Below are 55,854 nucleotides of genomic sequence, written 5' to 3'. Positions count from 1 at the left end.
TAACAATGAACATGCTCTTCTTAGACTAATTATTATTCAATGGATGTCATTAATTCATAAAAATATTTTTTCTCCTGCGTCTCATAAAGCTTATACCAAGCATGTAATGTTTCAGGTGTAAAAACATCGAGCAGCCTCAAAACATGGTAGGCAAAATCCAACGGTGCAATGCCAGATGCCGTTACTAAATTCCCTTCAGTTACGGCTGGCTTCTGTTTAAAATGTTCATCCCCAATATAATGTTGACAAAGCATCTTCAAGTATTCGAGATCGTTGCTCGTATGTTGTCTTGTATCAAGCAAACCAACCTTTGCAAGACCAAACGTTGCACCACAAATTGCAGCTACGAAAACATCTTCATTCAACGCTTTTGAGACTTTATTCAATACAGGCTCATGAATAGATTCTAGCCATGTATTGCCTCCTGGAAGAATCAAGACATCCATGCTATTCAAGTGACATTCAGCAACGGCCATCGTTGGAAGTATGGTGATGCCACCCATCGTCGTAACAGGACTTCTATCAATCCCTACTGTCATCACCTCTAAAGGCTCTAACCCCTTTTTAAAATATCTACCTGTATTTAATTCGGCCATTAAATACCCTATCTCCCAATCTGCCATCGTATCAAATACATAAAGATACACTTTTCTTGTCTGCATAATAAACACTCCTTTTATTGAAACTATGCTTAGTATAAAAAAACTTTACTGACATTCTCCGTCAGTAAAGTTTTCATTTTCATAAAAATGAATGAGCTCATATAGAACGTCAATTATCTTTTGCTTTAGACTTATGGGTTCTACTACTTGGATTGATTTTCCATAGGGAAAAAGTAAATAGGGTACATAGGTATGTAATGCTTCCTCATCTACTAAAAATATAGCGTTCTTATTGGTGCGTTCTTGGAGGTGATACTTTAAAAACCAATGCTGACTGATCGCATCCACAGCACTTGTCTTTCCACAAATGATGAAGGGCACAAGGTTCTGTTTATGTTCGGCTTGGGGAAAAAGGCTTTTCATAAAAAAATCACTGGCAGAGAAAGATTGTGGTCGTTGGAAAGGAATGCCTGTTTGATGCAGACTACTAATTCGGCCTACTTTAAAAGTACGGATTTCATTTCTTACATGACAAAATGCAACGACATACCAGTTTTGTTTCCAATAAACCAAACCATATGGATTAACCACCCTAGACTTAGATTGCTCTTCATTATTAGTATGGTATTCCATTTCTATAGATGTTCTCTTTACTATACTCTCTTCTAAATTTTTTAATAGTGGCTCCAAGGAGGATTCATCAGGACCGATTATCTCGAAACCTTGTAAATGCTGTTGAATCATTTTTTCTTGCTCTTGATTTGAATACATTGTAAGCTTTGCTGTTGCACTGTTTAATGCCTCATCTAAAAAATAGCCAGCTTCTTTTGCAAAAATAGAAGCATGAAGTAATGCCGCTTTCTCATCGACATCAAAAATAAGAGGACTTTTAATAAAATTATTTAACAGGGTATATCCTCCATGATGACCTGTTTCAGCTATAATCGGCACACCGCTGGCAGAAAGTGAGTTAATATAGCGGTAAACGGATCTAATATTAATCTCTAATTTTTCAGCGATTTCTTTCGCGGTAATTTTCCTACCTGAATTCAACATCCATAAAATCTGCATCAGATGATCCATTTTAGACAAACATTTTCACCTCATTGAATTAATTTATGATTTCTGACACAAAATCAGGCTACCTGATACTGTTATCAAGTAGCCCTTCGATTATGCCTTTACCAATTCATCTTCCATTTGCTTAAAATTATGTATTAAACCGTATTTCTGTATGCCACGTGCTTGTTGAATGCTGGCATCCGCGAATTGGCGGAAATTAGCCTGATCCTTTATTGTACAGGCATAGACCGCTTCAATTGCAGGTTGCATCCACGGCTGTGTTAATTTATCACTTCTCATATCGGCCGCTCGACCTTCCAGCGCAGCAATATAGCATAGTGCATAGCTAGTTAAAGGCTCTTTTTCGATTTGTCTTGCGGCTACTTTAGCAGCACCAAGATTCTCCTCCATAATGGCCTTAATAAAGAGGTAATTGTACTTAATGGCTGGCTGCTTATAATGATGGATGATGACATCGATTGCCTGAATCTGTTCCTCTTTTGTCCCGTAAGCTGATGCATAGAGAGCAGCAAATATAGGCTCTTTTCGGTGATTTTTAACCCATTTATCCACCTGCTCCATATTGTTTGTGCGATATAAAATATGTATATGGCGATAAATCATCCCTACCGCAATTAATGCAAATATCCCAAGAGAGATGGATAGACGAACACCCGCTAAGGACAGCGTCAATGCCAATAAAATAATAGCTAAATAAAAGAATGTTAATTTAACAATTTTCATATTACCTCCTACTGTAATTTCCTACGCATTTTACGAGAAAAGATATAGCCTGCCCCTATAAAAAAGATAAGAGCCATCACTTTCATAATAGGAATAATAAACAGCTTGCTAATAACGACTACAACGAGGATATAATAGACAACCATCGCCAGTAAAAACAATGTCAGCTTATTCACGAAGTTCCCTACTTTCCTTTAGTGCCGCCTCAATCGCTGCTAAAGCTTTTGGACCCATTCCATGAAGATGAGCTAATGTAGAAAGCTCAACTCTTTCTAGCTGCTTCAATTCTGTATAGCCCGCTGCATGTAATGCGCGAATTGCTGGTTTTGCTACTCCCTTAGGCCACTCTGTCATGCTTGCACGTCCCTTCACGAAAAAATCTTCTCTGCCCTATTATGCAAGTGACAGCAAAGAAATGCAAATAAGTCAAAATTTAAACATATACAAGCACGCCGCTATGAAATTTACAATACTATGGATACTCCAGCTAGTGACAATGGAACCTCCAGCAATTCGTTCGTTCACCCAGCCCATCACATAGCCAGCAAGCGCTGTAGTAAGCACAACTAATAAGATTACATGAAGCGGAAGCACCGACCATAGCATGGCCCCATGAACACAGCCAAAAACAATACTTTGCAAGAGATTTGCTACTTGAAAATCAAAAATCTTCATCAATCTCTTTAATAAAAAGCCGCGAAATAATAGCTCCTCTGATAAACCTGTTTGAATAATAGCGTAGAAAAGTGCTGGAATGACGGCAGCAGCTCCAAGTCCCGCGAATTGATTCGCCGCTAGCAAGGAGCGATCAATATAGAAAAAGACTAGCGCAAAGCTCGGTATTAACATCGTGAAAATAGAAAGTACAATGTACATAGCATACCTTCCCTTGTGCACAATAATAGGCTTTTGCAATCCTATCCACGTTAAAAAGGGCTGTTTTTTTCTCGCTGTACAAAGCCACCAAATAAACGGAATCACTGAAAATAACATCACTTGCAAAATGGCACTGATTAAACTATTCATCATCTTATTTCCCCTCCTGTTTACTACAAGCATAGAAGAAAGTGCCATTTTTTTCAATAGATATTTAACGATAAACATTAAATTATTTATCTTTATTGTTAATTATTAAATGTTTTACAATAAAAAACGATGTCTAAGGGCTTCTCCTTTGTCTTTTCAGTTACTTTCATTTATACTCAATTACAGATATTAAAGGTCTTTAATAGAGATGATAAAACACTGGAGGCTATCACAATGCGTACATTATCTACACATTTATTAGAAAAGGCACGAACATATGAGCACAGCACAAGAATTTCAGTGCCTGCCTATGACACATTATTTGCCGTGACACAAGCCTATTTCCGCATGCATTTAGGAGAACATGAAGCATCCCTGCTTGTTGTAGGAGCTGGTGGGGGTAACGAGCTTTCTGCATGGGGACCAACAAACCTTAAATGGATGTTCACTGGGGTTGATCCATCTGAGGAAATGCTCCAAATCGCACAACATAAAGCCGTGCAACTGGATATTGAAAGTCGCGTTCAGTTACTACAAGGAACAATTGAGCGCTTACCCCAATCAACACCGAAATTCGATGCGGCAAGCTGTATCCTCGTTCTTCATTTTATTGAAGATCGACAGGAGAAACTCCATTTACTGCAAAATATTCACAAGCAATTAAAACCTGGAAAGCCCTTTGTCCTCGCTTGTGCCTACGGAGAACGAGAAAGTGACGAGCTACAAGACCGCATCAAAATATGGCAAAGCTACTTTTTAGAGGCCGGCTATACAAAAGAAAAGGTAGATAGCATGGGCAAGGGCATCATGAATATTTCCTTCCTCTCCGATCAAGAAATCCAACAGCTATTAAGTGAAGCGGGCTTTCAAAACATTACCCGCTTTTTCTCCTCAGGTCTCTTCGCAGGATGGATGAGCCACGCATAACCACAAAGCCCCCACCATAGTCACAATCAATGGTGGGGGCTGAAACTTAGATTTATAGTGGTATTGAGCGGGTTCTCCACCAACACCCATCACATCGAAAAAATCACCAATAAATACTGTAATAATAAACAGTGTCATCAATCGTCATGCCCATTTTTTCATAGAGCTTCTGTGCTTGGACATTATCTCTGGCAGTTTCTAGCATCATGTAACGCGCATCTTCCTGCTGACAATAGATAAAGCATTGCTCCATCAACGCCTGTGCTACACCTTGTTTTCTGGCTTGTTTCGCCACAAATAAATCATTTAAGAGAAACGCTCGTTTCATAGCGACGGATGAAAAGACTGGAAACAATTGTGCAAATCCAACTGGCTCCTCATCCAAATATGCCAGGAAAATAATAGACTCTGCTCCCATTACTCGCTCCTGTATAAACTGCTCAGCTTGCTGTAAATCAGATGATTGTCCATAAAATTCACGATAGGCATTAAATAATGGGACTACGTCTCCCATCGTTTGCTGTGTCACCATACAAATTTTCATGTTTTGATCTCCATTTCCTTTTGATTGTCCTTCTAGTATGATGGTAGTAAATAATCTGACATTTCAAAAGAAACAGTTCCAAACATTTTAACATGTCAAGGTGGTGCCTTATGGACGATTTAATCTTTCTATTAACAGAAAAAGAGGCAAAATATAAGCAAGTGTACCAGCAAATTAAAGCACTTATTATGCAAGGTACACTTCAAACAGATGATTCCCTGCCCTCCATACGAAAACTTGCAGAAACTTTACAGGTCAGTCGTAATACTACATTAACTGCTTATGAACAGCTTGTGGCAGAAGGATACATACGTGGGGAGGGACGAAAAGGCTATTTCGTCAATGCACTAGAGCAGGTTTTTCTAAAGGAGCAGGAACAGTCCCCTATGACACAGCCAAAAAAGAAGGCTGCATCCTATCTTGTAGATTTTCGCGCTGGGGCTGTCGATCAGCAACATTTTCCCATGAAAACATGGCGCCAAATTGCCAATCAAGTATTACAGGAATCAACCTGTTACGAATATGGAGAACTGTTTGGAGAATCAGTGCTAAAGGAGCAGCTTGTGCAATATTTACTGCAAGCAAGAGGGGTTTATACAACGAGCGACAATATCGTTATTGGTAGTAGCACACAGCAAATGCTCTTGTATCTTGGATTTTTACTAAAAGAATCTTTCCCAAGCATTCTTTTGGAAGACCCTGGCTATGATGGTGCACGGGAAGCCTTCCAGTTACATCACTTCGAAATAGAGCCACTACCTGTAATGGAAACAGGAGCTCAACTTGACATACTCCAAAACTGTCAATCACGCTTAATGTATGTCACCCCGTCACATCATTTCCCATACGGTGTGTCCATGTCTATTCAGCAGCGACAGACCTTAATACAATGGGCTCAACAAGTCGATGGTTATATTCTAGAGGATGATTATGATGGAGAGTTTCGCTATACACAACAGCCATTTCCTGCCCTTGCTTCCATCGACTCATCAAGGGTAATCTATCTCGGCACCTTCTCCAAATCGTTTTTACCAGGTGTGCGTTTAAGCTATATGGTGCTACCAAATGCACTTGTTCAGCCCTATAAAGAGCGTTTTGCTCATTTTGAACAAAATGCTTCATCCCTCCATCAACGCACAATGGCCCAATTTATGGCGCAGGGGGAATGGACACGCCATATTAAACGAATGCGTTTGACCTATAAACAAAAAATGCAGCACCTTGTACAGGAGCTACAACGACATTTTGGTCAGCAAATAACCGTGTTAGGCGAGCAATCAGGACTCTATGTATTAGTGAAGATAAAGTCTCCACTTTCTGAGCAGCAGCTGATCCAACGAGCGGCGACTTACGGTGTGAAGGTTTATCCGACAAGCCCCTTTTTTATCCATCAAAAAAATGAGGAACCAATGCTGCAATTAGGCTTTAGTAAATTAGCGCTGGAAGAAATCAAGCTGGGCATTGAGCTGTTAAAAGAGGCGTGGCAGCCATAACCGTCAACGTTATGGCTCTTACCATACCACTTAAAAATAATCAATAAATGTTGGGATACCTACTGGTAAAACCGCCTCGAGCAATGCAATTTCCTCTGTACGTCCCTGTAATCGTTCAATTCTTTCTAAATAGGTTGGACGTTTGTAGCCTAACAGCATAGTAGCCAGTGTTTGCACTGTTAAATGCACAGCATTCGCGTTCAACGTCTCACTTACCTTCTGCACAGAAAGGTTTCCATCTTTCATTTTGATGATGTAGGTGCCATTATTCCACGCCACAGTGCGATCACTGACAGCTAGCTGAAGCTCGAAATTCTGACCAATAAATGGATAGCGCAGTAAAAATTCTTTGACATCGACGATTCTTGCCATGAAATAAGGCGATACCTTTTGAATGATCTCACTGTCCTCTAATAGAAAGGCTACCGCTTCATTACCAGTTGTTTTCCCGTAGACATTGTAGACCATTGAGCTGTGAGCCGAGACGAAATTCCATAAACCTTTACGAGCCTCTTCCTGCAAATAGACGATTTCATCAATGTAATAATTTTCCTCCATAATACGATAGAACATGTAGCCCTGTGCCACATCTTCTTCATCATAGTAGACCGCCGCCTGAAGGTTCACATCACTATCTATAAATTTCTCCTCCCAGAAATCCTCCTGAAATTTCTCGTTCCAGGCAATACTATTGCGCACCATTACCCCATGCGTTTTCTGCGCATAGCGTGCGTAGATAGCCACCACATCCTCATGCTTGGGATCAACACGGCGAATTTTCCCATTAAGCCCAGCATAATGAGGAAGCTGTGTATCCTTCACTTGAAATTCCACAATATCACTCATAATTTCCCATCCCTTTTTGCGGTAATAAGGGATAGAATATGGAAATAAATATGATATATACTGTCCTTCATTTCGCATACTTTGCAGACTTTCAATTATCAAGCTCTCCATTAAGCCATGCCCTGAATATTCAGGGTATGTCCCAACTGCTGTGATGCCACCCATTTCATAAATCTTGCCATGCACATTCACCTCAAAAGGCAAACTTAAAATTTGCGATACTAGTTGTGGACCATCAAACCACCCGATCGCATGCCCTTCATTAAATTGCCTACTCTTCGCATTCACAAAGCGACGATCCTTGTGAATGGACATTGACATTTGAAAGACATAATTCAGTAAATCAATGGACTGTGCCATTTCATCCAATCGAATTTCTCGCATGATTAAGCCTTTTCGTTGATTCATGATTCCCTCTCCTCATCAAATAACTCTCTTAATATCGACTGTGGTGCATCCAAAAAACGTTTGGTCACGATGTAATGAATGGTATCCTCATAGCGAATGGATTCAATTTCTCCTTGATCAAAACTATAAATCGTGGCATTCGGATAGCCAAGCAAAATGGGTGAGTGTGTAGCAATAATAAATTGTGCCTCATGCTCAAGGTCCTTCATTATTTTCAGCAAGCTCAGCTGCCTCGTTGGTGACAATGCCGCCTCAGGCTCATCCAATAAATAAATGGCTTTACCCTTAAAACGATTCATAAATAACGCAAGAAAGGATTCACCATGAGATTGATGATGTAGTGATTTCCCACCAAAAGCGTTATATCTCCTTGGATCTTCTATCAAATCAATATGACTGGCAAATTGATAAAATGTTTCTGATCGAAGGAAAAACCCATTCGATATTTTCGGCAGCCACGACAAACGGATATATTCCCCCAATGAAGATTCCGCCTTATGTACTTCATATAAATTTTGACGACCGCCACCAGCCGTATTGAAATCGCAACGATCAGCAATCGCCTCCAGTAATGTTGATTTCCCCGAACCATTTTCCCCAACAAAGAACGTCACATTCGTCGGAAACTCCAGCTCATGCAAATCCTGCAAGCTTGGAATATTAAAAGGATACTCCTGTTTATTGGGAATCGTATCCTGTAACACCTTACATGACTTTAAATACATTTCATTTCCTCCTTACTCTTATTATAGCGAACATCCCTCAAGCTGAAACGTAATCCACCCACCTGTTTGATTGAAATGTCACCTTTTTATGTATCCACCCGAGCCTGCCCAACATAAATAGCCTAAAACAGCTGACGAAGACCCTACCATTTTCACAACTAGCTATGAGATATTTCCCGAGAAATAAATAAAAAACATGTCGAAAGTTGCAATTCCTACATGTAGTATCATGTCATATTTTTGATTTTTTTATAAAAAAAGTGGACATTGACCTCCTCTCTAACTGATTAAGTGAATGATTTCCCTGCAACATGCAGTAGTGTTTTCCATTGCAATTTTATTTCGCAGTGGCTTGCTGAATAAGCGGGGTGCCTCTCTTTTCGATCACCTTGGGTTCCTTTCTGAGCGATTCCATCCACTTTTGGATTACTTTCATTACCTAAATTGATCCGATTCAAAAAAAGGCTCAATACCTATTTCTTTTAATAAGAATTTCCGATGACTTCTTTTATCTACCAAATGTTGTTTAGGTATTAAAATTTCTTCTCTTAATCGCTGAAACAAATTCGGGTTATGCTCTGGAAACCATTCCTCATATCTGACCCCTTGATTTAATTCTATTTTTATTAAAAATAAAACAATATCTTCATACATATAGGGGAATTCTTTCTCTATCTGCTCATGATGTGCTAATAATGCATAAAGATAATCTTTTAAACGATAAAATCGCTTCTGGTCTAATGGATTCGAGCTCCATTTTTTATTTTCCTCCCACTCTTGTATGGGCTGAAATATCTGAAGAGAACCCGTTTCCCAATTACCCAGCATACAAGTAAATGCAGCTATAGCGTATTTTCTCGTTTCATCATCTGGATCTCCAAAATATTTATAGTATTCCTCCCGATACTTACTAAAATTTCCGCTAGTATGATAACCTCCAATAGCAAAACCCTCCAACCCCCGTTTTGCTTGTTCGATGATATTATTTGTCATTCTACTTACTCGCCCCTTTTTCTAAATTTTTTGTCATGGTAGTCTAATAACAATAACCTGTCATAAAATTCCATAGTTATTTTAACATAAATATCCAACAAAAAAATCAACTCACCTCTTAATCAATCTATCGAGGTAAGTTGATCTAAAATTAAATTTCATCAAAATAAATCAGCCTTCTTTACAAAGAACAATTTATTTAACTATATTTTTTAGAAACCACAAACTCAGTAATTGGCATAGTAATCCAAGCAAGTCCTATGACAATAACAAGTGGAATATTCTTAATATCATTTAAAGCGGTTACTCTTTCTGAGATCACTAAAACAATAACCATAAATAACAGTAAAAGATAGTAACTAATTTTTGAACTAACAAGTGTTATATGTTTTTCTAACTCATCTTTTTTTCCTTCATTTACTCCGTTCATTTCTCCCCAAGTAATGGACTGAAATAAAAGACCTATTCCTAAGAATACAAAGAAAATTGTCGCTGCCTCAATCATTTCTTTCGTTATCCATTCATATACACCGTAACTACCAATAGAAACAATAATAACTAAAGAACCGATTAAACTTACCTTTTTTGTAATCGTCACTTTTTCTCATTCCTTCCATATGTAAAAATAAATAGTTCTTCTATAGGAGTACTTAAAATATAGGACAAAGTAAAAGCCAATTCCAAACTTGGATCATATTTATTATTTTCAATGGCATTAATGGTCTGCCTTGTCACATTGCATAACTCCGCTAATTTACCTTGTGAGAGGCTATTTTTTTCACGATATACCCTTATTTTATTTTCCATTTCTAACACCACTCCGCTCCTGGCTTGTAAAAGATCTTTTACACCATAATATTAATGTAAGACAAATAAGGTGTCAAACATATTTTACACCCAATTATTTTATTAGCTCTTATCACATAGTTTTATGTATTTTCTATGTAGTGAACCAAAATACTTCAGTTTTAAAAAACTGTACAGACACCTTTCAATTTTTAATTATCTTAAGCATCTATTCCTTGTTCTTCATTTTTTGCTCACCATCTCCAAAGTTCTAACTATTATCCCTCGCTCATAAATTGAGTAACAATCAAAAGTCAGAAGGAGAATCGCGATGTTTGTGACGCATTACTACGAAAACAAGACGTCTGTTTTAAGTCAATTGCTCGTCAAGCTACCTACTGTGGAAGAAGATATTCGCATTAAAGGGCGCAAGGCAAAGGTGTTGGAGGTACTTCAAGTTGATGACAACAATTTTCATGTGAAGATATTATTCGAAAAAATCCCTAAAAAGCAGCCTCTTAAAGACCTTGGAAAGAAAAAGAGATAATCAACTAAAACATGGTTTATTCCCTTAATTTTCGGGAATAAAATAGGTAATGATTGCGAATCATTCACTTTAAATTTCTTCAAGCAAAACCGTTGACTTTTTAATTGATAACAATTATCATTATCAATAGATTATTTCTTTCTCCAAATTGCTTCATTCAGAATCCCCCTCTTTTTTGAATAAGCATGTATCAAACGGATATTCTTACATCAGACTAAGAGTATCCGTTTTTATCTTTATATGAGGAGAACTTTACATACTAAAGGAGCTGTTTTGACATGGATTATCGTATTGAAAAAGACACTATGGGTGAAATTAAAGTACCTGCTAATAAAATTTGGGGCGCGCAAACACAGCGCAGTAAAGAAAATTTCCAAATTGGTACAGAACAAATGCCAATCGAGCTTGTGCAAGCTATGACAATCCTAAAGAAAAGTGCGGCGATTGCGAATAATAAACTAGGCAAACTTTCTGATATTAAAGCAAATGCCATCGTGCAGGCTGCAGATGAAATTTTAAATGGTCAATGGGACGATCAATTCCCTCTTGTAGTTTGGCAAACTGGTAGTGGTACACAATCCAATATGAATGTGAATGAAGTCATTGCTCACCGTGCGAATCAACTATTAGAGGATGCTGGTGAAGCAGACCGTATTCATCCAAATGATGATGTCAATAAATCACAAAGCTCAAATGATACATTCCCAACAGCATTGCATATTGCGGCTGTTTTAAAAGTGGAAGATTATTTATTACCAAGACTACGTTTACTAAAAGCAACTTTTGAAGATAAAGCAGCTCAATTTAAGGACATTATTAAAATTGGTCGTACGCATTTACAGGACGCGACACCTCTCACATTAGGTCAAGAAATTAGTGGTTGGGCAGCCATGCTCTCAAAATCAGAGCATATGATTATCCAAAATATTGACTATATGAAGGAGCTTGCAATTGGTGGAACAGCGGTCGGTACAGGAATCAATGCTCACCCTGAATTTGGTGATCGTGTGGCTGAGGAAATTAGTGAGCTAACAGGCAAACAATTCACATCAGCTGCAAATAAATTCCATGCCCTAACGAGTCATGATGAAGCAGTTGTAGCACACGGTGCATTAAAGGCTTTAGCGGCTGATTTAATGAAAATTGCCAATGACGTTCGCTGGCTAGCAAGTGGCCCTCGTTCAGGTATTGGGGAAATTACGATCCCAGAAAACGAACCAGGCTCTTCCATTATGCCAGGTAAAGTAAACCCTACCCAAAGTGAAGCAATGACAATGGTTGTCACGCAAGTAGTTGGAAATGACGCAACAATTGCCTTCGCCGCTTCTCAAGGTAACTTTGAATTAAACGTCTTTAAACCAGTCATCATTTACAACTTCTTACAATCAACTCGCCTATTAGCGGATACAATGAAATCATTTAACGACCATTGTGCGGTAGGTATTGAACCAAACAAAGAAGTACTCGATCATAATTTACAAAATTCATTAATGCTTGTAACGGCATTAAACCCATACATCGGCTATGAAAACGCAGCAAAAATCGCAAAACAGGCCCACAAAGAAGGCACGACCTTAAAGACAGCAGCCATCGCAAGTGGATTACTTACAGAAGAACAGTTCGATGAATATGTAGACCCAGCAACAATGATTTATCCCAACGTAAAATAATGAAAGCGACCATAAAAAGATTGAGGCTAATGTGCTTCAATCTTTTTTTGTTTATGAGAAATATTTTTAGCATGGATGGAAGCAAAATTAAAAGACATGAATCTCGATAGACTATCGAATCCATGCCAAATAGCTTCCTAATGAAAATAATTGTATCTATCCTATGCAGTCACTTCATCGGAGAGTGGTTTATTCTGCCTCCTATGTAATCCATACTCCATTACAGATGCTTATAACTAGTTAAAATTCTCTCAGCTTATTTTATCCAGCTTTACATTAAACGACAATTCATCGTCAAATAGATTAAACGTATCAGCTTTATCTTGTTTAGATAATTTAGAGATATAATGATAGTAGTTTGGTAATATTTCAAAATCATAATTTAAATAATCTCGTATTAATTGGTCATCTTGAAATTTTGAAACATCCCCGTCTAACAAATCATGTTTTATTAACTCTTTAGTATTGTTAGTAAAATCAGATACTACGTATGACAGAACATTGTTCTCATATCGTAAGTTTTCAGAAGCACCTGAATAATTTAGTAAAGATAGTAATGTCGCATTATTAAAATTTTGTTGGTCAATTAAAGTTGAAACCTCCATTAAGTAAATCGATTCAAGGTGGTCATGATAAGGATTTTCAATATCTACTCTTTTATACATTGCTTGTTTCTCATAGGGTCTAATTCTCCCCGTTTTTAATAGTAAAAAATGGTGATGATTGCTTAAATAGATGTTTTTGGACGTATCTAATCTAAGTAAATTATCTCCGTTTGGAAGGTAAGGATTTAATCGTTTTATCTCTCCTGTTGAAGTGTTTATCAAAAAAATACATTGATAAAAAGGACGTCCATAGTTAATTTCTCTTTTCGTAATAAAATACAACAAATATTGAGGATTAAGGTAAATTAACTTGGAATAATAGCTTTCATCCTTAATTTCTTCAGAAGAAAAATAATTATTTAAATTTAATGTGATAGCATGTATTTGATTAAATGTTTCAAGATTAATTCTATAAAAGTTTATGTTATTTTTTTCTTTTAGACTAAAACAAAATTCATTATTCATAATATCCAAAGCAAACTCGTCATAGCGGGTGTCTAATCGTTGTATATTTTTGATCGTGCCGTTTTTTAAATTAATCTCACAATGCGCAATACTAGCATGTTCTAATAAAATAGCCTCAAACTCTTCTTTAATTTCATTTTTAGAAAAAAGTTGTTTATTATTCAAAAATATTCCCCCTTCAATATAGCTAATAAATATTTCACTTTGAGCTTTTACTCCTTTCCGGCCTCTGAATAAAGAAGTTTTTCGAGTTCGTCCACCTTGCTCCCGTCTAATTGGTGTGTGAGCCCATATGTTTCACCCTTGCCATCGTTATTGATGATTACGTTGAGATCGTGAAGTAATTCAGTGAAATACGTAAAACACTTAGTTAATTCTCCATAGGACTCAGCTGTATCAAGACCTTGCTGTTTCTCAACCGATATTACATAATCCAGATGTCCCATCAAAATTTGCAGTACATTTAAATTTTCAAAATCCTTTTGAAGGTCTTCCCCTTGAACCCTAAAATATAGCATTTCCTTCGTGAGACGATCTGCCCTTAGATAGTATTCGTCTACGTCTGTTGTTTTGTTAATATCTTGGGCATGATAGGCAATCCAAGCTTCCAACGTTGGTTCAATCTCATAGTTATTGAAGCCTTCAGGGGTTGATACATCACTCCAGATTTTCGAAGGGTTTACTGCTGCTACGTGTTTGATTGTTGTTTCTTCTGTTTTTACCTGTTCCCCTTTCGTTTCTCCTTCCTCGGTACAACCTATTAACAATCCACTTATCAATAGTCCTGTCAATACAACATTTACGAGCTTCATCTCTCTCACTCCTCTTTAGAAGGTTAGCCATTTATTATAATAATACCTTAAACTAGTCAATTTTTATAATATTTTCCATTTAAAAGTTGCGTTTAACATGGCTGATTCTCTATGTATCTCGCAGTAATAGCAAAATTAAAAGCCACCCTCATGATGAGAGCGACTTTCCTAACCTCCTAATATTCACTTTTCAATAGGGAAAAGATAGCGAGATCCACATACTTCCCTTTTTCAAATTCATGTTGCCTCAAAAGACCTTCTTGAGAAAAGTTTAATTTTTCCAATAGTTTGATAGATGCTGTGTTTTCTGGCTCTATTTTTGCTTCGATTTTATTGATTCCCATGGATGTAAAGGCAAAGTGGATGATCGAACTTAAAGCCTCTTGCATCACACCCTTCCCCCAATAGTCAGGGTTTAAATCATAGCCAATTTCTATACGATTATGCTCTTTTTCATAATTCAAATAGCCACATGTGCCAATCACCTTGTTGGTCTGAATTTCCTCGATTACCCATCTTAAGCCTTTTTGTTCTTTAAAAATTTTCTCATACCAATTGATTTCATCAATAGCATCTTCAACTGAAGCAAACAATGGTAATGGCAGGTACTTCACTACATTTTCATTAGAATAAAGTCTCAAAATATCTTGGCCATCATCCATTATCCCTTTTCGTAAAATAAAACGTTCTGTTTCCAATTGAGGAAAAACCGTAAATTCGAATTGTGTATGCATACTACTCCCCTTTTTCACCATTTATTAGCATTTTACTCTTTAAAATAATAACATATTAGTTTTAGTATTTTTTCCTAATTTGACCTCTTTCTCTTGTCTCTCCGCAAAAACGTTAACATATTATTGATAGAAATCTTAACAATTGATAGCATTTAGATAATTAGTTTAATATTGGAATTTAAAGGAGTTGAAAAGAACAATTAGAAAATCAAAGTTAAATAAAGCCGTATTTATATTGTTAATCATTAGCATACTCCTGAATATATTTTTTGTAGGGTCATGGGCAAGCAATAATGCAAGGAAACAAGAATATTTTATTTATAACCTTAACCAAAAATTGTATGAATTAAATTTAGCTATAAATAAACAAAAAGAAAACGATTGGCAAGATCCTCAAGTTTTAATCAATCAGATAGAGAAGATAAGAGTTGTTATCGTTGACTCGGTCATCACAAATAATTTTGCAAGTAGCGTATTAAATGATGGAGAAAAAGAGATGCTTCGGCGTATATTTAATTTTTTAGAACCTTTACCTAAAACCGATTTATTCGAGGTAGAAGAATGGGATGAAGCAGATACAGAATATATCATAAGGATCGGAAAAGTTTTAAGTTTGTCTAACTATACAACTAATAGTTTCCCTAAACAAAATTGGAACACAATCGTAAAACAATGGGCACAACTTGATAAATCGTTAGCTATAGAATTTAATCAATAAAAGTTAGCATATTATATGCTAGAAAAAAATGTAAAGATGATACTATTATTTTTAGTAGTATCTTCTTTACATTTTATAGGAGATTTTATTAGTTTCTCACCATCATCAAACATTTCTCAACTATTTCTACCTCATCTACTGACAGTTGGTCTAACAGCAGTGCCAGTTTTTTCTCATGTTCCTCTCCTTCTTCTCCTATCCAGCAAATGTAGATTTCGCAATAATCTCCTTTGGGAAGGAATTTTTTTAGAAAGTCACATACATGGTGAAAAGTTCTTTTGGCTTTTTCATAGTTATGGGGGGAATACACTTTATTTTCGTTATGCATTTGCCAAATAGGCTCTCCCTTTGTTTCGATTTCATATACATAGGGTGTTGTAAAATGCTTTGCCTGTACAATTTGGCGATTCTCTTTTACCGAGAAAAAATAATTTATGTCAACTTCATTTTCTGTATAGTCATCCTGTATTTCAACTGGAAAATTGAAGCCTATATAGGTTGTCATACTCATATTTTGCTCCTCCTATTAAAAAAACCCTGTAAATGTACAGGGTGTCAGCAACGTAGCTGTTGATAGTGTAAATAGACACGCTTTGGAGTTCGTGCTTCTACGAATTTTTCTTGCATCACCAATTCCTGGACCACGCTTTGAAGAAATTGCTTGAAGCAAAAAGGCTTCAAACGACGGGTTGTCCGCTTCCTTTTGTGAGGCTTGCTACCGTAGTTGGTCTACCGTGATGGCTGTTGCTTTGATGGTTTGGTGTTGCGGCGGTGTTTTTGGTTCAATATAGAGCGTTGTGTAATACGCATCCGCAATGACAATCACGTAAATAATGAATAGTACTCGTTTTGTTCAATGGTTCAAAAAAATCATTTCTCCCTTTTTTATAGCTGACAATGAAAACTTGTCTACTTATCATACGAGCAATTGATCAAAAGGTTTCAAAAATATTTAAAGGGAGACAAATTTCTGTCTCCCTTACGCCTCTAGGCTTCTGCCACCATCATTTTCCCAGCGATCAATGTCCCAGTGATCCTCATCTTTTTCTCTCCTGATACCCATTGCATTCAATGGAACGAATGACATTTTGTCCCTCACCCTTTTCAAGCGTTCTTCTCTAGTTTATGAAGGGAAAGGGGTTTTCGTTCATCGTAAAATAGGCTTAATTTTAAAGCCTAAGGCAATCGCAGCTCCAATGCAGCTAAAAAGACAGCCTAAGATTAAATAAATACTGAGTGTTGATTCGCCAATGACAACAGACGCAATACCACCAATCACGGGGAATAATGCAACCATATAGCCACTTTTTGCCCCTCCAATTCGTTCGACTAGTTTTAAGTAAAATAACCATGCGAAAAAGGATGCAATAAGCGTTAAATACAAGAGCGCCGATAAGTAGGTAAAGGATTTGGGTATTACGACTGTTTGTCCCTGTAGCCAAACAATGGCACACATGACTGCACTACCCACTGCAAAACCAATGGCATTCGCATAAATCGGGTTGATTTGATGCTTGGCATTTCGGGCAGAGCTTGCATCCCCAATGGCTGTTAGGACAGTCCCTACGAAGGCAATTAACACTCCTTTTAACTCCATATTATGTAAAGATGGATAAATCAGCACCCCCACGCCGATGACGCCTAAAATACCGCCAATTAAAACACGACGATGCAATGGCTCCTTGAGAAATATCCGTAGGGCGATGGGTGTTAGTATGACTTTTAATGAAAAAATTAATGTGACAATAGCAGCCGAGCTCCATATCGTCGCATAATACAGCGCTAAATAGCTGAATGCAAAATTACAAACGCCAAAAACGATGATAAAAGGTACATCGCCCTGTTGTGGTTTACCCTGTGGCTTCAAGAACCAAGCAAGGATGAAAAATAAAAGGGCTGTCATGACTAAACGATAGGTTAAAGATAATTCTAAACTGACTGGCGTTCCTTGAATTTTGACTGCAATAAAATTAAGACCCCAGACAATCAAACAAAAGATATACATAAAATTTGTCATGCTGTTTTAAATTCCTTCTCCGATGCTATTCCTGCCATCTTCCCATAATGATCGTGTGATAGAACCTGCCATCTGCAAGGCATTTATCATTTTTCAGAATGCCTTCCACTAAAAAGCCCATTTTTTTATAGAGCTGTATCGCTTTCTCATTGGTTTCTAACACTTCTAGTGCTATTTTGCGAATACCATTGGCATCTGCCCAATCAATGGATTCTTGCAGCAAGGCTTTTCCTATGCCATAGCCCCAAAACTCTTTACTGACTCCAACACCAAAGGTTACTTTATGGGCAAGCCTTTTGAGTGCAGAGCCCTCACATCTTGAGAACCCAACGATCCGATCACCGACAACCGCTACTAAACATAAATTTTTTGAGCTTTCGCTATCCTGTTGAATAAGCTGCTCAAAGCCTGCTCGATCAATCAATGCCTCGCCCTGTTTACGATCGAAGTTTTCCGTTTCACCGTCTAATTGCAAGCGTAAATCTGATAAGGCTTGGGCATCTTCGCGTCGGGCACAGCGAATTGTATAGGATAGCTCTTTTATCTGGAGCTCTTTCTGATCAATCAGCATGTTGGAATCCTCCAATTGACTGAATCCGCACAAAACGATTATGCCAAATGGATTCGTGATGTTGAATAATTTGTGGTGCTGCCAGTACATTACTATCTAAGGTGCTATGTGCATCTTCTATTAAAATATTATGATGGTAGCCATGACTAAAAGCACTACGGATTGTTGTATCAAGACAAAACTCTGTTTGAGCACCCGCGAAAATCAATTGGTCGATGTGATGCGCTTGTAAATAAGCTGCAAGCTCCGTTTGATAGAAAGCGTCCCACGTTGTTTTTTGAATCACTTGATCCTCCGCCTGTCTAAGTAATCCATGATACAGTTCCCAGCCTGGTTGACCTAATGCAAAATCCACATCATCTGCGTCTGTATGCTGAATAAAAATAACGGGTACTTCGTTGCGCCGTGCCCATGTAATGGAGGCATTAATATTTTTGATAATAGCTTCACTGTTCCAAAGATTTTGCTGGCCATCTAGAAAGAAAGCCTCCTGTATATCGATAATGATGAGTGCTTGTTTCATCGTATCCTCCTTTGTGCATCAGTAGTAACTTTTTTAATTGTACAGAAAACGATCTTCCATTAAAAGAAAATTTTGCACAACAAAAAGCACCTTTACAACATCGTAAGGTGCCTCAACTATGTACACTACCATCTAATACATGCCACTATTAGATGGTGTCATGCGCTCGCATCATTTGATATAGGCTAATGTTTGATAAACTTGGTGAACCGAATGATTAAATGCTTGCTGTTCCTCTTCGTTTAAATGCAATTCAATTACACTTTCAATACCAGCTCCCCCTAAAACAACAGGGACACCAATGCAGGCATTGTCTACTTGATATTCGCCCTGTAAATACGTAATGATGGGCATTACTTTCCGTTGATCCTTCACAATCGCTTCAATCATTTGGACAATGGCGGCAGCTGGGGCATAATAAGCACTGCCATTGCCAAGTAGGGCGACAATTTCGCCTCCACCTTTTCGCGTTCGCTCCACTAATTGCTCAATCTGTGCTTGTGGCATTAATTTTTCTAATGGTATTCCTCCGACATACGTATAGCGAACGAGTGGCACCATTTCATCGCCATGTCCACCCAAGACGAAGCTCGATATATCCTCGACAGCAAGCTGAAGAGCCTGTGCGATAAAGGTATTAAAGCGCGCTGTATCTAAAACACCTGATTGTCCCATGACACGATTTTTGGGAAAACCCGTTGTTTCCAGACAAACATAGGTCATAGCATCGACAGGGTTACTTAAGACGATAATATAGCTAGTTGGCGCATAACGTTTGATTTGTTCGCTTACCGTGCGGATGATTGCCGCATTTGTATGAATTAAATCCTGCCGTGTCATGCCAGGCTTTCTTGCAATACCTGCCGTGATAACCACAATATCAGCATGAGCTATTTCCTGATACTTTGAAGTAGCCGTCACCTGTACGTTAAATCTTTCTATTGGTCCAGCTTGGAGAATATCTAATGCCTTCCCTTTCGCAGCATTTTCGAAGTCTGGTAAATCGATAAGCACAATATCCCCGATCTGTTTCTGTGCGACCATTAACGCTACGGTTGCACCTGTATGTCCAGCGCCAATGATGGCGATTTTGGGTCGCCTAAAGCTCATTTGCCTCCCCCTCCTAACGACATAGATTCATCGACTACTTATCTGCCTGCTCATCCTCTACAAGTTTTGTTTGTTGAGGCTTCTGGCGAGTGCTTGTTTTTTTGGCTGCTGCCTCCGTCACTTTTATCGGCTGTGTTTCATCAATAATCGCTGTGAATACTTCATTGGCTGCTCGTGGAATTACATGTGCGCTTAGTAGCTTGCTCGTTCGCGTTGCTGCCGCTTTACCAGCATCAACCGCAGCCTGTACTGCACCAACATCTCCCTCGACAATAATGGTTACGATACCACCGTCTACTAGCTCCTGTTTCACTAATTGGACATTGGCTGCCTTTAGCATGGCGTCCGCAGCTTCAATGGAGCCAATCAAGCCATACGTTTCGATCATTCCTATCGCTTCTGTCACTGTGCTCACCTCACGATTCATCTGTGCCATCTATAATGCCAACAACAATGGCATCAATTGGACAAATACTGGACGTAGAAAAACTTCGTACAGCAGCACTGCCCATTGTTAAAATGACGTTATCTCCCACACCTGCACCTATACGATCTGCCGCAACAATTTGTTCATCACTCAGTTGACCATCCAGCTTTATTGGCTGGATAATGAGTAATTTCAATCCCTGTAGCCCTTCCTCTTTACGTGTTGCCCAGATATTTCCGACCACTGTTCCTATCCGCATGCATCCTCATCCTTTTTCGTGAAACTGAAGTTCAATTTCTAATTTTTCCACGGCCTCCTTCGCCAGTGCCGTCAACCTTGCCTCTTTGGGGACTATCACTGTCTCACCTTGATAACGGCTTACATCATTTGCCGTTATTATCTTGTGGTTAATTTCAATTGGAGGACTGACGAAGTTATTGTAAGGCTCTCCTGCCATCTTGCCTGTTATAATTGTACCCGTTTCACCCTGTTGGATGAAGCCTGCGTTTGCTTCATCTGTATCAATATGCATTTCTAAATGATAGTGATCAGCCACACGAATTTTCACTTGCTCAAAGGTAATGGGACGTCGCCCTTGCACCTTAACGGAGACGTATTGACCGTTCTGAACCCCTAACTGCTGTGCATCAGCAGGTGCCATATGAATATGTGCTTGTGCGATAATGACCCCTTCTTGTAAAATCAAACTTCCTCTAGGTCCTACCAATATACAGCTAGCTGAGCCAGCAATTTCTCCCGATTCACGCAAAGGTGGTTGAATTCCTAGGGCAATGGCATCTGTATGACTAATTTCAATTTGTGTGAAGGTGCGAGCAGGACCTAATACACGTACATTTTGGATGCTTCCTTTTGGTCCCACCACCTGTAGCGTTTCATGTGCTGCAAACTGACCGGGTTGAGCTAACATTTTTTTTACACTCAGCTTAGCACCTTTGCCAAATAGCTGCTCGACATGCTCTTGTTGTAAATGAATATGCCTTGCTGAGATACCTATAGGAATTTCATTGGGTGTAGGCGCTGCTTCTTTTTTAGGTAGTAATTCGGCTATGACATCATTAACAATTTTTATTATTGCTTGTTCATTCATATAGCCACCTCACTCATTATTGCATTTTTAAAATCGCTTCCAATTCTGCATGTGGTCGCGGAATCACATGTACAGATAATAGCTCTCCAACACGTTGTGCAGCTGCTGCTCCTGCATCTGTTGCGGCTTTCACAGCCCCTACATCCCCACGAACAAGCACCGTGACAATACCGCCACCCACATGGACTTTACCCACAATATTCACGTTGGCAGCCTTGACCATTGCATCAGCTGCTTCAATAGAGCCCACTAAACCCTTTGTTTCAATCATTCCTAATGCGCCTAAATCCATTTCGTATCCCTCCTTCTATTAAAATGCCTCTGCATCTTCAGGTAATGTTTGGCCACCATCAATAATGATCGATTGACCCGTAATAAAGCCTGCCTCCTTACTACTAAGGAACAATGCAGCATACGCTATATCCTCCACACGACCAAGGCTGCCAAATGGAATCGCCTTCGCCATCTTCTGTAGATAGGTGTCACCCAGACCATCTAAGCCTTCTGTTGCGATATTTCCTGGTAACACGGCATTGACCGTAATATGATAGGGTGCTAATTCAAGAGCCGCAGTTCGCATAAACCCTAATTGAGCTGCCTTACTTGCGGCATAATGTGTCCATCCAGCATAGCCAGTCACTGGACCCGTTATCGACGAGGTAATAATGACCCTGCCAGCATTCGCTTTCTTTAAATGGGGCACGCAAGCTTTGACAGCAAACATCGTTCCTCTGGCATTGACATTTAATACCTGATCCCAATGGTCCGTCGTCATGTCCTCTAGTTTCCTCGAGGGAAAAATACCAGCATTGGCACATAAAATATCGATGGAACCAAAAGAGCTAGCAACCTCCGTAGCCATGCTTTCAACAGATTCATAGTTTTCAACATCAACAGTGGCAGCAGAAGCGGAGAATCCTTGCGCTTGTAATTGATTTGCTACATCTGTGGCAGCTTCCATACCTCTTGCTGCAATCACCACATGAGCACCCTGTTCAGCAAATACGGTAGCAATCCCCTTCCCAATTCCTTTACTACCACCAGTAACTATGACAACCTTCCCTGTTAAATCGACCTTCAACTCGTTCCTCCACCTTTCCTTTTATTCATTTTAAGTACTTGGCTTTTTCGCAATTTCTGTTACTAATCCATTCACCGCGATATCTGGCCTTAAAATAGTTGAAGAGGCAATCCATTGATTGGCTGCTTTAGCTAGTTGTGTACCAATGGCTATCGCTTCCTGAATGGCCGCTGTGTCCCCTTCAATGGCAATGGTTACTAGAGCCAAATCGATGGTTTCTTGTCGAAGTATTCGAATATCCGCTGCTTTAAGCATAGCATCTGCGATTCGTATTGAAATCGCAAGTCCTCTTGTCTCCACAATACCAATCGATTTCATCATGTAACAACACTCCTGCTAATATCTTTGTATCGTCATCCCTTTTTCCTGAATCATTTCTTGTGCTAGTGGTGTAAGTTTTGTGTGGGCAGGTAGTGTCAGCCGCTGCCCCTTGTACGATTGAAGCATCTCTGCTGTCAAATAGTTTGCCACTATAGTCGAACGAGCCGGTTCCTCTTGCTGCTTTAAAAATCGAATAAGCTGTGCAAATAACTGAATGTCACAGCCAAACTCCTTTAAGCGCTCTATATGATTCAGCAACATTTTCATGTAAGGATTCGGTTCCTTTGCTGTGACAACAGCAGATAATTTTTCATTTGGAATTAAAATTGCTGTTTGATTGCTAACCAGCAACTCAGACAGGTACAAGGCTGCCGGTGTAGTAGGCAAGCCTTGGGCACTGCTGACGATAAATGCTTGATCCACTTCGAGAAAAACAATAGCATCGTAGAATAGCTGAGTGGGACTTGTGGTTTCATTTGCCTGCCACTCCTCAACATGGCAATAGCTTTGTAATACGTCCACCTGTTTCTTAGAAATGGTCGTATGAGAATGGACAAGCAAAAGTCTTTTATGCTTTTTATCCATCATTGATATGACTACTTCTTCGATGATTCTCTGTAATTCTTTTATATCCATACCTGTCACTCCATTTTGATAAGCTTGCCAATTGAATGCTGTTGAACAGCGGCGGCATTCGCTTCATCTGTATCTACATGCATCTCAAGGACGAATTCTGAGGAGACACGCACAACCACATTCATTAATCGTAGCTGACGCCCATCCCCACAGATTTCAACCGTCACGATTTCCTTATCTTGGACATTGAAGGCAGCAGCATCGGATACAGCCATGTGAATATGTGCTTGTGCAATAATCAATCCTTGTGTTTTATGGCGAGTTCCATGAGGTCCAATCAATGTGATTGATTCAGATTTTTCTAAGTCGCCTGACATAAGAATCGGTGGTGTTACACCCAGCTTGATGGCATCCGTTTGACTGATTTCGATTTGGGTTGCAGTGCGAAATGGGCCTAAAACCCGAACCTTGTCAATTTGGCCTTTGGGTCCCTTAATCGTTAGAACATGCTGTGAAGCAAATTGACCTGGCTGGGAAAGTTCCTTCCATTTCTGTAACGCTGCGTCTCTACCAAATAAATAATAGAAATCCTCCTCATTAACATGACAATGACGGGCAGAAATCGCAATCGGGATACTTTGATTTGTAACTTCAGTGACATGTTTTTGATTGTTTGTCATCACAATCCCTCACTTTTCACTTAGGTAAAATTGCGTATAATTCCGAATGAGGGCGTGGAATAACATGTACCGATAATAGCTCACCTACTCGACGTGCGGCCTCAGAGCCTGCATCCGTCGCTGCCTTGACTGCCCCGACATCACCTGTCACCAGCACCGTCACAATGCCGCCACCAACATGTACTTTCCCTACAATATTGACGTTTGCTGCCTTCACCATGGCATCTGCCGCCTCAATTGATCCGATTAAGCCTCTTGTTTCAATCATGCCTAAAGCTCCATTTATCTCTACGCTCATTTCCTTTTCCTCCTCTAATTACTTAGCTTTGTGAGTACTTCCTCTACAATCTTTTCAATGGACAACCTGTCAATAGACACCCCTTCAATTGCTTGCATCGCTGGAGCCTGTATATTTTGTGGATGCTTTGGGGGTGGAATCGTTAGTGCCTTCACACCATAGGCCACTCTTTTTTTATTTAATAAATGATGTGCAGAAATATTATCACTCGTAATATTTCCCCCATAGGCCCCACAGCCCAATGTAAAGGAAGGCGTTAAACTTGTCGTACCGCCTGCAGCCCCAACAGATGCTAAAGTATTGACTAATATTCTGGACACGGGCATTTGAGCGGCAAACTGCTTAACAAAATTTTCGTCCTGTGCATGAATAGCCAGGCTATGTCCTCTCCCTCCAACGTCAAGCAAGCGACGGCAAATCTTTACGGCTTCTTCCTGAGAACGAGCCGTATAAAGACCTAGGATGGGAGAAAGCTTTTCCATGGAAAATGGATACTCCTTCCCAATCTGATGTTCCTCCGCTACTAATACGCGTGTATGCCGAGGGACATCAATATTGGCCATATGGGCTATTACGGTTGCTGGCTTCCCGACAATTTGGCTATTTAATGTACGAGCTACTGGTGAAATCACCTTTGCTAATTTTTCCTTATCCTGCCCACTTAGAAGGATGGCCCCATTTTCTGCTAAAGCAGCCATCACCTGTGCTTTGACCTCCTGATGTACGACAATAGCTTGTTCTGTGGCACAGATCGTACTATTATCAAATGATTTACTATCGATAATTTGCTTCATTGCCTCGTTCACATTTGCTGTGCGATCAATATAGACAGGAACATTCCCAGGGCCAACACCATAAGCTGGTTTCCCTGAGCTATAGGCAGCTTTGACAAGCCCTGCTCCACCAGTTGCTAGAATGAGCTGTACATCACGATGATGCATTAATTCCTCTGTTCCTTTTATTGTTGGATGGCTAATCCATTGAATAAGTCCCTCTGGTGCTCCTGCATGAACCGCTGCCTGCTGACAAATTTTCAATGCCTCGATGGTGCAGTTGACTGCTGTTGGATGAGGACTAAAGACAATGGCATTTTGCGCCTTTAAGGCAATTAGCGTTTTAAAAATGGCTGTAGCAGTCGGGTTCGTGACAGGTGTAACTGCCGCAATAACACCGAATGGATAAGCAATTTCCACCTGCCTTGCTACCCTATCCTCGTGTATAACGCCAATTGTCTTTTCATGCCGAATGGCTTCATAGACACCTTGAGAAGCCAACTCATTTTTTATTTTTTTATGTTCAATAATGCCCATCTTTGTTTCTGTAACAGCTAATACAGCAAGATTTTCTGCCTGTTTATACGCAGCTTGGGCAATGGCCTCGACAATTCGATCGACCTGCTCTTGCGTAAAGCTGGCATACATTTTTTGGGCAATCGAAGCTGCTGCTATTCCGTCTCTTGCCTCTTGTATCGAAACCAAATCTTGGTCTCTCACCATATGACGAACCTCCCGTCAGGTAAATTTTTTTAGGGCAATTAAGTCGCTCGAATTAGCTACTGAGACAGTGCCTGATGATTGCTGGTGCAGACTTTGCCAATGCTGTAATTCATGCGTAGATAATGCTTCATAAGCAGGTTCAGTTGTTTGCAGCGTCTGATGTTGGTTTTCTTTTATTAATCGAAATGATTGCCATTCCTGTAATTCCTCATTTGATAACGTTTTAGAAGCTTGTTCAGGCTGAGAGCCTTGCGTTAGTTTTTCCAATACCAATTCAGTAATCTTGGCAATTAGCTGATTGTCCATATGCTCACTCCTTTTCGATTAGCATGGTGAGAACAGATTCGTCATACGCTTCAATAATTGCGGTTGCATCAGGTAAATAATCCTTTGGGTATGTGGCACTAGGAATGATGCCAATTGAAAAGCACATGCCAGCATTTTTAGCAAAGAGCATATCTGCATTCGAATCGCCAATCATCACGGCTTTCTTAAGCGATACTTGAAATTGTTCCTCTGCCACATATGCTAAGTCTGGGAAGGGCTTACTGGATGTAGCTTGGTCACTTCCTAGAACGAAATCAAACAAAGCTAATAACTCTAGCTGTTGTAAATGTGATTTGGCTCGTGCCGTTTGATCAGCTGTAATCACCCCTAATTTCATCCCTTTATTTTTTAAGGTTATTAAGAGATTACGAATACCTGGTAATGCCTGTACCTTGCTATTTTCCTGCTGCGATGTGGCTAAGTTGGAAGCTGCTCTCGCAAGTGTTACCCCTTTGCTCCATGGGATTCCCTGCTGATAGAGTAAAAATGCCACGATCGTCTCAGCTTCTTGTATACTTCCAATGGCTAGAGGACTCGTTGGGTCAATCGTTGCTCCATTGTCGTTAACCCCTATGTTTCTTAAAAAAGTTTGTAAGGAAAAACAGATTTTTAAGTCTGAATTTTCTGTTAAATTAACATATAAATTTTTTGCCCAGGCAATCCATAAAGAATCCATTTCAATAATTGTTCCATCCTTATCAAAAATGACCCATTCCACTTTTGTCATAGGAAAACCCATCCCTTTATTTATTCTCGTATAGCCTCTATTGGCGATACCGGTACTTGCACCTCTAGCTGCACCGTAGTGTCCTTGGCAAAGCGTTCCTCTGGTGCATCTTCATTAATATGGTGTCTTGCCCACACCCAATAATAGATCGTTGCCACAGCAAAAACAGCCAAACAAACGATGAAAAAAGTCAAATTCGCAAAGAAGCTCGCAAAGATAGCAATGACGGCTAGCACAAGTGAGACAATAGGCGTAAATGGATACAGTGGTGTCTTAAAGGTACGCACTAAATGAGGTTCTTTTTTACGCAAAATCAACACCGATAAATTCATCGTAATATACGATACTAATGCCCCAAATGTAGAAATTAAAATTAAATCATCTGGATTAAATAAAATGACTAACACTAACCCGATAAAGCCTGGCAAAATAATAGCCATATATGGTGTCTGACGCTTTTTATGCATCTTCGATAACATGCTTGGCAAATAGCCTGCACGTGATAAAGCATAGACCTGACGAGAGTAAGCCAAAATCACACCAGAAAAGCTTGCGATTAGTCCTACTAAGCCAACAGATGCTAAAATCTGCGCCAACCAATACGTATTTCCAAACACAGCGGCAATCGCTGCTGGCAACGGATCTTCAGCAACCGTCATAACATCGATGCCAGCTAGCCCAATGGCAACAGTTGTTGTCAAAATGGATAAAATCAGCAAGGTCACCATACCTGAAATTAACCCCTTCGGCATGTCCTTCTGTACATCTCTCGTCTCCTCCGATAACATAGGCAACATCTCGATTGCTAGGAATAGCCACATCGCATAGGGCAATGCTGACCAGATACCTTTAAATCCACCTGGTATAAGATCGCCATTCTCAGGGAATAAATGGCCCACATTAATTTGCGGTAAACCAACGAAATACATTAATACTAATAACCCTAACGCGATAAAGACAAGCACCATTTCAATTGTGGCATATTCTTTAATGCCCATAATGTGAACACCCATGAACAGAGCATACATAAAGGCAGCTGCCACAACTGTCGGTACGGCTGGAAATAAAAAGCTAATATAACCTCCAATACCAATCGCGATAATTGGTGCGGCAATGACATATTGCAGCACGACACCAACCCCTGTAATAAAACCGATATAACGCCCCATCGCCCGTCGAGCAAAGGAGTAAGGTCCTCCTGCATAAGGTAACATCGTCGATAATTCAGAAATACCTAAGGTCATCGTTAAATACATAATCGCCATAAATAATGTGGCAATGAGCATTCCTAAAAAACCAGATTGACTTAAACCAAAATTCCAGCCAAAGTAGTTACCAGAAATCACAATGCCGACGCCAATTGTCCATAAATGGATGGGTGTAAGGGCTTTCTTTAATACGATGATTTCATCCTTTTTCGAAGACATGTTATTCGCCACCTTTTATCGTTATTTAGTTGTTATGGTCTTGATACTTTTCTACATAGGCTTTCACTAATGCATCACTTTGAAGGGTGTAATTTTCACCAAGTAAGCGCGTTGTCTCATTATCACGACTACCAATCCATGAAATAAGCTGTAGTCTTCTCATTAATATAAAAGTTGGGATCATCTCTTTTTCTGCGTCTGTTAATAATCGAATTTTGCTATAGCCCTTAACCCATGAAGCGATCAACTCATCAAGATAAGGCATATGCTCAATAAAGCTCACCGATGTTGCTAAATCATATAAAAACCACCCAAAACCACAATCATCAAAATCAATCACTTTAATTTCGTCCCCATAGATGAGTAAATTAGCTAAGCGTAAATCCGCATGGATAAGACCAAATCGTGTTTTATCTTTCCCAAATGCCTCAAGCTTCTTTTGAATGATATGTGATGCTTCCTCATATAAAGCGATTCGTGCAGGGGTCATTCCTAGTCCATCCTGCCATCTCGCCCATTTTGGAGATTGACCTAGAATCGTGTCATAGTCCCATGTCATGCGCTGAAAGGCTTGGTAATAATCATGCTGCTCGATTGTGTGTTTATGGAACATGGCTGTAATTTCGCCTAATGTTTCAAATTGCTGAATTAAGTCATCTTCATTATTCTCATCAGGAGCATTGCCCTCCAAAAATGTAAATAATGTGCTATAATATATCGTGTCATTATACGAATGAGCATGTACGTAGTCACCGTCATCTGCTCGCATCGGTAGTGATACATCAATAGGAGATTGCTCATGGAGCGAGTTTAACCAGGCAATCTCCGCTTCGATCTCCTCTTTTTTATGGTAATTTGGTCGGCTGATCCTCAGAATATATTTTTTGCCCTGCCCATCTTCTACGAGATACGTCGCATTTTCGGAATAATCAATCATTTTACAAGATGCTTCTAGTAAACAACTAAACTCCTTTAATGCATCATTTGCTGCTTGATGAAAGTTGGAAAGGACCAATTCTAAATCAATGAAATCCATTTGACCCATCTAGAAAACCCCCTGTTTACTAAATTGACAAGCTTTCTTTCCTTTAATAGCGTGCAAATTTTACAAGCTGCGCTGCTTCTTTAATGCCCGCCTCACATTTTTCAAGCAATTCATCACAGTATGCTTTATCACATAATAGCCCTGGCTTAAATTGCAACACACGTGTATCCAGCATTGAATAAATGGCCCATACACCATGTTTGTACAAGGAGCTCATCACATATTTAGCCCCTTCAGGATGATTAAATTCTAGGCCCATAACAACGCCAAGCTGACGAATGCCCACAAAGAAATCAGGATATTGTTGTTGAATACGCTCTAAACCACTTCGTAGATAACGAGCAACATATTCTACATTCTTTACTACTTCAGGACGTTGGGAGATTTCTAATACTTTCATCGCCACTACACAACCTAGTTCTGCTCCACCAAATGTAGAAATATGGGCTAGTCCATCTTCTTCCATCCAGCCGCCTGCTCGTTCATTGACCACTGTAGCTGCAATTGGATAGATACCGCCACTTAGCCCCTTTGCTGTCACCAGAATATCCGGTTTCACGCCATAATGCTCAATTCCCCACAGCTTACCTGTTCTCATCAAGCCCGTTTGCACCTCATCTGCAACATATAATGCCCCGTATCGTTCACAAAGTGATTTGACATCAGCCAAGTAATTAGCAGTGGGCAAGGGGAAACCATATGTCGCAGGAATAGTCTCGATAATTACGCTAGCTACATCCCCTCTAGCAAGCTCTCGTTCCATTGCCGCAAGATCATTGAATGGTACGTGCACAAATTCATGGGGACTGCCCTCACTTAAAAATGGTTTTGAATAGCGTTCATTGCCAAGCGAAACTGCAAGACCTGTGTGTCCATGATATCCATTTTTAATGGAAATCGTTTTTTTACGTTTTGTAGCATAACGCGCACACTTTAGAGCCACATCAATTGCTTCACTTCCACCACTAGAGAAAATAGAATATGTTAAGCCTTCTGGTGTGCAGGCTGCTAATTTTTCAGCTAACTGTGCACGTGCAGTAGATGGAAAATGATGATTGCCAATGTCAAAATAATTGGTTCCTTCCACTAATGCAGCAATGACTTCTGGATTACGATGGCCAAGGTTATATGTTCCGCCATTGAGATGCGCATTCATTAATTTTTTGCCATCCACATCGTAGAAATAATAGCCCTCTCGTTTCCCGATAACGACATCAACACCATCGATTTGCCACTGTTTCGTTTTTCCTGGATTCCACCAGTCAATTGATTTTTGTAAGGTTGCCTGTTTATTTGCAAAATAGTCCATAGTTTCCACCTTCCTATACATTGACGTCATCCAACATTTCACCTGCAATGAATAATTCCACTTTTTTCTGCTGTAATCGTTCCTGCCATTGTGTGGAGCTCTTTTGATCTGTAATCACCATCGAAACGTCCTCTAAATGACAAATATGCGCAAATGTAGAGACACCAAATTTCGTATGGTCTGCTAAAATAATCGTATTTTCTGCCCGCTCTATTAATTTCTTTGAAATCGCTGCGCCCGTAATATCATAGTCGGTAATACCATCTGCTAACGAAATTCCGCCTGCAGCAACAAAGGCTTTATTTGCCTTTAGTTGATTAAAAAATAAATCAGCTAATGGACCTCCCATAAATTTTTGTCGATGTTCATATTCTCCTCCCGCAAAGAGCACCTTCCCTTGAAAGCATTCTGCGGCTAATGATAAAACTGGGAGTGAATTTGTGACGACAATGACGTTGGGCTTATCACCTAAATAACGAACGATTTCATAGGCTGTTGTACCATGACCGATAAAGATAACATCACCGTCTTCCACAATACTTGCAGCAGCCTTACAAATCCTTCTCTTCTCTATATTGTTAAGTGACGTTTTCTGTTCAAAGGTCCTCTCATACTTTTCCTTTGCCTTCACAGCCCCCCCATAGACTTTGTGTAGAAGCCCTTCCTTCTCCAATCGATCCATATCTCTACGTATAGTCTCGCCTGATACATTTAATAGCTGCTCTGCATCACTTACCTTCACTTTTCCTTCTAAATCTAAAATATCTAAAATCACTTTTTTACGTTCCTCAAACGAAAGAGACATACATCATCACTCCAAACACAAAGTTAAATCCAACAAAATCCACAAATCCAACACTTTATTTCTGTATTTATGTGGATTTGTTTTGAATTTTAAATAATAGTTTAACAATTGTCAATACTCTGAATTTTATTTTCTGTATGAATTTTTCTCTCTAAAGCCACTTATTTCTCTTAAGCGTAAAATGAAAACTCCACAAAAAACCAATTTCAGTTGTCTCCAACTGCTCTCTAAAACCTTTTTTAAAATATTTTTCTACAACTATTTTTTCCCATAAAAAATCCCCCTTTATGGTAGAAACCATAAAGGGAGATGACGAGATTATTTTGTTAATTCCTCTACAAATTCAACAGGTACGTATGTTTTGCCAGATTCTAATAAAGCAGGGGCTACTTTAAATTGGCGAAGCGCTTTATTATAACCATATTCTTTTTGACCTCGCGTAATTGTATACGAAAGGGCTCCTTTTGAAACAATGGCACCTTTTGGCGTTACTTCTACTTTAAAGCCTAGCTTTTCAGCGATTAAGCGTAGCGGCACCATTTTTGTCCCATCTACTTCGTAAAAGTCTTTATTGATAATTTCTTGAACCGCTGAATCAACTGGAGCTGGAGCTGGAGCTGGTTCTGGTTCTGGTGTTGGATCCACTTCAACAGGCTCTTCCTTCTCAATTGTATCTAATACTATCACTTTTGATGGCGGTGTTTGAGCAGGGATGCTCATCGTTGCGATTGTGTAGAACACCACTAAATGTTGCTCTTTTAAATCGTCCACTTTCACAGCTTTGCCAGTAGCACTTGCTAGCTTCGTGTCTTCCCCAACATTTAACTTGAGGTTATTTTCAGTATCCACTAAATCTTTATTGAAGAAATCCACTTCCACGCTACCCATTTCTTCTGTTTCTACAATGATTACTTCTGGGTTGTATTGTGGTGGATAAATCGCAAGCATCGGCTTCTTGGCATATGAGTAAGCTGACACCTTATCTCCTTTTTGAAGCTTGGCTTCTTTTCCCATATTGTCAAAAACTAATGAGTCTTTATTGGCAATCACAATATTTGTATTGTCACCATCAACCACTGTATAGTATGTGGCATTTTCACGTACTTCTACGTTTTCAACTGTACCTGTCACTTTAATAAAAATAGGCTGCACTTGTTGCTCCGAAGTTTCTGCGTTAATCACAGTAGCCTCTCCTTCGTTCGCTGATGCAGTTGGAGCTCCAATCGCGCCCCCTAATAATAATGCTGACATAGCAAATGGTACGACTTTCGTCATTTTCATACAAAAAGCATCTCCTTCATTTTCCCGAATTCAATAAAGTAGTCGTGTTCACACGAAAAAGGTTACAAACTGTCTCCATTTTTATGGCTAGAGCTTTGCTTCCTCATTTTGAGCTATAGCGAATTGCGAGCGACTTCTCTTGAATATTCGATTTACTAGATGGCGGTGCTTTGCTTTTGGATATTCGCTTCTTCGCAATTTTATTCTCCCCTGATCAAAAGATAAATCTCAGACGATTCAGGATGCGCTGTAAGAAATACTGGTTTTCGCTTTGCTGGGTTCTTAGCTCACGGGCGACGTCGGGGTGGTCAGTGATGACGCCGCTGACATTTTTTTCGATAAAGGTTTGCAGGGAGCGGTCGTCATTGAGTGTCCAAACAAATAAATCGGTCGGATGTTGCTTCAATTCTTGGATAAGCTGCTCCGTTACCCAGGATTCCTCCAGTGCGATAAAATCAACATTTTCCTCCATCGGTCCAATATTGAGTGCATAGACAATACCGACTCGCAAATTCGGCACCAATTTTTTTAATTGCGTCATTTTCTGTCCATCAGCGGATTGCACATAATAGGAATCTAGCACCTTGTATTTTCGTAGCTTCTCTACTAATTTAGGTAAAACATCTTCTGTTTCTTGACCATGCACCTTTAATTCGATTAGAAGCGCCACATCTAACGCTTTGGCAATTTCAATACAATCATCTAATGAAGCAATTTTATCGCTAAAGCCATTTTGATGAATGGTTAACGTTTTTAGTTCGCTCAGGGTCATATTCGCAATAACACCATTTTTACCTGCTAACCTTCGTAATGTTCGATCATGGAAGACGACGAATTCCCCATCCACCGTTTGTTGAATGTCGATTTCAATTAAATCTGCCCCCGCATTGGCTGCACTCACCAATCCACTAATTGTATTTTCTACATTGCCTGCTACATAGCCGCGGTGGGCAATAATTTTGGTATCTGGCGCATAGACACTTTTCTCTAATGAATTGATATTCATCATACTTAATACGAGAAACACAATGCCACTGATCAATAGTAATGGCTTATAGCGCCGCTTCCGATGTGTAGTCCCGCTCACTTTGCCTATAACTAGCGTATTATACGTAATGGCGACCATAACTTGTGAAAACATCGCCTGTAATAAACTAAATAGCACCACAAAGACCATTTCTAAAAAGGCTAGTGTCAGCCCAGCCGTAACCAAGGCTGCACTTGGCATTAAACGTTCAATTAAATAGAGCGGAAACGTAGCGACCACTGTGATACCAAGCATCATCAACAGATGACCTGTTAAAAGCATAGCTAGTAGCACGACTAGTTCAAATAAACCACGCTTGGAAAATCGCCAGCTTTGCTTAAAAGAACGCAAAATAGAGATGTTCGGCTGGATTGTAAAGATAGGTAACGTTAAGATACTTCGAATACCTATCATCACGATGATGCTTGCCACCGCAGCATATGCTAGCCTACCCGCTCGACTACTCATGATTTCTTCAGTTAGAAAATGTGGTAGGGAGATGGATTGAGTCAATGTAAGGGGTAGCATAAAGGAAGCTAGTGGCATTAATAGTGCTAAATAGACGATGAGAAATAGAACTTGCACACTAAAAAAATAGACAACCTTGCGATTTAATTGTTGCCATAAAGGAAGAAATCGGTAGCGAAGTCCTCGTTGCTGATGAAAGGCCATGAGAAATAGAAAGCCCATCTCATAATATACAAATAATAAAAACAGCAAAATTAATAGACAAATCATTATCATCACAAAGGGATGCGTCACAAAGCTTTGCCAATTTTGCTCAGTAATATGTGTAAACCCTGTTACTCGTAGCATGAGCTTCAAAACGATAGAGGTTACAGGGATCATTAATAAAAACTGAAAGATTCTAATTAATGCGAAAACCTGTACATAATCGAATCGATAAACATAAATATTATGGACAGCCTGTCGCATTACTTGTCCTGCCTTGTGCACATACTCACCCCTATCATGCTGTTAAAATCGCTCACTACTAACGTATGTTTTGACTGCTATGACCCATTCCTCGAAGCCAATAAAATAGCACTCCTCTACACCAAAGTAGGCGTCAATTTTTGTATTAATCGTGACATTCACCATTTTTTTGAAACTTTTTAGCAGGCCACCCTGTATATAACTAGATACCCACTACAGAAAGGAGCGCAAACATGAAATTCAACCTTGGTGATATCATTAGTACAACCGTTCTTTTATGTATGTTTCTAGCGATCTTTTTCGTAATGATCCATATGATCAAAAAAATGAAATCCACTGCCCCTGTGTCTCCTCCACCAACCATGCAACAGCAAGTAGAGGACTTATCAAAACGTGTGTCGACCCTAGAACAACAAGTAAAACAATTAACTGACAAACAATAGTCCCATAAAAAAATCGCTGGGAAGGATAACCTTCTCAGCGATTTTCATATACTATCTGACCATTCACAACCGTACATGCGACTTGAATGTGTGGAAGCTGCTCCATCTCTACCGTAAAAACATCTTCTTGTAAAATCGTAAAGTCTGCAGCAAAGCCTTCTGCAATTTTGCCACGCATCAATTGCTGTCCAATGATTTCAGCCGCTCCTACTGTATACAAACGGACTGCCTCAAATCGGGAAATTTTCTCATGAGGGTTATAGCCATCATGTGTTTCCTCAAAATTTCTTCTAGTGACAGCCGCATAAATACCATGCAACGGGTTTGGCACTTCAATTGGCGCATCACTGCCGCCTGCGACAATCATCCCTCTGTCAAGAAGCGATTTTAAAGGATGTAAGCCCTGTGCGCGCTCCTCTCCAAGTCTCGTTAGCTCTGCTTGGTATTCTCCCTGTACAAACTGCGGCTGCATATCCACTGCCACTGGTAATGCAGCTAGCTTGGCTAATAGTTCCTCATCGACTAAGCTACAGTGAATTACGCGATCAAGCTGACCTTCCTGAGGAGGATATGCCGCAAAAACGTCTAAAATCGTGTCGATTGCTAAATCCCCAATGGCATGCACGGCAACGGTTTGTCCATATTGACGTGCCAGCTGAACATAGCTTGTTAATTGCTCAGTTGTATGAATAAGCATCCCTGCATTGTCCGAATCATCGCAGTAAGGCTGACGTAGTGCAGCCGTACGACCTCCAAAGGCTCCATCAATAAAAATTTTCATCGCCCCAAACTCCAAAAATGGTGAGGAAGCTAAATCCATCTTCGCAACCTCTTCAAAGACTGTATGATGCTGTAATACATGCACCTTAAAGGATTGCTGTGCCTCTACTATTTTGCGAAAAGCCTGAATCGGCTGGCTTGGCGGTCCATAATAGCTTAAATCCTCTGAATGTCCCCCTACTAAACCATAGGATTGCAATGAGGTCACCGCCTTTGTCAGTGCATCCTCAATATAAGCAGGTGTAATATGTGGCATCTGGTTAACAATTAAATACAAGGCAGCATCCTTTAGGATCCCTGTGAGCTGACCATCTACTTTGTCAATGACACCCCCCTCTGGCGAAGGAGTCCTATTTGTAATTCCTGCAAAAGCGAGTGCCTTGGAATTGGCTAGAATCAAATGATGACAGCTCCGTTTAATGATTAAATGAGCATCTCCAAGGGCATCTAGCTCTGCTAAGGTCGGAAAAACGGGCTCTTCAAATTGGTTTTCATTTAGTCCAATCGCAATGACCCATTCATGTGCTGACGCCTGAGCCATTCGCTCCTGAAGCTTCACAAGTAACGCCTCTTTACTCGTAACTGCCGATACATCAAGATGCTTGAGTTTTTCTCCGTAGCCAATAATATGTAAATGGCTGTCGACAAAGCCTGGATACATGATATTACCCTCTAAATGTTGGATAGAAGCAGCTAGTGGCGACAAGCTCTCCACTGAGCCTGTCGCCACAATTTTTCCATCTTCAACAAGGACTGCATCCACTGTTTCACCAACCTGAGCCATCGTGTAAATCTTACCACCTGTCCATAATGTTGCCAAAACAATTCCTCCCATGTCCTATGCTATTGCTTCAATTAAGTGCGCTCTTTCTAAGCGACGTCGAACGATCACACCAATCCATGCTGCAAGTACCGCTTTGACGATACCAACCACGATAAATGGTGCAACACCACCCATAAAGGCAGCTGTCCATGTATAATCTGCTACAATTTTTAACCACACTGTCCCAAACGCTAATGTAACAATCATCCCAATGATATTCGCAATAATAGCTTGAGTAAATGTAATACCAAATTTATCTAAGTATAAGCCCATAATAATGGCTGTGGCAAGGAAGCCTACAATATATCCACCTGTTGGACCAACTAAAATTCCTAGTCCACCTGACATACCGCTAAATACAGGTAAACCTGCTGCCCCTAGTAAAATATATAATAGAACAGATAACGTGCCTAATCTTGTCCCTAAAATCGTCACGATAATTCCAACCGCTAACGTTTGACCTGTAATCGGGATAAGTGGTAGCGGGATTGTTACCTGTGCTAAAACTGCGATTATTGCTGCCCCAAATGCTGCTAACACATATTGATATGTACTTCCTTTTTTCAATGTAAAAAGCCTCCCCTTGTGCGTTAACTAATAATAAAAATAAGTTAACACAAAGATAAAGCAAATGAAAACCATTGTCAATCTATTTTAGAATAAAAAAAGAAATTGCTAGATTAGCCTAGCAATTTCTTGCCAAAATCATTACCATAAAGGTTCATTCATCGGGTCTTTCTCTTGTAGCTTAAACACATATGGCGCAATTTGATAATGGTAGAAGAACATGCCCACTAAAAAGAAAATGAGACCGATAACAAAATGATGGAAAACATGCTGTAGCATAATCAGCAGTGGCACTGGCATCGTCATTACACCACTGATTTGCATGGATTTTTTTGTGCGATATTGTTTTTGTCCACAATGAGGGCACACAATTTCACTATTTTTGCGATATAATTTACGTGCATCCTTCTCAGACCAACTCTCCCCACATTCAATACAAACAGGTAAACCATACCCCTTTTTCAATAGATAGCGTTTGACAATAAATGTAGCGCCTATAAAAATGCTCAGTAAAATCATTCCTCTTACATAATCCGAAGCAAATAGTGACCACCAATGCCAATTATCGGACTGTAGGCTAGCCGCCTGATGGCCTGAACCCTGTTGCCCCTTCTGTTGTGTCAAGATATAGCTAAAACCGATAACAAAAATAGTAAAGGTTGCGAACACGATGCGATACGTCCATTGACCATCTGCTTTACGTTGAACTTTTCGTCGTGCTTTTTCCGCGATTACTTGTTTGCGCTGCTGTGAGAGCTTGACATCTTGTAGCTCCTTTAATAGTTCCTCTTTAAATTGATTCATGGCGTAGCACCTCCCAATCAAAGTCACCCATTGCTGTTGCTAATTGTTTACGAGCTCGCTGTAATCTTGTGCGAATCGTTGCTTCCGGACATTGTACAAGCTGTGCAATTTCCACTGTCGACATCTCCTCAAAATAATACAAAATCAAGACCTCTCGATAGGCAACTGATAATGTAAACAGTGCCTCCACCAGCTCTTTTTTTACAGTTTTCTCTAGCATCTCCTTTTCAGGTGTCATAGCTGTTGTGCGCCCCGTGATCTTTTCAAACAATGTCAGTCGTTTACTTTTCCAACTTCGTAAGTAATCGTGACTTCGATTAACCGTCATTTTCACTAAATATGTACGTAAGGATGCTTCCTGACGAAACTGTCCCTGCTTTTGATAAAAGGCGATGAACACATCCTGCACGATGTCCTCCGCCGTTGCCTTATTTTTTACATAAAGATAGGCGACCTTTAGTAAGTAATCACCGTGCTCCTCGATTATCTGTTCAATAGCCATCATTGCCCTCACCTACTTTCTACACTACTGACGGTCGCCGTAACGAATGCGATTCATTTTATCAAAAAAAATCCGTAATTTTTAAATCATTACGGATTTCTTCAAGCTAAATACCTATTTTTTGCATAGTAGAGACAACTTTGAGCATTCGATCGTCTAAATCGGCGCCTGTGAATCGAGGCAATCTCAATTCATTCACGATAGCACCATCAGACATAAAAAGGATACGCTCTGTTCTTGCGGCAATCTTTGGATCATGGGTCACAAGCATCACCGTTGTGCCTTCACTATTGATGGAGGCTAATAAATCCATGATTTCCTGAGCAGACGTTGAATTCAATGCGCCTGTGGGTTCATCTCCAAAGATCACCTGCGGGTTGCTAATCAAGGCCCGGCAGATGCCTGCCCGTTGAAGCTGCCCACCAGACACTTGTGTAATATCTCGCTTTGCCAAGTCTGCAATCCCCATTTTGTTCATGATCTGTAGTGCCCTTTCTGTCAAGGCCCTGACATTTTTTCGCTCATCACGCATCGCAGGTAACAGGATATTATCGAGGATATTTAAGCTTTTTAGAAAGGTCGGCTGCTGAAAGACAAAGCCCATTTTCGTTCTACGCAAATCAGCCAGTTCTTTGTCACTTAATGTCGTTAAGTCCATTCCATCAAAGATGACCTGACCTTGATCAATACTGTCCATCCCGCTAAGGGCATACAACAGTGTCGATTTACCACAGCCTGATGGGCCCATGATGGAAATAAACTCCCCTTGATTGATGGCAACTGATACATCCAGTAAAACGGGATGCTGTTCTTTGCCTACCTGAAACGTCTTTGCTATTTGCTCACCACTTACGATATTCATAGGTTCTACTCCTTTATATGCTCAATAATTTTTACCTGCCCTGCCCTTGACGTACCAAATAGCGTAGCTAGCAGAACAACGCTTGTAAGCGCTAGTGGGCAAAAAACATACGCTGCTAGTGGATTAATCATAAAATCAAAGGAAGCCGCCCCGAATGAGGCAATGACCGTACTAGTTAAATATTCACCTAACGTGTTTGCGAGCAACGTCCCCATCGAGATAGCAAGCAGTAATACAAAAATCGAACGTGCAGCATATTGTGTAGCTATATCGACATTCGTGAATCCCAATGCCTTCATGATAGCGATGGGCGCTTGATCCTTCGCAATCAGCATATTCATAAATAATAATGTCACGAGCACACACAGCAATAAGGCAATGACGAGTGCTGCACGAGCTGCCTTTTCGATGGCATGAATCGTCGTACCAAAAGTTTGATAAATATAATCATCAATACCTGACACTTTGGCAAATGAGAAGGTTTTTGCATATTCCGCCCTTTTATCTGCAACAAGGGATGGATCTGCCATCGTACTATAGACGACACTCCACATGCTATCCGTAGACTGGTCAGAGAAAGCTGCCTTCGCAGTCTTGCCTCCATTGGTAATATCTGAATAAATACCGCTAATCCTCAAATTTTTCTTCTGTCCATTAATGACCACTGCTAAACTATCGCCAACCTTTTTTTGAAGCTCCTCTGCATTGAGCACCGAAAGTGCCACTTCATTAGGAGCAACTGGAGCCTCTCCGTGTGCATATTCTAAGGGAAAAATCGTATGGTCACCCAGCTCTATTTTTAGGTTTTGCGCTGTTCCGTCCTCGGCAATCGTTGTGAATTTTTTTGTTGTCAAAACAGTGTAATTCTTAATGGCTGTGTCATGCTCAAGCCTATCCATCACCGCTGCCACCTGTTGTTCATTTTGCTTGCCTTGTGGGATATCAATTCGGATGTCACTGTTCCCAATACCCATATACGTAATAAAGCTTTTAGCTGCAATTGTGTTGTGTAAGTTTTGAGGGACGATGATAATAAATGTTGCCAATACTAATACTGCGAGCATTGTCGCATAAAGTGTTTTTCGTGATAGCACATCCTTTATGCCAAGGAAAAGATTAATCGGTAGCCTTTTATTGGCGCTGAGGTTCAATAATTTTGCATGTTGCCCTTTTCCTTGCATTGTGCCAAAGCGCAGAGCCTGCGTGGCTGATAGCTTGCGAAACTGTTTCAGTACCGATTGTACATAGCCCATAATCACGATAAACACGAGCAACAACCCCAGACCTGTGAACAACCAAATGAGTGAAACATTGTCCGTTTCTCCCATGAACAGACGGATATTTTCTAATAGAATATCTCGAAGGAAGAAGGAACAGGCAAAACCGAGCATACAACCAATCACAGCTATAACGCCATATTTGGCTAAATACATTTTCTGAATATCTGCCACTCGTAGGCCAATTGCTTTCATCACACCGATTTCTCGAGTATCCTCTTCAATTTTAGTGAGCAATGTAAATCGAATACACATAAACGCAATAGCGACTACAAGGACACTGATGAGCAAGATCACAGCAATCATAAGCCCATCTGATATGGCATTCAGCATTTGAAAAAGCTTATAGGTAATGGTTGGTCCATTTGCTTCTAACCCTGCACTTGTATAGGCTTCCTCAAAATTCTTTAAATCCGCCAAATTTTTCAAACGAAACTCAATTAAATATTCAACTGTTCCCGCTTCCTGGATTGCTGCATAATCTTGTTCACTGACAAGAAAGCGTTTGGAGGAAGCCAGCATTGAGTTCATCTGTGAATCCCTTAGAAATCCAGCTATTGTAAAGGTTTGATCTTGAACGATGACAGTATCCCCCAAGTCGGCAATACCGTCCTTCCAATAGCTTACAGGTACATAAATATCACCATTTGCCACTTCAATCACATGACCATCAAGATCAAGTAAATAATCAAATTTCTCACTTTGTGTGCTGAAACCATTGTCCTGCACACTATGTGCCAATGTGGTACCCGCAATATGGATCTTTGAGCCCTCCACATTTAGAAATTCATTCATTTGATATTCATCTACATATTTATTTTGCTCTGCAAATTCAGAAAGCCGCACTTGATCGATTTCCCCTGCATGCATCTGAAGAAAATGAGACGTTTCTGCTTGTTTCATCAGTGTGTCAATTGCGCTTGTCAAATGGACCATAAGTACTGCTGATAGTGTGACAAGTAAAGCTGCTACCGCCACAAATAGCATGGTCATACCTGTAATTAGCTTGCTATTTGCCATATCATTTCGCACAATTTTCCAATACATAAGTCACCTCTTTGTATATTGTTAATCGCCATCAAATCTAACAAGACCTAAAATATTTAGTTCGGACTGCCTTCTCCTTTATTTCCAAACATTTGCATCATATACAATAAGCTACCACTTTCCACCCCTAGCATTCGTTCAATATTAAAAATCAATGCCGGAATACGAGCAGCTCTTTCCTCATCTGTCATCAAGACGAGATCATCATCGAATACCGTATTGGTATAAGCGATAATCATTTCCATACACTCATAGGGATAAGGCGTTTGGTAAATACCTTGCTCAATGCCCTCCCGAATAATGGCAGTAAGGATTGGTGGCACTTGATTGATGACCACTTGCTGTATTTTACGGTGCATCAAGGCATTTTGCGGTCTATGAACATGCTCCATCATTTCCTGTCCACCCTGTTCATTTTGCATATTCAATGCCATGACAACGCGCAATATCCGCTCATTTACAGCTATAGTCTTGTCTGCTGCAACGGTTTTCGCCTTTGCGAGCATTGTGCTTGTATAACGCTCAATGAGCGCATCCATAATATCTTCCTTAGATTTAAAGTGATAATAGAGGGTGCCTCGAGCAATGCCCACTTTTTCCAAAATATTACTCGTACTAGTGCCATCAAATCCCTTCTGTGTAAATAATTCATCCGCTGCATCTAATATTTCATTTCTGCGTTCTTCCGCTTTTTTTATTTCTCTCATAAGACAACTCCTTATAATTGACCGACTGCCTGTCGATATATCTTTTCTTTATCCTAGCATATGACTACTTCTGTTGGCAATAATTTCTACAAAAAAAGAATCTGCTTTATGCAGATCCTTATTTTTGTAGTTCCTCGTTCTTCCGATATTCCAAAATATCGCCAGGCTGGCAATCCAATGCCTCACAAATAGCCTCTAATGTTGAAAAGCGGATGGCTTTGGCCTTGCCGTTTTTTAAAATCGAAAGGTTCGCCATCGTGATGCCAACTTTTTCTGAAAGCTCTGTTACACTCATTTTTCGTTTCGCCAGCATTACATCAATGTTAATGATCATTGCCATAGTATTCACCTCAAACCGTTAGATCATTTTCTGATTTGATATCGATGGCATTTTTTAGAAGCTTTTGCAGCACAGCAGCAAAGACTGCCACGACAAAGGAAGCAAAAATAATGACCATTCCGATAAGGATAAGACCTGGGGCATCGTCTACTTCCGCAGCATAGTATATCAGTGGCATGCCAACCACGTAAACACTACTAATAATAATTGCACAATATTTGATCTTGATTAAAGCTTTGACAGACAGCTCTGAAAATGCAATGTTTTGGTCAATATAGCTTAATAGTTTGATCGTCGTAAATAGCGCAACAAAATAAGCAATAGCCGTTGCATAGACGCCAATTAAAGCAACAATGGTTAAAATGGGAGAATGCTCCACTGTATTCAAAGCAACACGAGGCACCACCCATACACATAAGGCAAGAACGGGTATACCTATTAGAAAAACAGCTATCTTTAAAAAGAGCGTTTCTCGTTTCATCTTACGCACCTCTTTTATTTATTCTCCTGTTTAATTTATCATACAATTTATCGTTTTTCAATAAATTTTTATTCCAATTCAAGATACTTTATAACACCCATTATTTGGTTTACTTTACTTTTTATTGTGCTATAATCAATCCAACCATTGAAAAGGGGGTATTCGATGATTTATTCGCCAACCGAAAAGACGATAGAAACGACACGTTTAATACTTCGACTTTTTACGCAAGCAGATGCACAGGAAGTAAGTGTTTTATGTAACAATTATGCGATCTATAAAAGCACATTGAGTTTACCTTATCCTTATACATTAGAATGTGCATTATCATGGATTTCCACGCATCAACAAAACTTTGAGGAAAATCGAAGTTACGAATTTGCGGTAACAGACAAACAAAGTGGACAATTATATGGAGCGATAGGACTGTCAAATCAATCCCAACATCAAAGAGGAGAAATCGCTTATTGGATTGGAGAGCCCTATTGGGGTAATGGCTACGGAACAGAGGCTGCTCAAGCGATGATTGAATTTGCATTTCAGGTGAAACAGTATCATCGTATTTATGCCCGGTATTTCCAATCTAATCCCGCCTCTGGGAAAATTATGGAGAAATGTGGCATGCACTATGAGGGAACCTTAAAGGAGCATATTTATAAAAACGGGACTTTTGAAGATATTGTGTTTTATGGCTTGCTTAATCCATCACACTAGCAACACGTTTACGAAAGAGGCACTTCCCTCGTAGATATGCCTCTCTCTCTTTTAAATACCATTTCCCACATCGCAATAATGATTATAGTGCGTAATTTGGTTGCGGCCGTTACGCTTTGATTTATAGAGCGCTTCATCCGCATGCTGGATAAGCTCCTCTACTTTCTGAATTTTGCCATGATCATTCGTACTGACACCAATACTAAATTCCAACTGAACCGTTTGATTATTCACAGTTAGTGACAATGCCGTTAAGGTTTGATACAGGTTGTCAGCCAATGTTTGCACTGATTCACCTTCCTTTACTTGACTCAACACAATGAATTCATCCCCACCAAAACGGGCAACAATGGACTCAAAGGGCTGAAAATAGTCCTGTAAAGTTTTGGCTGTATTCGTCAAAGCATCATCGCCAAATAAATGGCCATTCATGTCATTGATTTCTTTAAAATGGTCTAAATCCACCATCATCAGGGCCAATTGCTGATGATTTTCAGTCGCCTTTTCGACCATCTTTTTGGCCTGTTCATCAAAATAGCGACGATTGTAAATATTCGTCAGAGGATCAATATAGGCATTTTTTTCAAACTGCTTCTTATGATCGTTATATTCCATTTCAAACAATACATGTGAATAGTTTTCACGCTGGATTTCTAACAAAATATTTATATATTCCTTTTGTATCGCACATAATACAATTTTATTGCCTTGCTCCTCAATTAGCTTCACTAAAGAATTATAAATTAGTTGAAGTAAAGAAAGGTCATTGTTTTGTAAAGCATAATGCTTTGTCTTTTGATATAAATCTATGGCCTCACTTATACGTCCCTGTCTTTCACATAGGAAGGCATAGGCATTGAGTACCTCAAGTTGTACTTTCGAATAGGGTGGATGATGAATCGTTGCCATTAATTCTTGTAATATCGTATTGGCTTCCTCAAATTCTTCAAGCCAAATAAGTGCAACAGCTAGGTTTGTCTTCGGATGGATAATCCCTGTATAAGGCTCTTTATGCTTTATTTCAAACGCATTCGCATAATATAAACTCTTTAAGGCAAATTCCTTAGCTGTCCGATAGCTTCCCATGGATATTTCTAAGTCGCTCAGATTGTTATAGATTTTCCCCATGCTCTCCACGTGCTGGATTGCTTCAGCAATTTTTAAGCCTTTCAGCATCAACTCTTCTGATTTCTTTAAATGACCAAATGTTCCCCAATAAATGGCTGCTAAATTGTAATATTGAATTACATCAATATCGTTGCCATGTTGAAAGGTTAACTCACGATATTGTTCAAGGACACTTATAGAAAGCTGTAAATCACCCGTTTGAAAATAACTGGCACAGCTATAACGTAATAGAAGGATAGCCTTATCATACATTTCAAGCTTAATGGCACTTTCAATTGCGGCACTACTTATTTCTATATATTCTAAAAAACGATCCGCATTATATAACTCATTAAGCGTAATCCATAGTTCTTCAAATTCTTGTGCGTTCATACCGCCCCTCCTTTTCTTCATCCTTACTTCTTTAATACTACCTTTGACCTTAAAATATTACAATTCTTTAGACTCATTTATTTTTTCGACATTAAGTAATTCAGCCTAATAAAGAAAATCACTGTGTATTTTTTCCTACATTCAATTAAAGGTTATTTTAACATGGTACTTTCACTATAATTTTCCCCTAAACAAAAAACAAGCCTCTTTCAAGAGACTTGTTAAGATTCTTCTATGCCTAGGATGGCTATTAATGCCTTCGCTCTGTTGGCACTAAGGTGAATTTCTCCGCTTCCAGCCTTTTGGAGATAAATTGAACCCCCATAGCCCTTCCACATTTCAATACGGACGCCTTCTACTTCAAATGAATATTCGGGTGGCCTTTTCATATAATTTGCGGGCTGCCAAGGGATATCCTGTAAAAACTGAGCGACCTCTTTGTCATTTTCTAGCTCAAGCTTTTTTGTAATGGTTGGCTCTAGCTTTTCCAGTTTAGATAATAAACCATAATTTCTTACGACCCCGTTTTCCTCTATACTGCCTGTTCCCATAGAAGTTAAAGTAATATAATCCCCCTGCTTGACAGGAAAATCATCCAGCACAGGATACCAATTGGCCTGTTCATATTTTTCAGCAAGCTGTTCTTCCGTCATATGATCAAGGTCCTCGGGAATCACTCCTTCAATAAATAAGAAAACATTCGCTTCAACCTCTGCAACTGTTCCAACCATTGAAGAGCCATGTGAACTAGTCCGTATTACGATGTTATGCTCCTCTTGAAAGGCTGTTGCCTGATCAGTATAATGCGCTTGGAAATATCGTTTGGCATCAATATTGGCTACTTCTTGGTAAGCATAAAAAGTTGGATATTTTTCTTTATAGAAGGCATATAGCTTTGTTCGCGTTGTATACATCGGCAGTAGGGGCTCGAGATATGTTTCAACATACTGTTTCGGTGCTAATCCCTGAAATAGTGCTTCGTATTCAGATGCTTGATAAAGCATTTCCAACTGTTCTACCTGCTTCTTTCTCTCCGCCTCTAGCTCTGCCTTAGAATAATCAATTCCTAATGATTTCGCAAAATAGTAGGCGGCAACGAGCTTCTCATACGATAGATAGGCTTCCTCTTTATAAAATTCCTGCTCTTTCCCTGGCCACATTAGCCGATTAATCCGTTCGAAATGCTCAAGCTGTCTTTCATGAAATAGTGAGGTTGTTTGCTCTGTTTCGTTCGTAAGAAGCTGCACCATCATAAACCCCACCACACAAAGTGTCAGTAGGATGGTTAATAGAGTGAAACGAAATGGCTTCCTTCTATTGATAGACTGTTGTAGTACTTGTTTTTTGACTCGTTCTTTGCTTGCTGTCATATCACCAGCGACTTTGAGTAATTCCTTCTGTATCTCATTCATGTCTAAGCACCTCCCATTCCTCCTGCTTTAGATGAGGCTTTAATGCTTCTCTTGCCCGCTTCAGTCTTGTTTTCACCGTATTCTCCGCAATGCCAAGTAGCTGGGCAATATCACAAATTTTCATTTCTTCAAAATAATAAAGGATAATAGGCTCCCGATAGGTAAGTGAAAGCTTTAAAATAGCTGCCCCAATGTGAGACCGTTCCTCTGCTGCCACGAGCTCATCTCGTTGTCTATTCCCCTGAATAGGAAATATTTTTTCTTGTAATAGTAATTTCTTATAATGCCAGCTTTTTAAATAATCCTTGCTTTGATTAATCGTTAGAGTGGATAAATACGCACGCAACTGCCCGCGTTCTTCATAACCACGCTGAGAAAATTTAATAAAGACCTCTTGCACAATATCCTCTGCGGTTTGTCGGTTTTTTACATAAAAATAGGCGAGACGTAATAAATGTGCTGCATGTTCTTCGATCATTTCCTCAAGTATGCCGTCCACCTCCCCTTCTTACACTATAAACGACTGCCACTGAATGACCGTTTCATTTTTTTAAATTTTTTCCTCAAGCACCTTGACCTTGGAGCATACTCCAATGTTAGGATGAATTTAGGAGGTACTTACATGAAAATTAAACAATTCGCCGAGAAATTTCAATTAACAACTGATACCGTTCGCTACTATGAAAAAGAGGGACTCTTACAGCCGCAAAAACAAGACAATGGCTACCGTGTGTATGATGCCATGTGTGAACATACAATGAAATTTATTATCGTTTTACGTCAGCTAGGCTTTACGCTTCAAGAAATTAAACATTTACTGACACTCGAACAAAAGCCTATTTCAACAGCATGTAATGAAGAAACGGTACAGCTATTTTCCACAAAGATTGCCCAAATTGAGCAGCAACTACGATTCTATCAGCATGCGCTTCATTCGTTACAACTGACAAAAACATTAATGGCTGACGGACAATTTGAAGAAAATCAAGAAAAAATTGCCTTACTCATTGAGGATATGTATCAAAATTTACTGGAAGGTCGTGGTTAAATGTCACTACGTAAAATCATCTCAATCGAATATATCCTTGCTTTCATCATCACAGCTTCTTTCTATGGTCATCTAAATTTTCCATGGCTTTATTTTATTGTGTTTTTATTGCTCCCAGACATCACCATGGTTGGCTATCTCATCAATACAAAAATAGGCGCTCTTTTCTATAATATGGGGCATAGTTTTGTGCTACCTGCCATGTTGATGGTGATTGGTTTACTAACGACTACATCAATACCTCTGATGGCTGCCCTGATTTGGCTCGCACATATTTTCTTAGATCGCGCACTTGGCTATGGTTTAAAATATGATGACGCTTTTAAGAAGACACATTTACAGCAGATTGCGTAATGAGGAGGAAAGTATGGCTAGCCATTTAACACTGCGATTTTTAGTAGAAATGGGTTAGAAAAATCTCCCAATTAAATGCTCTCTTGGGGTGGGATTCTCTCTTTAAGCTAGCTGTTCTTGTTTTGTATAAAACAGGCAGAACACTAATTCCAAGCATGGTCATTTTCAGTCAACTAGTCTCCTTTCTCTTGCATCAAAAAACCAGCCGCCCTGCACAAACAGGTGGCTGGTTTTAGCGAATTAAACTAATAATAGTATGTGGTTCATGTTTTATATCGTCATATTTATTGACCATATCCAACACGATAGCTCCATCCTGTGTTATAGCATACACCCAGACGGCATGAGGATTTTGTTCTACATAATCCTTAAATGTAAATACTTCTGTAATTTTCGTTTGACGAAGTTGTGCACCTTGCTCTATCAGTTCATTGAGCTGATGAATATCATGCTGTGCATCGACAAGAAGCTGTCCCCCGTACTTCCGTGAGTAATTTTTAGGGTCTGTAGAATGTAAAGCCGTTTGAAAAATATTGAGACGCCCTAATTCTGGAACAAAGTCTGCACAAACAAGGACATTATAGGCGTCCTGCTTTGTTGCTACAATTAGTTGATCATATGGGGTTAAATCAACATAAAACTCAGTATGCTCGCTTAAAATATCACCTGTTTCCGTCTTAATACCATTTTGTCGAGCAGCAGATAAATCTTCCCATGCACGATCCATCATCAACACATCAATTCCGTTATTTTGCAGGGACGTTGCGAGCTGTGTTGTAAATGGAGAAGCGCCTACAATCACAATACCTTTCCCAGTGGAAGCTTGTAGATCTAATTTTTTCGCAAGCCAGCCAATGCTAAAGCCATGGGCAACCACTGTCGCAAAAACAAGTGCTAATGTGAGCGCTGTTAATAATTGTGCACTTTGAAAACCTACGTCTTGTAGTGCCGTTGTAAAGTAACCTGAAACGGTTAATGCTACAATCCCTCTCGGTGCAATCCACCCAATTAAGGCCCGTTCTTCCAATGTTAAGCCCGTATTAATGGTTGCAATCCAAATCGATAACGGTCGAACAATAAACATCATTGCTAGCACGAATAGTAGCATACGCCAATCAACGATTTGCCATAACGTATCGATGGTTAAAGACGACGTCAGCATAATAAAGACACTTGAAATTAAAATAACCGAAATATTTTCTTTAAAATGCAACAGCTCATGATGACTTGTTAAATGCATATTTGCCATCACAAGCCCCATCACTGTCACAGCCAATAAGCCCGTCTCGTGCATGATGGCATCGCTTAGGGCAAAAACAAGTAAAATAGTAGCAAGTAACAGAGGTGATTTCAAAAACTCTGGAATTAAACCACGCTCCAAGCATTGCCCCATTACATAACCGACGCCCCCTCCTAACAGGGCGGCTAAAAAGGCGGAAACAAAGAAAACGGTTAGAGATGTCCCACCTTCTAAATGATATATACCCAAAACGACCTGATACGCAAATAGCGCTAACAATGCGCCAAAAGGATCTACAACGATGCCTTCCCACTTTAAGATAGCTGCTGGTCGCTCCTTCAATTTTGCTTGTCTCAATAAAGGCAAAATAACGGTTGGACCTGTCACAATAAATAATCCACCAATGACAAAAGAGACTGGCCATGATAGCCCTGCAACAAAATGCGCGGCAGTAGAGCCTGCAATCCAAGCGATGGCTGCCCCTACTGTGGAAATACGCAATATGGACTTCTTAAAGCCACGTATTTCTCGAAAATCAAGGCTTAAACTTCCTTCAAATAATATAACGGCAACTGCCAGAGAAATAATGGTATGAAAAATAGGGCCAAATGTCTCTTTTGGAGACACTAACCCTGTAAACGGACCAATAATTAGCCCAGCGATACTCATAATGACAATGGCAGGCATGCGAAAACGCCATGCTAACCACTGTGAAAACAAACCGATAAAAATAATAAAAGGTAACTGAAATAGTAAATTGTCAAACATATGTACCACCTACAATATCCTAGGATGAATGTATATTCCCTCATTTTAGAAGGACTAAACCTGTTACCTTACATTATGTACGTATTGTGCCAAAATTATCACTTTACCTCATCATGATCATGAACGTAATCACATTATAAAGCGCTGGTGCAACCAAAGCGAAAGCGAAACACACCACTGCAGCCCATTTTGTGTTCTTAATACCACGATCATCGCCTGTCTTTAGATGATGAAAATAAGTTAATGTGAAATAAAAGCATAAAATCATAAACAAGGGGAAAATGAGTTGTTGAGCAAAGCCATGTAGAAATGTAGCCATTGAAGAAACCTCCTATTAATATCCTCTTTACATAAATATTGTAATATACCAACTCTATTTCTACCATAAAAAAAGCAGGATCCTCCACTCTGATCCTGCTCCAAATTATTTAGATGAATCTTTTTAACAATGATTCATATAGACCCACCATTAACAATCCAATTAATATTGGAATGAGGGATGTAAAACTGAAATAAAAGCCTACATCCTGATATTGTCCCGTAAAGTGAAATTGTAGCCAAGACACCTCATATGTTTCTCCTACCCCATATAAGAAAATAGTGGTAAATAAAAATAATGCCAGACATTTTAGTCCTTGCGCTTTTTTCATAGTATCACCTCATTGTACAACGGTCATTTGTTGCGCATAGCTTAAAAGATCCTCAACTGTTAATTCTGGATTTTGTCCAACCATACTATATTGGTAGCCGTTTTCTTGCCAAGCAAGGGAACGGAAATTTTCACCATCCATAACAGTGCCTTTTTGTCCTCGAATATCTATTTCTTTTTCATTTAAAATGGGACCAATATCTGCAACACTAGCATCTGCTTTAAAAATCGTGACAAAAAAGGCTAGCTCTCCATCTAAAACATAATCGAAAGAGTATTCTGGTCGTTCCTCTATCCCTTTAACCATGGATATGTTGTCTAACGTTAGACCATTTACTTCTGGTACTAATAAAAATTTTTCAAGCTGCTGCTTTACGTGGTCCAATGAAATGGATTCAGAAGTATCCTGTCCGCTAATTTCCTGAATCGTTACATCCTTTGGTAAATCTAGTGTAAATTGTTGAGCATCTATTTTTTCACCAAAATTAATCTTAGAATATTCAGTGAGCATATGAGTCCCTGCACTATCTGTCTTCATTTTTAATGTCAGCCAAGTCTTTTTATCAATCCAAGCTTCAATATCGCCGAATAACGATTCCGTATTCTTCGTTTTTGCGACGATTTTATAGGTATCTCTACCTGCAACCTTCTCTTCTCCTGCTATCTTAATATCATGCGTATCTTTAACCATATTAAAAATAAGCTGTACCTGATCTTTAGGTGATTGCAAGCTGTCTAATTCAGGTTGTGAATAATCCATTGTGTAGGCTGTCTTTTCAGTGACATCATAGCTAATCACTTTAGCATCATTTTTAACTGTGATAACATGTTCACCATTATCGCCTGTCATTTCTATCCGTCTATTGCTATCCTTTACCCATTCCTTCACTTGAGCTTTACCACCTAGCTCTCCCATATCTAACGTATATTCGCCATAATAAGTGAGTGGCTCTTTCGATTCTTGAAGGGCTTGGTCGATAATTTCCTGAGGTGTATAAGTTGCCTCTGAATTACAGCCCACCAAGCTAAATGTCATAACAGCAATTAAGCCTGCTGCTCGGCAAGATCTTTTCCAATTCATCATTCATTTACTCCTTTATAAGGTGGTAGCCAGCAAATTACCGCTGTTCCAATGTTCTCTCTAGAAAGCAGTTCGACAGTACCCCCATGTTTTTCAATAATTTGTTTTGTAATATTTAAGCCTAGTCCTGTTCCTCGTTCACCAGCCTTTGATCTCGCATAATCTGCTTGATACATTGGCTCGAATAATTTAACAATGTCCTGTTGTGGTATGCCTCTTCCGTGATTTTGCACAATTATATACATGCCTTCTTGCTTGTTTAAAGCAGCCTTCAAGAAATCAAAGCCCCATTCGGGATCATTTCCAGCATTGACTGCCGCTAAGCCTATTGTTGTCCCCTTTTCCCCATAACGCCAGGCGTTGCTCAATAAATTATCAATGACACGCTGAAGTTGTTTAGGATGCACAGCATAGAGTCCATCCACGGCACAGAAGACTTTTAATGTAAATCCTTCTTCCTCACATAACGGTTCATAGTCAGACAAGGCCATGTCAAAAAATTCTTCTCCATCCACAGCAATGAGCTCTAATGTATAGTTCGTTGATTGAAGTAAGGTAAACATCATTAAATCCTCTAGCATATGCTTCATCCGATCTGCCTTCGTAACGATGACCTGCTGATATTCTGCCACCTGCTGTTCTGATAAGCCTTTATTTTGTAAAGATTCCGCATAGGCTTGGATGGCTGTAAGGGGTGTTTTCAAATCATGGGAAATACTTGCAATCATCATTTCTTTTTGCTGTTGTTCCGCTTTTAAGGAAGCTCGAGTCTTTTCAATTTCAACCTGCATCGCCTCAAATGTTTTGGCGAGTGCCCCAATCTCATCTTTTCTTACGCTTAGAGTTGATTTAACATGCTGACCTTTCGCAAAATGACGCATGTGCTGCATCAGTTCACCTAATGGCCGATTCAGTTTCCGATGAAGCAACAAGATGACAGTTAAATAAATGATAAGAAACAACAGGATCGTGCTTGCGATGACAAGCCATGAACGCTTTTCTACACCCTTTACCCAATCTGTTCGTATTAATTGAATTTCATAGATGCCAAGCAAATCACCTTTTAGATATACAGGCTCCTTGTATGTAAAGGCGTTGTATGCTTGCTGTAAATCATATAAACCATTTAACATGCGCTCTTTCCCTACATAGCCCGTTAGCAAAGGGTTGGAGGAATATAAAACATAGCCAGATTTCGTATAGAGGGTAATCGCCAGCTTCTCATTGGTAAGTTCCTCTATCTCCTCAAAATCGGCATTTTTTTGATAAAGCACTGGATTGTCAACGACATCTTTTACCTGATTTAGCTCTGTCCACTTGTCAAAGTACTCCGCCACATTTTTATCTTGGTAATAAGCATTAATCCACACATAAAGGCTATAAGCTCCTACTATGGGTATGACCATTACAATAAAAAACATAATTAGTAACCACGCTTTTATTTTCATAATGGTTCACCAATAAAACGATAGCCCTTACCCCACACAGTTTGAATGAAATTTGGGTTTTTCACAGAATCCTTGAGCTTTTCGCGCAATGCCTTGATATGCACTGTGACAGTATGAGTGTCCTCTAACGTTGCTTGCTGCCAAATATGCTGATACAGTTCTTCTTTTGTAAAGGTTTGACTCGGATTTTTAGCTAGCAGCCTCACAAGAGCAAACTCCTTTTGAGTTAATGCAATTTCTTGCTGATAAACACATACTATTTGTCGTTGCCAATCTATTGTTAATCCATTCGCATAGGCAGTATGCTCTTCTATCACGTCTTGCTTGTGGTAGCGTCGCCAGCGTCTAAGATGAGAGGCAACTCGTGCCTTTAATTCTTCTAAGCTAAATGGTTTAGCGATATAATCGTCTGCCCCCTGCAAGCCCTCCACCTTATCCGCATCTTCCTTGCGGGCACTCATCATTAGGATTGGCACATCACTCTCCCAACGGATATTTTGACAAACCGTTAACCCATCCATTTCTGGCAGCATCCAATCCACTAGCACTAAATCGAAAGGTTGCGTTTGAAAATCTTCCAGTCCCTCAAGGCCCGTAGTAGCCCATGTCACACAATAGCCCTCCTGTTCTAGCGTATCCTTCACAATGCGCCCAATCGCTGTATCATCCTCAATCAGTAGTAATTTTTCCTTCATCATTTTCCTCCTGCATTCACCTTACTACGGAAAAAACGATTTTCTCCGAACTTTACACTTTCTTTATAATTACCTTAGAGCGTATCCGCACTTTACACAAGGGGAGGAGGCTATCGATTTCATCGAAGCAGTTTTCTTCCTGCCCGGGCTATCCGCCAATTTTGTGTGGCTATCCTTCACTTTGCCGGTTCTATCCGCTACTTGACCGAGCTATCCGCCAATTTTGCCGTTCTATCCACTACTTTAACCGGGCTATCCGCCAATTTTGCCGTTCTATCCACTACTTTAACCGGGTTATCCGCCACTTTGCCGGTTCTATCCACTACTTTAACCGGCTATCCGCCACTTTGCCGGTTCTATCCGCTACATCCTTCATTTTTATCCCATTAAAAAAGGAATGCACTGTGATTGTGCATTCCTTAGCGAACTAGAAAAATAAACTTAGAATATAGTAAATCAATGCTGCCATGACAGCAGAGATTGGCATCGTGATGACCCATGTTGTAACGATTTTACGTGCCATCCCCCATTTAACGCCTTTAACACGGTGTGCTGTTCCGACACCCATGATGGATGAAGAAATAACATGTGTTGTAGAAACTGGTAAATGGATTAATGTGGCACCAAAGATAATCGATGCAGAAGCTAAGTCTGCCGCTACCCCATTTACTGGGCGGATTTTCATGATTTTACCGCCAACCGTTTTGATAATTTTATAGCCTCCGACAGATGTACCAAGACCCATCGCAGTTGCTGCAGCAAAACGTACCCAGAAAGGAATATCATCTCCTTGGTGTAGGCCGCCGGCGATTAGCGCCAAGGTAATAATACCCATTGCCTTCTGCGCATCATTTGTCCCGTGTGTAAAGGATTGTAAGGCTGCTGTCCCAATTTGCATTGTACGGAAGCCTTTATTCGTTCGATATAAATTCATATCTTTGAAGATGACTTTTAATAATGTCATCATCAGGAAACCAGCTGCGAACGCTAGTAATGGTGAAAAAATAAGTGCTTGAAGAATTTTAATAAACCCAGCATAGTTCAAAATATCAAATCCTGCTGCGGCAATAGCTGCCCCTGCAACAGAACCTATTAATGTATGAGAAGAACTTGATGGAATCCCAAAATACCATGTTAATAAATTCCATGTAATGGCAGATAATAAGGCTGCTAAAATCACAACAGAACCTGTAATATCGCCATCATAGGCATTTAAAGAAAATGGGTCCACAATATCTTTTGTTAGGGCTTTGGCTACCCCAACGAATGTAATCGCTCCGACGAAGTTCATTACTGCTGCCATATAAACCGCAGTACGTGGCTTTAAGGCACGGGTCGATACAGAGGTAGCAATCGCATTGGCTGTATCATGGAAGCCGTTAATAAAGTCGAACACAAGTGCGAAAATAACGACTAATATGGTGATTAATAAGATCGTATCCATTTCGTACACTCCATCTTATGCATTACGCATAATTATTGTTTCAATTGTGTTTGCTACTGTTTGACAGCT

Annotated in this window: 68 protein-coding genes (1 of these 68 only partly in view); 9 read left to right on the top strand and 59 right to left on the bottom strand. The window is 39.7% G+C overall.

Features of this window, described 5'->3' with window-relative positions:
- Nucleotides 1-32: 32 nt before the first annotated feature.
- From LBYS11_RS08950 to LBYS11_RS08930, 6 genes are all read right to left on the bottom strand, one after another.
- Nucleotides 33-662 carry a type 1 glutamine amidotransferase family protein gene (locus LBYS11_RS08950; protein ID WP_066037491.1) on the bottom strand — a complete coding sequence of 210 codons (630 nt, stop codon included), beginning with the start codon at nt 660-662 and terminating at the stop codon, nt 33-35.
- Between the two features lie 45 nt (nt 663-707).
- Nucleotides 708-1,694 (bottom strand): helix-turn-helix transcriptional regulator, encoded by a 987-nt coding sequence (locus LBYS11_RS08945; RefSeq protein ID WP_103117901.1) that lies wholly within the window; start codon nt 1,692-1,694, stop codon nt 708-710.
- 81 nt (nt 1,695-1,775) lie between these two features.
- On the bottom strand, nt 1,776-2,408 hold the full coding sequence (locus tag LBYS11_RS08940) for a hypothetical protein (RefSeq protein ID WP_103117900.1): 633 nt from the start codon (nt 2,406-2,408) through the stop codon (nt 1,776-1,778).
- Nucleotides 2,409-2,416: 8 nt separating this feature from the next.
- Nucleotides 2,417-2,584, bottom strand: a complete 168-nt coding sequence (locus LBYS11_RS23205; protein ID WP_016993359.1) for a hypothetical protein — start codon at nt 2,582-2,584, stop codon at nt 2,417-2,419.
- The gene (locus LBYS11_RS08935) at nt 2,577-2,762 is read right to left on the bottom strand and encodes a helix-hairpin-helix domain-containing protein (protein WP_048390683.1); all 186 of its coding nucleotides are present in this window, start codon (nt 2,760-2,762) and stop codon (nt 2,577-2,579) included. The genes LBYS11_RS23205 and LBYS11_RS08935 overlap by 8 nt, the downstream gene beginning before the upstream one ends.
- A 72-nt stretch (nt 2,763-2,834) precedes the next feature.
- Nucleotides 2,835-3,437 (bottom strand): CPBP family intramembrane glutamic endopeptidase, encoded by a 603-nt coding sequence (locus LBYS11_RS08930; protein ID WP_103117899.1) that lies wholly within the window; start codon nt 3,435-3,437, stop codon nt 2,835-2,837.
- A gap of 231 nt (nt 3,438-3,668) precedes the next feature.
- Here LBYS11_RS08930 and LBYS11_RS08925 point away from each other — a divergent pair, with 231 nt between their 5' ends.
- On the top strand, nt 3,669-4,361 hold the full coding sequence (locus tag LBYS11_RS08925; RefSeq protein ID WP_103117898.1) for a class I SAM-dependent methyltransferase: 693 nt from the start codon (nt 3,669-3,671) through the stop codon (nt 4,359-4,361).
- A gap of 103 nt (nt 4,362-4,464) precedes the next feature.
- Here the strand turns inward: LBYS11_RS08925 and LBYS11_RS08920 are convergent, their stop codons facing one another.
- Nucleotides 4,465-4,905 (bottom strand): GNAT family N-acetyltransferase, encoded by a 441-nt coding sequence (locus tag LBYS11_RS08920; RefSeq protein WP_103117897.1) that lies wholly within the window; start codon nt 4,903-4,905, stop codon nt 4,465-4,467.
- Between the two features lie 110 nt (nt 4,906-5,015).
- On the opposite strand from LBYS11_RS08920, the gene LBYS11_RS08915 reads away from it, so the two are divergent.
- On the top strand, nt 5,016-6,398 hold the full coding sequence (locus tag LBYS11_RS08915; protein ID WP_066037486.1) for a MocR-like pyridoxine biosynthesis transcription factor PdxR: 1,383 nt from the start codon (nt 5,016-5,018) through the stop codon (nt 6,396-6,398).
- Nucleotides 6,399-6,428: 30 nt separating this feature from the next.
- On the opposite strand, the gene eis is transcribed toward LBYS11_RS08915, so the two are convergent.
- The 5 genes from eis to LBYS11_RS08890 all read right to left on the bottom strand — a co-directional run bounded on the left by eis (nt 6,429) and on the right by LBYS11_RS08890 (nt 10,177).
- Nucleotides 6,429-7,652 (bottom strand): GNAT family N-acetyltransferase, encoded by a 1,224-nt coding sequence (eis, locus tag LBYS11_RS08910; RefSeq protein ID WP_066037485.1) that lies wholly within the window; start codon nt 7,650-7,652, stop codon nt 6,429-6,431.
- Complete coding sequence (locus LBYS11_RS08905) at nt 7,649-8,377, bottom strand: AAA family ATPase (RefSeq protein WP_036081249.1); 729 nt, start codon at nt 8,375-8,377, stop codon at nt 7,649-7,651. Before LBYS11_RS08905 ends, eis begins: the two co-directional genes overlap by 4 nt.
- 435 nt (nt 8,378-8,812) lie before the next feature.
- Nucleotides 8,813-9,370: a hypothetical protein gene (locus LBYS11_RS08900; protein WP_066037484.1), complete on the bottom strand. Its 558-nt coding sequence runs from the start codon at nt 9,368-9,370 to the stop codon at nt 8,813-8,815.
- 199 nt (nt 9,371-9,569) lie between these two features.
- Entirely contained in the window at nt 9,570-9,968 is a 399-nt protein-coding gene (locus LBYS11_RS08895) for a hypothetical protein (RefSeq protein WP_103117896.1), read from the bottom strand.
- A complete protein-coding gene (locus LBYS11_RS08890) occupies nt 9,965-10,177 on the bottom strand; it encodes a helix-turn-helix transcriptional regulator (protein WP_103119066.1) in 213 nt (70 codons plus the stop codon). Before LBYS11_RS08890 ends, LBYS11_RS08895 begins: the two co-directional genes overlap by 4 nt.
- Before the next feature lie 310 nt (nt 10,178-10,487).
- On the opposite strand from LBYS11_RS08890, the gene LBYS11_RS08885 reads away from it, so the two are divergent.
- The gene (locus LBYS11_RS08885) at nt 10,488-10,703 is read left to right on the top strand and encodes a hypothetical protein (protein WP_054550939.1); all 216 of its coding nucleotides are present in this window, start codon (nt 10,488-10,490) and stop codon (nt 10,701-10,703) included.
- 278 nt (nt 10,704-10,981) lie between these two features.
- Nucleotides 10,982-12,373, top strand: a complete 1,392-nt coding sequence (fumC, locus tag LBYS11_RS08880; protein ID WP_103117895.1) for a class II fumarate hydratase — start codon at nt 10,982-10,984, stop codon at nt 12,371-12,373.
- Between the two features lie 251 nt (nt 12,374-12,624).
- Here fumC and LBYS11_RS08875 read toward each other — a convergent pair whose 3' ends face one another.
- The 3 genes from LBYS11_RS08875 to LBYS11_RS08865 all read right to left on the bottom strand — a co-directional run bounded on the left by LBYS11_RS08875 (nt 12,625) and on the right by LBYS11_RS08865 (nt 14,989).
- Nucleotides 12,625-13,608 (bottom strand): hypothetical protein, encoded by a 984-nt coding sequence (locus LBYS11_RS08875; protein WP_103117894.1) that lies wholly within the window; start codon nt 13,606-13,608, stop codon nt 12,625-12,627.
- A 47-nt stretch (nt 13,609-13,655) separates the two neighbouring features.
- Nucleotides 13,656-14,255 carry a hypothetical protein gene (locus LBYS11_RS08870; protein WP_103117893.1) on the bottom strand — a complete coding sequence of 200 codons (600 nt, stop codon included), beginning with the start codon at nt 14,253-14,255 and terminating at the stop codon, nt 13,656-13,658.
- 176 nt (nt 14,256-14,431) lie between these two features.
- Nucleotides 14,432-14,989 (bottom strand): GNAT family N-acetyltransferase, encoded by a 558-nt coding sequence (locus tag LBYS11_RS08865; RefSeq protein WP_048390456.1) that lies wholly within the window; start codon nt 14,987-14,989, stop codon nt 14,432-14,434.
- 187 nt (nt 14,990-15,176) lie between these two features.
- On the opposite strand from LBYS11_RS08865, the gene LBYS11_RS23535 reads away from it, so the two are divergent.
- Nucleotides 15,177-15,707 carry a hypothetical protein gene (locus LBYS11_RS23535; RefSeq protein WP_233732599.1) on the top strand — a complete coding sequence of 177 codons (531 nt, stop codon included), beginning with the start codon at nt 15,177-15,179 and terminating at the stop codon, nt 15,705-15,707.
- Between the two features lie 88 nt (nt 15,708-15,795).
- On the opposite strand, the gene LBYS11_RS08855 is transcribed toward LBYS11_RS23535, so the two are convergent.
- The 24 genes from LBYS11_RS08855 to LBYS11_RS23950 all read right to left on the bottom strand — a co-directional run bounded on the left by LBYS11_RS08855 (nt 15,796) and on the right by LBYS11_RS23950 (nt 34,964).
- The gene (locus LBYS11_RS08855; RefSeq protein WP_054550934.1) at nt 15,796-16,218 is read right to left on the bottom strand and encodes a hypothetical protein; all 423 of its coding nucleotides are present in this window, start codon (nt 16,216-16,218) and stop codon (nt 15,796-15,798) included.
- A 636-nt stretch (nt 16,219-16,854) separates the two neighbouring features.
- Nucleotides 16,855-17,724, bottom strand: coding sequence for a DMT family transporter (locus LBYS11_RS08850; RefSeq protein WP_004228976.1), 870 nt, complete (start codon nt 17,722-17,724; stop codon nt 16,855-16,857).
- A 25-nt stretch (nt 17,725-17,749) separates the two neighbouring features.
- Nucleotides 17,750-18,295, bottom strand: coding sequence for a GNAT family N-acetyltransferase (locus LBYS11_RS08845; RefSeq protein WP_103117892.1), 546 nt, complete (start codon nt 18,293-18,295; stop codon nt 17,750-17,752).
- Complete coding sequence (locus tag LBYS11_RS08840) at nt 18,285-18,818, bottom strand: cysteine hydrolase family protein (protein ID WP_103117891.1); 534 nt, start codon at nt 18,816-18,818, stop codon at nt 18,285-18,287. The genes LBYS11_RS08845 and LBYS11_RS08840 overlap by 11 nt, the downstream gene beginning before the upstream one ends.
- Before the next feature lie 171 nt (nt 18,819-18,989).
- Nucleotides 18,990-19,928, bottom strand: a complete 939-nt coding sequence (gene mdh, locus LBYS11_RS08835; RefSeq protein WP_048390446.1) for a malate dehydrogenase — start codon at nt 19,926-19,928, stop codon at nt 18,990-18,992.
- A gap of 34 nt (nt 19,929-19,962) precedes the next feature.
- A complete protein-coding gene (locus tag LBYS11_RS08830) occupies nt 19,963-20,334 on the bottom strand; it encodes a BMC domain-containing protein (RefSeq protein WP_026023538.1) in 372 nt (123 codons plus the stop codon).
- A gap of 10 nt (nt 20,335-20,344) precedes the next feature.
- Nucleotides 20,345-20,614, bottom strand: coding sequence for a EutN/CcmL family microcompartment protein (locus LBYS11_RS08825; RefSeq protein WP_016995124.1), 270 nt, complete (start codon nt 20,612-20,614; stop codon nt 20,345-20,347).
- A gap of 6 nt (nt 20,615-20,620) precedes the next feature.
- Nucleotides 20,621-21,463: a phosphate propanoyltransferase gene (pduL, locus tag LBYS11_RS08820; protein WP_103117890.1), complete on the bottom strand. Its 843-nt coding sequence runs from the start codon at nt 21,461-21,463 to the stop codon at nt 20,621-20,623.
- A 16-nt stretch (nt 21,464-21,479) separates the two neighbouring features.
- Nucleotides 21,480-21,755 carry a BMC domain-containing protein gene (locus tag LBYS11_RS08815; RefSeq protein WP_103117889.1) on the bottom strand — a complete coding sequence of 92 codons (276 nt, stop codon included), beginning with the start codon at nt 21,753-21,755 and terminating at the stop codon, nt 21,480-21,482.
- 18 nt (nt 21,756-21,773) lie between these two features.
- Entirely contained in the window at nt 21,774-22,544 is a 771-nt protein-coding gene (gene fabG, locus LBYS11_RS08810; protein WP_103117888.1) for a 3-oxoacyl-ACP reductase FabG, read from the bottom strand.
- A 30-nt stretch (nt 22,545-22,574) separates the two neighbouring features.
- Nucleotides 22,575-22,865 carry a BMC domain-containing protein gene (locus LBYS11_RS08805; RefSeq protein ID WP_048390435.1) on the bottom strand — a complete coding sequence of 97 codons (291 nt, stop codon included), beginning with the start codon at nt 22,863-22,865 and terminating at the stop codon, nt 22,575-22,577.
- A 15-nt stretch (nt 22,866-22,880) separates the two neighbouring features.
- Nucleotides 22,881-23,501, bottom strand: a complete 621-nt coding sequence (locus LBYS11_RS08800; RefSeq protein ID WP_048390433.1) for a hypothetical protein — start codon at nt 23,499-23,501, stop codon at nt 22,881-22,883.
- Between the two features lie 5 nt (nt 23,502-23,506).
- Nucleotides 23,507-24,121 (bottom strand): phosphate propanoyltransferase, encoded by a 615-nt coding sequence (gene pduL, locus LBYS11_RS08795; RefSeq protein ID WP_103117887.1) that lies wholly within the window; start codon nt 24,119-24,121, stop codon nt 23,507-23,509.
- Nucleotides 24,122-24,137: 16 nt separating this feature from the next.
- Nucleotides 24,138-24,419 carry a BMC domain-containing protein gene (locus tag LBYS11_RS08790; protein ID WP_004229005.1) on the bottom strand — a complete coding sequence of 94 codons (282 nt, stop codon included), beginning with the start codon at nt 24,417-24,419 and terminating at the stop codon, nt 24,138-24,140.
- A 14-nt stretch (nt 24,420-24,433) separates the two neighbouring features.
- The gene (locus LBYS11_RS08785; RefSeq protein WP_103117886.1) at nt 24,434-25,915 is read right to left on the bottom strand and encodes an aldehyde dehydrogenase family protein; all 1,482 of its coding nucleotides are present in this window, start codon (nt 25,913-25,915) and stop codon (nt 24,434-24,436) included.
- Nucleotides 25,916-25,930: 15 nt separating this feature from the next.
- Nucleotides 25,931-26,221 carry a hypothetical protein gene (locus LBYS11_RS08780; protein ID WP_054550925.1) on the bottom strand — a complete coding sequence of 97 codons (291 nt, stop codon included), beginning with the start codon at nt 26,219-26,221 and terminating at the stop codon, nt 25,931-25,933.
- Nucleotides 26,222-26,225: 4 nt separating this feature from the next.
- A complete protein-coding gene (locus tag LBYS11_RS08775; RefSeq protein ID WP_103117885.1) occupies nt 26,226-26,969 on the bottom strand; it encodes an HAD family hydrolase in 744 nt (247 codons plus the stop codon).
- Nucleotides 26,970-26,989: 20 nt separating this feature from the next.
- Nucleotides 26,990-28,396 carry an ethanolamine permease gene (gene eat / locus LBYS11_RS08770; protein ID WP_103117884.1) on the bottom strand — a complete coding sequence of 469 codons (1,407 nt, stop codon included), beginning with the start codon at nt 28,394-28,396 and terminating at the stop codon, nt 26,990-26,992.
- 25 nt (nt 28,397-28,421) lie between these two features.
- Nucleotides 28,422-29,441 carry a phosphotransferase enzyme family protein gene (locus LBYS11_RS08765; protein ID WP_103117883.1) on the bottom strand — a complete coding sequence of 340 codons (1,020 nt, stop codon included), beginning with the start codon at nt 29,439-29,441 and terminating at the stop codon, nt 28,422-28,424.
- A gap of 43 nt (nt 29,442-29,484) precedes the next feature.
- Nucleotides 29,485-30,750: a class-III pyridoxal-phosphate-dependent aminotransferase gene (locus LBYS11_RS08760; protein ID WP_103117882.1), complete on the bottom strand. Its 1,266-nt coding sequence runs from the start codon at nt 30,748-30,750 to the stop codon at nt 29,485-29,487.
- A 13-nt stretch (nt 30,751-30,763) separates the two neighbouring features.
- Nucleotides 30,764-31,555 carry a DeoR/GlpR family DNA-binding transcription regulator gene (locus LBYS11_RS08755; RefSeq protein WP_004229022.1) on the bottom strand — a complete coding sequence of 264 codons (792 nt, stop codon included), beginning with the start codon at nt 31,553-31,555 and terminating at the stop codon, nt 30,764-30,766.
- Nucleotides 31,556-31,873: 318 nt separating this feature from the next.
- Complete coding sequence (locus tag LBYS11_RS08750) at nt 31,874-32,836, bottom strand: stalk domain-containing protein (protein ID WP_103117881.1); 963 nt, start codon at nt 32,834-32,836, stop codon at nt 31,874-31,876.
- 214 nt (nt 32,837-33,050) lie between these two features.
- Nucleotides 33,051-34,820, bottom strand: coding sequence for a glycerophosphoryl diester phosphodiesterase membrane domain-containing protein (locus LBYS11_RS08745; RefSeq protein WP_103117880.1), 1,770 nt, complete (start codon nt 34,818-34,820; stop codon nt 33,051-33,053).
- 21 nt (nt 34,821-34,841) lie between these two features.
- Nucleotides 34,842-34,964, bottom strand: coding sequence for a hypothetical protein (locus tag LBYS11_RS23950; protein ID WP_255409659.1), 123 nt, complete (start codon nt 34,962-34,964; stop codon nt 34,842-34,844).
- A gap of 68 nt (nt 34,965-35,032) precedes the next feature.
- On the opposite strand from LBYS11_RS23950, the gene LBYS11_RS08740 reads away from it, so the two are divergent.
- Nucleotides 35,033-35,242, top strand: a complete 210-nt coding sequence (locus tag LBYS11_RS08740) for a hypothetical protein (RefSeq protein WP_048390417.1) — start codon at nt 35,033-35,035, stop codon at nt 35,240-35,242.
- 34 nt (nt 35,243-35,276) lie between these two features.
- Here LBYS11_RS08740 and LBYS11_RS08735 read toward each other — a convergent pair whose 3' ends face one another.
- From LBYS11_RS08735 to LBYS11_RS08695, 9 genes are all read right to left on the bottom strand, one after another.
- Entirely contained in the window at nt 35,277-36,842 is a 1,566-nt protein-coding gene (locus LBYS11_RS08735) for an amidohydrolase (RefSeq protein ID WP_103117879.1), read from the bottom strand.
- A gap of 18 nt (nt 36,843-36,860) precedes the next feature.
- The gene (locus tag LBYS11_RS08730; RefSeq protein ID WP_004229030.1) at nt 36,861-37,412 is read right to left on the bottom strand and encodes a biotin transporter BioY; all 552 of its coding nucleotides are present in this window, start codon (nt 37,410-37,412) and stop codon (nt 36,861-36,863) included.
- 141 nt (nt 37,413-37,553) lie between these two features.
- Entirely contained in the window at nt 37,554-38,216 is a 663-nt protein-coding gene (locus tag LBYS11_RS08725) for a TIGR04104 family putative zinc finger protein (protein WP_048390411.1), read from the bottom strand.
- Entirely contained in the window at nt 38,203-38,721 is a 519-nt protein-coding gene (locus LBYS11_RS08720) for a sigma-70 family RNA polymerase sigma factor (protein WP_103117878.1), read from the bottom strand. The genes LBYS11_RS08725 and LBYS11_RS08720 overlap by 14 nt, the downstream gene beginning before the upstream one ends.
- 103 nt (nt 38,722-38,824) lie before the next feature.
- The gene (locus tag LBYS11_RS08715) at nt 38,825-39,580 is read right to left on the bottom strand and encodes an ABC transporter ATP-binding protein (RefSeq protein WP_103117877.1); all 756 of its coding nucleotides are present in this window, start codon (nt 39,578-39,580) and stop codon (nt 38,825-38,827) included.
- Between the two features lie 5 nt (nt 39,581-39,585).
- Nucleotides 39,586-41,904, bottom strand: a complete 2,319-nt coding sequence (locus tag LBYS11_RS08710; RefSeq protein ID WP_103117876.1) for an ABC transporter permease — start codon at nt 41,902-41,904, stop codon at nt 39,586-39,588.
- Nucleotides 41,905-41,960: 56 nt separating this feature from the next.
- Nucleotides 41,961-42,611, bottom strand: coding sequence for a TetR/AcrR family transcriptional regulator (locus LBYS11_RS08705; RefSeq protein WP_103117875.1), 651 nt, complete (start codon nt 42,609-42,611; stop codon nt 41,961-41,963).
- A 118-nt stretch (nt 42,612-42,729) separates the two neighbouring features.
- Complete coding sequence (locus tag LBYS11_RS08700; RefSeq protein WP_004229042.1) at nt 42,730-42,951, bottom strand: helix-turn-helix domain-containing protein; 222 nt, start codon at nt 42,949-42,951, stop codon at nt 42,730-42,732.
- Between the two features lie 10 nt (nt 42,952-42,961).
- Nucleotides 42,962-43,432, bottom strand: a complete 471-nt coding sequence (locus LBYS11_RS08695) for a DUF2975 domain-containing protein (RefSeq protein ID WP_048390401.1) — start codon at nt 43,430-43,432, stop codon at nt 42,962-42,964.
- 165 nt (nt 43,433-43,597) lie between these two features.
- On the opposite strand from LBYS11_RS08695, the gene LBYS11_RS08690 reads away from it, so the two are divergent.
- Nucleotides 43,598-44,146 carry a GNAT family N-acetyltransferase gene (locus tag LBYS11_RS08690; protein WP_103117874.1) on the top strand — a complete coding sequence of 183 codons (549 nt, stop codon included), beginning with the start codon at nt 43,598-43,600 and terminating at the stop codon, nt 44,144-44,146.
- Nucleotides 44,147-44,197: 51 nt separating this feature from the next.
- On the opposite strand, the gene LBYS11_RS08685 is transcribed toward LBYS11_RS08690, so the two are convergent.
- The 3 genes from LBYS11_RS08685 to LBYS11_RS08675 all read right to left on the bottom strand — a co-directional run bounded on the left by LBYS11_RS08685 (nt 44,198) and on the right by LBYS11_RS08675 (nt 47,557).
- A complete protein-coding gene (locus tag LBYS11_RS08685) occupies nt 44,198-45,646 on the bottom strand; it encodes a tetratricopeptide repeat-containing diguanylate cyclase (protein ID WP_103117873.1) in 1,449 nt (482 codons plus the stop codon).
- 221 nt (nt 45,647-45,867) lie between these two features.
- Nucleotides 45,868-47,058: a hypothetical protein gene (locus LBYS11_RS08680; RefSeq protein ID WP_103117872.1), complete on the bottom strand. Its 1,191-nt coding sequence runs from the start codon at nt 47,056-47,058 to the stop codon at nt 45,868-45,870.
- Nucleotides 47,051-47,557: a sigma-70 family RNA polymerase sigma factor gene (locus tag LBYS11_RS08675; RefSeq protein WP_103117871.1), complete on the bottom strand. Its 507-nt coding sequence runs from the start codon at nt 47,555-47,557 to the stop codon at nt 47,051-47,053. The genes LBYS11_RS08680 and LBYS11_RS08675 overlap by 8 nt, the downstream gene beginning before the upstream one ends.
- Nucleotides 47,558-47,680: 123 nt before the next feature.
- On the opposite strand from LBYS11_RS08675, the gene LBYS11_RS08670 reads away from it, so the two are divergent.
- A complete protein-coding gene (locus LBYS11_RS08670; protein ID WP_048390393.1) occupies nt 47,681-48,106 on the top strand; it encodes a MerR family transcriptional regulator in 426 nt (141 codons plus the stop codon).
- Nucleotides 48,107-48,460, top strand: coding sequence for a DUF4260 domain-containing protein (locus LBYS11_RS08665; RefSeq protein WP_048390391.1), 354 nt, complete (start codon nt 48,107-48,109; stop codon nt 48,458-48,460).
- Between the two features lie 232 nt (nt 48,461-48,692).
- On the opposite strand, the gene LBYS11_RS08660 is transcribed toward LBYS11_RS08665, so the two are convergent.
- The 8 genes from LBYS11_RS08660 to LBYS11_RS08625 form a co-directional block, all read right to left on the bottom strand.
- Entirely contained in the window at nt 48,693-50,468 is a 1,776-nt protein-coding gene (locus LBYS11_RS08660; protein WP_103117870.1) for a cation:proton antiporter, read from the bottom strand.
- Between the two features lie 103 nt (nt 50,469-50,571).
- Nucleotides 50,572-50,787: a hypothetical protein gene (locus LBYS11_RS08655; protein WP_103117869.1), complete on the bottom strand. Its 216-nt coding sequence runs from the start codon at nt 50,785-50,787 to the stop codon at nt 50,572-50,574.
- A 109-nt stretch (nt 50,788-50,896) separates the two neighbouring features.
- On the bottom strand, nt 50,897-51,118 hold the full coding sequence (locus LBYS11_RS08650) for a hypothetical protein (protein WP_004229062.1): 222 nt from the start codon (nt 51,116-51,118) through the stop codon (nt 50,897-50,899).
- 9 nt (nt 51,119-51,127) lie between these two features.
- Complete coding sequence (locus tag LBYS11_RS08645) at nt 51,128-52,198, bottom strand: LolA family protein (RefSeq protein ID WP_103119064.1); 1,071 nt, start codon at nt 52,196-52,198, stop codon at nt 51,128-51,130.
- Nucleotides 52,198-53,646 carry a HAMP domain-containing sensor histidine kinase gene (locus LBYS11_RS08640; protein WP_103117868.1) on the bottom strand — a complete coding sequence of 483 codons (1,449 nt, stop codon included), beginning with the start codon at nt 53,644-53,646 and terminating at the stop codon, nt 52,198-52,200. Before LBYS11_RS08640 ends, LBYS11_RS08645 begins: the two co-directional genes overlap by 1 nt.
- Complete coding sequence (locus tag LBYS11_RS08635; RefSeq protein ID WP_054550906.1) at nt 53,643-54,341, bottom strand: response regulator transcription factor; 699 nt, start codon at nt 54,339-54,341, stop codon at nt 53,643-53,645. The genes LBYS11_RS08640 and LBYS11_RS08635 overlap by 4 nt, the downstream gene beginning before the upstream one ends.
- Before the next feature lie 427 nt (nt 54,342-54,768).
- Entirely contained in the window at nt 54,769-55,785 is a 1,017-nt protein-coding gene (locus tag LBYS11_RS08630) for an inorganic phosphate transporter (RefSeq protein ID WP_004229076.1), read from the bottom strand.
- A gap of 15 nt (nt 55,786-55,800) precedes the next feature.
- A protein-coding gene (locus tag LBYS11_RS08625; RefSeq protein WP_004229078.1) for a DUF47 domain-containing protein crosses the window boundary here: on the bottom strand, nt 55,801-55,854 show its final stretch. It continues 567 nt past the right edge of the window; only the last 54 of its 621 coding nucleotides appear in the window; the start codon falls outside the window, past its right edge; the stop codon is at nt 55,801-55,803.

The organism is Lysinibacillus sp. YS11 (genome assembly GCF_002896375.1).
GTDB lineage: Bacteria > Bacillota > Bacilli > Bacillales_A > Planococcaceae > Lysinibacillus > Lysinibacillus capsici.
Note: the sequence above shows the minus strand (reverse complement) of the source record. Positions and strands in the feature narration are given on the sequence as shown.

What these genes read in the sequence shown, in the direction of transcription:
- LBYS11_RS08865 (WP_048390456.1), bottom strand. Translation starts at nt 14,989, where the DNA reads ATGCATACACAATTCGAATTTACGGTTTTTCCTCAATTGGAAACAGAA.
- LBYS11_RS08765 (WP_103117883.1), bottom strand. Translation starts at nt 29,441, where the DNA reads ATGGGTCAAATGGATTTCATTGATTTAGAATTGGTCCTTTCCAACTTT.
- LBYS11_RS08755 (WP_004229022.1), bottom strand. Translation starts at nt 31,555, where the DNA reads ATGTCTCTTTCGTTTGAGGAACGTAAAAAAGTGATTTTAGATATTTTA.
- LBYS11_RS08705 (WP_103117875.1), bottom strand. Translation starts at nt 42,611, where the DNA reads ATGAGAGAAATAAAAAAAGCGGAAGAACGCAGAAATGAAATATTAGAT.
- LBYS11_RS08940 (WP_103117900.1), bottom strand. Translation starts at nt 2,408, where the DNA reads ATGAAAATTGTTAAATTAACATTCTTTTATTTAGCTATTATTTTATTG.
- LBYS11_RS08775 (WP_103117885.1), bottom strand. Translation starts at nt 26,969, where the DNA reads ATGACAAAAGTGGAATGGGTCATTTTTGATAAGGATGGAACAATTATT.
- LBYS11_RS08805 (WP_048390435.1), bottom strand. Translation starts at nt 22,865, where the DNA reads ATGATGAAATCGATTGGTATTGTGGAGACAAGAGGACTTGCGATTTCA.
- LBYS11_RS08905 (WP_036081249.1), bottom strand. Translation starts at nt 8,377, where the DNA reads ATGTATTTAAAGTCATGTAAGGTGTTACAGGATACGATTCCCAATAAA.
- LBYS11_RS08850 (WP_004228976.1), bottom strand. Translation starts at nt 17,724, where the DNA reads ATGACAAATTTTATGTATATCTTTTGTTTGATTGTCTGGGGTCTTAAT.
- LBYS11_RS08780 (WP_054550925.1), bottom strand. Translation starts at nt 26,221, where the DNA reads ATGGACAATCAGCTAATTGCCAAGATTACTGAATTGGTATTGGAAAAA.
- LBYS11_RS08680 (WP_103117872.1), bottom strand. Translation starts at nt 47,058, where the DNA reads ATGAATGAGATACAGAAGGAATTACTCAAAGTCGCTGGTGATATGACA.
- LBYS11_RS08845 (WP_103117892.1), bottom strand. Translation starts at nt 18,295, where the DNA reads ATGCTGATTGATCAGAAAGAGCTCCAGATAAAAGAGCTATCCTATACA.
- LBYS11_RS08885 (WP_054550939.1), top strand. Translation starts at nt 10,488, where the DNA reads ATGTTTGTGACGCATTACTACGAAAACAAGACGTCTGTTTTAAGTCAA.
- LBYS11_RS08800 (WP_048390433.1), bottom strand. Translation starts at nt 23,501, where the DNA reads ATGGATATAAAAGAATTACAGAGAATCATCGAAGAAGTAGTCATATCA.
- LBYS11_RS08725 (WP_048390411.1), bottom strand. Translation starts at nt 38,216, where the DNA reads ATGAATCAATTTAAAGAGGAACTATTAAAGGAGCTACAAGATGTCAAG.
- LBYS11_RS08715 (WP_103117877.1), bottom strand. Translation starts at nt 39,580, where the DNA reads ATGAATATCGTAAGTGGTGAGCAAATAGCAAAGACGTTTCAGGTAGGC.
- LBYS11_RS08720 (WP_103117878.1), bottom strand. Translation starts at nt 38,721, where the DNA reads ATGATGGCTATTGAACAGATAATCGAGGAGCACGGTGATTACTTACTA.
- LBYS11_RS08655 (WP_103117869.1), bottom strand. Translation starts at nt 50,787, where the DNA reads ATGGCTACATTTCTACATGGCTTTGCTCAACAACTCATTTTCCCCTTG.
- LBYS11_RS08915 (WP_066037486.1), top strand. Translation starts at nt 5,016, where the DNA reads ATGGACGATTTAATCTTTCTATTAACAGAAAAAGAGGCAAAATATAAG.
- LBYS11_RS08870 (WP_103117893.1), bottom strand. Translation starts at nt 14,255, where the DNA reads ATGAAGCTCGTAAATGTTGTATTGACAGGACTATTGATAAGTGGATTG.
- LBYS11_RS08930 (WP_103117899.1), bottom strand. Translation starts at nt 3,437, where the DNA reads ATGATGAATAGTTTAATCAGTGCCATTTTGCAAGTGATGTTATTTTCA.
- LBYS11_RS08750 (WP_103117881.1), bottom strand. Translation starts at nt 32,836, where the DNA reads ATGAAAATGACGAAAGTCGTACCATTTGCTATGTCAGCATTATTATTA.
- pduL (WP_103117887.1), bottom strand. Translation starts at nt 24,121, where the DNA reads ATGACAAACAATCAAAAACATGTCACTGAAGTTACAAATCAAAGTATC.
- LBYS11_RS08660 (WP_103117870.1), bottom strand. Translation starts at nt 50,468, where the DNA reads ATGTTTGACAATTTACTATTTCAGTTACCTTTTATTATTTTTATCGGT.
- LBYS11_RS08920 (WP_103117897.1), bottom strand. Translation starts at nt 4,905, where the DNA reads ATGAAAATTTGTATGGTGACACAGCAAACGATGGGAGACGTAGTCCCA.
- LBYS11_RS08840 (WP_103117891.1), bottom strand. Translation starts at nt 18,818, where the DNA reads ATGAAACAAGCACTCATCATTATCGATATACAGGAGGCTTTCTTTCTA.
- LBYS11_RS08855 (WP_054550934.1), bottom strand. Translation starts at nt 16,218, where the DNA reads ATGAGTATGACAACCTATATAGGCTTCAATTTTCCAGTTGAAATACAG.
- pduL (WP_103117890.1), bottom strand. Translation starts at nt 21,463, where the DNA reads ATGAATGAACAAGCAATAATAAAAATTGTTAATGATGTCATAGCCGAA.
- LBYS11_RS08950 (WP_066037491.1), bottom strand. Translation starts at nt 662, where the DNA reads ATGCAGACAAGAAAAGTGTATCTTTATGTATTTGATACGATGGCAGAT.
- LBYS11_RS08935 (WP_048390683.1), bottom strand. Translation starts at nt 2,762, where the DNA reads ATGACAGAGTGGCCTAAGGGAGTAGCAAAACCAGCAATTCGCGCATTA.
- LBYS11_RS08635 (WP_054550906.1), bottom strand. Translation starts at nt 54,341, where the DNA reads ATGAAGGAAAAATTACTACTGATTGAGGATGATACAGCGATTGGGCGC.
- LBYS11_RS08925 (WP_103117898.1), top strand. Translation starts at nt 3,669, where the DNA reads ATGCGTACATTATCTACACATTTATTAGAAAAGGCACGAACATATGAG.
- LBYS11_RS08700 (WP_004229042.1), bottom strand. Translation starts at nt 42,951, where the DNA reads ATGGCAATGATCATTAACATTGATGTAATGCTGGCGAAACGAAAAATG.
- LBYS11_RS08690 (WP_103117874.1), top strand. Translation starts at nt 43,598, where the DNA reads ATGATTTATTCGCCAACCGAAAAGACGATAGAAACGACACGTTTAATA.
- LBYS11_RS08695 (WP_048390401.1), bottom strand. Translation starts at nt 43,432, where the DNA reads ATGAAACGAGAAACGCTCTTTTTAAAGATAGCTGTTTTTCTAATAGGT.
- LBYS11_RS08785 (WP_103117886.1), bottom strand. Translation starts at nt 25,915, where the DNA reads ATGGTGAGAGACCAAGATTTGGTTTCGATACAAGAGGCAAGAGACGGA.
- eat (WP_103117884.1), bottom strand. Translation starts at nt 28,396, where the DNA reads ATGTCTTCGAAAAAGGATGAAATCATCGTATTAAAGAAAGCCCTTACA.
- LBYS11_RS08710 (WP_103117876.1), bottom strand. Translation starts at nt 41,904, where the DNA reads ATGTATTGGAAAATTGTGCGAAATGATATGGCAAATAGCAAGCTAATT.
- LBYS11_RS08790 (WP_004229005.1), bottom strand. Translation starts at nt 24,419, where the DNA reads ATGAGCGTAGAGATAAATGGAGCTTTAGGCATGATTGAAACAAGAGGC.
- fumC (WP_103117895.1), top strand. Translation starts at nt 10,982, where the DNA reads ATGGATTATCGTATTGAAAAAGACACTATGGGTGAAATTAAAGTACCT.
- LBYS11_RS08740 (WP_048390417.1), top strand. Translation starts at nt 35,033, where the DNA reads ATGAAATTCAACCTTGGTGATATCATTAGTACAACCGTTCTTTTATGT.
- LBYS11_RS08640 (WP_103117868.1), bottom strand. Translation starts at nt 53,646, where the DNA reads ATGAAAATAAAAGCGTGGTTACTAATTATGTTTTTTATTGTAATGGTC.
- LBYS11_RS08670 (WP_048390393.1), top strand. Translation starts at nt 47,681, where the DNA reads ATGAAAATTAAACAATTCGCCGAGAAATTTCAATTAACAACTGATACC.
- LBYS11_RS08665 (WP_048390391.1), top strand. Translation starts at nt 48,107, where the DNA reads ATGTCACTACGTAAAATCATCTCAATCGAATATATCCTTGCTTTCATC.
- LBYS11_RS08890 (WP_103119066.1), bottom strand. Translation starts at nt 10,177, where the DNA reads ATGGAAAATAAAATAAGGGTATATCGTGAAAAAAATAGCCTCTCACAA.
- LBYS11_RS08685 (WP_103117873.1), bottom strand. Translation starts at nt 45,646, where the DNA reads ATGAACGCACAAGAATTTGAAGAACTATGGATTACGCTTAATGAGTTA.
- LBYS11_RS08825 (WP_016995124.1), bottom strand. Translation starts at nt 20,614, where the DNA reads ATGCGGATAGGAACAGTGGTCGGAAATATCTGGGCAACACGTAAAGAG.
- LBYS11_RS23950 (WP_255409659.1), bottom strand. Translation starts at nt 34,964, where the DNA reads ATGGTGAATGTCACGATTAATACAAAAATTGACGCCTACTTTGGTGTA.
- LBYS11_RS08645 (WP_103119064.1), bottom strand. Translation starts at nt 52,198, where the DNA reads ATGAATTGGAAAAGATCTTGCCGAGCAGCAGGCTTAATTGCTGTTATG.
- LBYS11_RS08630 (WP_004229076.1), bottom strand. Translation starts at nt 55,785, where the DNA reads ATGGATACGATCTTATTAATCACCATATTAGTCGTTATTTTCGCACTT.
- eis (WP_066037485.1), bottom strand. Translation starts at nt 7,652, where the DNA reads ATGAATCAACGAAAAGGCTTAATCATGCGAGAAATTCGATTGGATGAA.
- LBYS11_RS08760 (WP_103117882.1), bottom strand. Translation starts at nt 30,750, where the DNA reads ATGGACTATTTTGCAAATAAACAGGCAACCTTACAAAAATCAATTGAC.
- mdh (WP_048390446.1), bottom strand. Translation starts at nt 19,928, where the DNA reads ATGAGCTTTAGGCGACCCAAAATCGCCATCATTGGCGCTGGACATACA.
- LBYS11_RS08815 (WP_103117889.1), bottom strand. Translation starts at nt 21,755, where the DNA reads ATGGATTTAGGCGCATTAGGAATGATTGAAACAAAGGGTTTAGTGGGC.
- LBYS11_RS08650 (WP_004229062.1), bottom strand. Translation starts at nt 51,118, where the DNA reads ATGAAAAAAGCGCAAGGACTAAAATGTCTGGCATTATTTTTATTTACC.
- LBYS11_RS08900 (WP_066037484.1), bottom strand. Translation starts at nt 9,370, where the DNA reads ATGACAAATAATATCATCGAACAAGCAAAACGGGGGTTGGAGGGTTTT.